At 72.9% G+C, this 57671-nt stretch carries 45 protein-coding genes (2 of these 45 cut by a window edge); 19 read left to right on the forward strand and 26 right to left on the reverse strand.

From position 1 onward, the window contains the following. Positions 1-13, reverse strand: the 5' end (the start) of a protein-coding gene (locus ACZ4AA_RS13975) for a 50S ribosomal protein bL37 (RefSeq protein WP_465560540.1). The gene continues 65 nt to the left of window position 1, outside the view; 13 of the gene's 78 nt are visible here — the first part of the coding sequence; it begins with the start codon at positions 11-13; its stop codon lies off the left edge, out of view. A gap of 170 nt (positions 14-183) precedes the next feature. Between ACZ4AA_RS13975 and ACZ4AA_RS13980 the strand changes: the two genes are divergently transcribed. After that, positions 184-645, forward strand: a complete 462-nt coding sequence (locus ACZ4AA_RS13980) for a GreA/GreB family elongation factor (RefSeq protein ID WP_467600640.1) — start codon at positions 184-186, stop codon at positions 643-645. Positions 646-660: 15 nt separating this feature from the next. Here the strand turns inward: ACZ4AA_RS13980 and ACZ4AA_RS13985 are convergent, their stop codons facing one another. From ACZ4AA_RS13985 to ACZ4AA_RS14010, 6 genes are all read right to left on the reverse strand, one after another. Beyond that, positions 661-939 (reverse strand): hypothetical protein, encoded by a 279-nt coding sequence (locus tag ACZ4AA_RS13985; RefSeq protein ID WP_467600643.1) that lies wholly within the window; start codon positions 937-939, stop codon positions 661-663. 93 nt (positions 940-1032) lie between these two features. Then, the gene (locus ACZ4AA_RS13990; RefSeq protein ID WP_467600646.1) at positions 1033-3549 is read right to left on the reverse strand and encodes an ATP-dependent Clp protease ATP-binding subunit; all 2517 of its coding nucleotides are present in this window, start codon (positions 3547-3549) and stop codon (positions 1033-1035) included. A gap of 235 nt (positions 3550-3784) precedes the next feature. Beyond that, complete coding sequence (locus ACZ4AA_RS13995; RefSeq protein WP_467600649.1) at positions 3785-4660, reverse strand: family 1 encapsulin nanocompartment shell protein; 876 nt, start codon at positions 4658-4660, stop codon at positions 3785-3787. Next, positions 4657-5691 carry a Dyp-type peroxidase gene (locus ACZ4AA_RS14000; RefSeq protein ID WP_467600652.1) on the reverse strand — a complete coding sequence of 345 codons (1035 nt, stop codon included), beginning with the start codon at positions 5689-5691 and terminating at the stop codon, positions 4657-4659. The genes ACZ4AA_RS13995 and ACZ4AA_RS14000 overlap by 4 nt, the downstream gene beginning before the upstream one ends. 119 nt (positions 5692-5810) lie before the next feature. Then, entirely contained in the window at positions 5811-6458 is a 648-nt protein-coding gene (locus tag ACZ4AA_RS14005; RefSeq protein WP_467600655.1) for a DUF1345 domain-containing protein, read from the reverse strand. A gap of 54 nt (positions 6459-6512) precedes the next feature. Then, positions 6513-6998 carry a PaaI family thioesterase gene (locus ACZ4AA_RS14010; RefSeq protein WP_467600657.1) on the reverse strand — a complete coding sequence of 162 codons (486 nt, stop codon included), beginning with the start codon at positions 6996-6998 and terminating at the stop codon, positions 6513-6515. A gap of 101 nt (positions 6999-7099) precedes the next feature. On the opposite strand from ACZ4AA_RS14010, the gene ACZ4AA_RS14015 reads away from it, so the two are divergent. From ACZ4AA_RS14015 to ACZ4AA_RS14025, 3 genes are all read left to right on the forward strand, one after another. After that, positions 7100-7582 (forward strand): winged helix-turn-helix transcriptional regulator, encoded by a 483-nt coding sequence (locus tag ACZ4AA_RS14015; RefSeq protein ID WP_467600660.1) that lies wholly within the window; start codon positions 7100-7102, stop codon positions 7580-7582. A 230-nt stretch (positions 7583-7812) separates the two neighbouring features. Beyond that, entirely contained in the window at positions 7813-9180 is a 1368-nt protein-coding gene (locus tag ACZ4AA_RS14020; RefSeq protein WP_467600663.1) for a diacylglycerol/lipid kinase family protein, read from the forward strand. Between the two features lie 118 nt (positions 9181-9298). Then, on the forward strand, positions 9299-9736 hold the full coding sequence (locus ACZ4AA_RS14025) for an SRPBCC family protein (protein WP_467600666.1): 438 nt from the start codon (positions 9299-9301) through the stop codon (positions 9734-9736). A gap of 19 nt (positions 9737-9755) precedes the next feature. On the opposite strand, the gene ACZ4AA_RS14030 is transcribed toward ACZ4AA_RS14025, so the two are convergent. From ACZ4AA_RS14030 to ACZ4AA_RS14055, 6 genes are all read right to left on the reverse strand, one after another. Further along, a complete protein-coding gene (locus ACZ4AA_RS14030; protein WP_467600669.1) occupies positions 9756-10931 on the reverse strand; it encodes a glycoside hydrolase family 6 protein in 1176 nt (391 codons plus the stop codon). Between the two features lie 253 nt (positions 10932-11184). Next, complete coding sequence (locus tag ACZ4AA_RS14035; RefSeq protein WP_467600672.1) at positions 11185-12339, reverse strand: XdhC family protein; 1155 nt, start codon at positions 12337-12339, stop codon at positions 11185-11187. A gap of 43 nt (positions 12340-12382) precedes the next feature. Continuing rightward, positions 12383-13840, reverse strand: a complete 1458-nt coding sequence (locus ACZ4AA_RS14040; RefSeq protein ID WP_467600675.1) for an NCS2 family permease — start codon at positions 13838-13840, stop codon at positions 12383-12385. Positions 13841-14037: 197 nt separating this feature from the next. Continuing rightward, a complete protein-coding gene (locus ACZ4AA_RS14045) occupies positions 14038-16425 on the reverse strand; it encodes a xanthine dehydrogenase family protein molybdopterin-binding subunit (protein WP_467600678.1) in 2388 nt (795 codons plus the stop codon). 2 nt (positions 16426-16427) lie between these two features. Next, complete coding sequence (locus ACZ4AA_RS14050; protein ID WP_467600682.1) at positions 16428-17030, reverse strand: (2Fe-2S)-binding protein; 603 nt, start codon at positions 17028-17030, stop codon at positions 16428-16430. After that, a complete protein-coding gene (locus ACZ4AA_RS14055) occupies positions 17030-17920 on the reverse strand; it encodes an FAD binding domain-containing protein (RefSeq protein WP_467600685.1) in 891 nt (296 codons plus the stop codon). Before ACZ4AA_RS14055 ends, ACZ4AA_RS14050 begins: the two co-directional genes overlap by 1 nt. A 422-nt stretch (positions 17921-18342) precedes the next feature. Between ACZ4AA_RS14055 and ACZ4AA_RS14060 the strand changes: the two genes are divergently transcribed. Both ACZ4AA_RS14060 and ACZ4AA_RS14065 read left to right on the forward strand, forming a co-directional pair. Next, a complete protein-coding gene (locus tag ACZ4AA_RS14060; RefSeq protein WP_467600688.1) occupies positions 18343-20016 on the forward strand; it encodes a PucR family transcriptional regulator in 1674 nt (557 codons plus the stop codon). 151 nt (positions 20017-20167) lie between these two features. Further along, positions 20168-20932, forward strand: a complete 765-nt coding sequence (locus tag ACZ4AA_RS14065; RefSeq protein ID WP_467600691.1) for a hypothetical protein — start codon at positions 20168-20170, stop codon at positions 20930-20932. Positions 20933-20984: 52 nt separating this feature from the next. Here ACZ4AA_RS14065 and ACZ4AA_RS14070 read toward each other — a convergent pair whose 3' ends face one another. Continuing rightward, entirely contained in the window at positions 20985-21773 is a 789-nt protein-coding gene (locus tag ACZ4AA_RS14070; protein WP_467601358.1) for a GntR family transcriptional regulator, read from the reverse strand. A 526-nt stretch (positions 21774-22299) separates the two neighbouring features. On the opposite strand from ACZ4AA_RS14070, the gene ACZ4AA_RS14075 reads away from it, so the two are divergent. Both ACZ4AA_RS14075 and ACZ4AA_RS14080 read left to right on the forward strand, forming a co-directional pair. Further along, complete coding sequence (locus tag ACZ4AA_RS14075) at positions 22300-23208, forward strand: (2Fe-2S)-binding protein (RefSeq protein ID WP_467600694.1); 909 nt, start codon at positions 22300-22302, stop codon at positions 23206-23208. A 267-nt stretch (positions 23209-23475) separates the two neighbouring features. After that, positions 23476-24516 (forward strand): DUF2637 domain-containing protein, encoded by a 1041-nt coding sequence (locus ACZ4AA_RS14080; protein WP_467600697.1) that lies wholly within the window; start codon positions 23476-23478, stop codon positions 24514-24516. A gap of 94 nt (positions 24517-24610) precedes the next feature. Here ACZ4AA_RS14080 and ACZ4AA_RS14085 read toward each other — a convergent pair whose 3' ends face one another. Further along, entirely contained in the window at positions 24611-25063 is a 453-nt protein-coding gene (locus ACZ4AA_RS14085; protein WP_467600700.1) for an ATP-binding protein, read from the reverse strand. A gap of 215 nt (positions 25064-25278) precedes the next feature. On the opposite strand from ACZ4AA_RS14085, the gene ACZ4AA_RS14090 reads away from it, so the two are divergent. The 5 genes from ACZ4AA_RS14090 to ACZ4AA_RS14110 all read left to right on the forward strand — a co-directional run bounded on the left by ACZ4AA_RS14090 (position 25279) and on the right by ACZ4AA_RS14110 (position 33964). Further along, positions 25279-28290 carry an alpha-mannosidase gene (locus ACZ4AA_RS14090; protein WP_467600703.1) on the forward strand — a complete coding sequence of 1004 codons (3012 nt, stop codon included), beginning with the start codon at positions 25279-25281 and terminating at the stop codon, positions 28288-28290. A 177-nt stretch (positions 28291-28467) separates the two neighbouring features. Next, the gene (locus ACZ4AA_RS14095; protein WP_467600706.1) at positions 28468-29514 is read left to right on the forward strand and encodes a hypothetical protein; all 1047 of its coding nucleotides are present in this window, start codon (positions 28468-28470) and stop codon (positions 29512-29514) included. A gap of 43 nt (positions 29515-29557) precedes the next feature. Beyond that, positions 29558-30430: a hypothetical protein gene (locus ACZ4AA_RS14100; protein WP_467600709.1), complete on the forward strand. Its 873-nt coding sequence runs from the start codon at positions 29558-29560 to the stop codon at positions 30428-30430. Next, positions 30427-33267 (forward strand): ATP-binding protein, encoded by a 2841-nt coding sequence (locus tag ACZ4AA_RS14105; RefSeq protein ID WP_467600712.1) that lies wholly within the window; start codon positions 30427-30429, stop codon positions 33265-33267. The genes ACZ4AA_RS14100 and ACZ4AA_RS14105 overlap by 4 nt, the downstream gene beginning before the upstream one ends. Position 33268: 1 nt before the next feature. After that, the gene (locus tag ACZ4AA_RS14110) at positions 33269-33964 is read left to right on the forward strand and encodes a hypothetical protein (protein ID WP_467600715.1); all 696 of its coding nucleotides are present in this window, start codon (positions 33269-33271) and stop codon (positions 33962-33964) included. 99 nt (positions 33965-34063) lie between these two features. Here ACZ4AA_RS14110 and ACZ4AA_RS14115 read toward each other — a convergent pair whose 3' ends face one another. Then, positions 34064-34555 (reverse strand): hypothetical protein, encoded by a 492-nt coding sequence (locus tag ACZ4AA_RS14115; RefSeq protein ID WP_467600718.1) that lies wholly within the window; start codon positions 34553-34555, stop codon positions 34064-34066. 169 nt (positions 34556-34724) lie between these two features. Here ACZ4AA_RS14115 and ACZ4AA_RS14120 point away from each other — a divergent pair, with 169 nt between their 5' ends. After that, positions 34725-36293, forward strand: coding sequence for a helix-turn-helix domain-containing protein (locus ACZ4AA_RS14120; RefSeq protein ID WP_467600721.1), 1569 nt, complete (start codon positions 34725-34727; stop codon positions 36291-36293). A gap of 20 nt (positions 36294-36313) precedes the next feature. Here ACZ4AA_RS14120 and ACZ4AA_RS14125 read toward each other — a convergent pair whose 3' ends face one another. Both ACZ4AA_RS14125 and ACZ4AA_RS14130 read right to left on the reverse strand, forming a co-directional pair. After that, complete coding sequence (locus ACZ4AA_RS14125) at positions 36314-38056, reverse strand: pyruvate dehydrogenase (RefSeq protein ID WP_467600724.1); 1743 nt, start codon at positions 38054-38056, stop codon at positions 36314-36316. A gap of 100 nt (positions 38057-38156) precedes the next feature. Further along, the gene (locus ACZ4AA_RS14130) at positions 38157-39305 is read right to left on the reverse strand and encodes a protein phosphatase 2C domain-containing protein (RefSeq protein WP_467600727.1); all 1149 of its coding nucleotides are present in this window, start codon (positions 39303-39305) and stop codon (positions 38157-38159) included. Between the two features lie 1705 nt (positions 39306-41010). Here ACZ4AA_RS14130 and ACZ4AA_RS14135 point away from each other — a divergent pair. Continuing rightward, positions 41011-41991 (forward strand): helix-turn-helix transcriptional regulator, encoded by a 981-nt coding sequence (locus ACZ4AA_RS14135; RefSeq protein ID WP_467600730.1) that lies wholly within the window; start codon positions 41011-41013, stop codon positions 41989-41991. 80 nt (positions 41992-42071) lie between these two features. Beyond that, on the forward strand, positions 42072-42554 hold the full coding sequence (locus ACZ4AA_RS14140; RefSeq protein WP_467600733.1) for a DUF456 domain-containing protein: 483 nt from the start codon (positions 42072-42074) through the stop codon (positions 42552-42554). On the opposite strand, the gene ACZ4AA_RS14145 is transcribed toward ACZ4AA_RS14140, so the two are convergent. Further along, entirely contained in the window at positions 42541-43938 is a 1398-nt protein-coding gene (locus ACZ4AA_RS14145) for an SGNH/GDSL hydrolase family protein (RefSeq protein ID WP_467600736.1), read from the reverse strand. The two genes, ACZ4AA_RS14140 and ACZ4AA_RS14145, sit on opposite strands and share 14 nt — an antisense overlap. A 161-nt stretch (positions 43939-44099) precedes the next feature. Here ACZ4AA_RS14145 and ACZ4AA_RS14150 point away from each other — a divergent pair, with 161 nt between their 5' ends. After that, complete coding sequence (locus ACZ4AA_RS14150) at positions 44100-44468, forward strand: PPOX class F420-dependent oxidoreductase (RefSeq protein WP_467600739.1); 369 nt, start codon at positions 44100-44102, stop codon at positions 44466-44468. On the opposite strand, the gene ACZ4AA_RS14155 is transcribed toward ACZ4AA_RS14150, so the two are convergent. The 5 genes from ACZ4AA_RS14155 to ACZ4AA_RS14175 all read right to left on the reverse strand — a co-directional run bounded on the left by ACZ4AA_RS14155 (position 44407) and on the right by ACZ4AA_RS14175 (position 51920). Then, a complete protein-coding gene (locus ACZ4AA_RS14155) occupies positions 44407-45912 on the reverse strand; it encodes a DNA-3-methyladenine glycosylase 2 family protein (protein WP_467600742.1) in 1506 nt (501 codons plus the stop codon). The genes ACZ4AA_RS14150 and ACZ4AA_RS14155 overlap by 62 nt on opposite strands. Before the next feature lie 221 nt (positions 45913-46133). Continuing rightward, positions 46134-47249 (reverse strand): ribosome small subunit-dependent GTPase A, encoded by a 1116-nt coding sequence (rsgA, locus tag ACZ4AA_RS14160; protein ID WP_467600745.1) that lies wholly within the window; start codon positions 47247-47249, stop codon positions 46134-46136. Positions 47250-47601: 352 nt separating this feature from the next. After that, positions 47602-49110: a cellulose binding domain-containing protein gene (locus ACZ4AA_RS14165; protein ID WP_467600748.1), complete on the reverse strand. Its 1509-nt coding sequence runs from the start codon at positions 49108-49110 to the stop codon at positions 47602-47604. A gap of 305 nt (positions 49111-49415) precedes the next feature. Beyond that, positions 49416-50738, reverse strand: coding sequence for a radical SAM protein (locus ACZ4AA_RS14170; RefSeq protein ID WP_467600751.1), 1323 nt, complete (start codon positions 50736-50738; stop codon positions 49416-49418). A gap of 171 nt (positions 50739-50909) precedes the next feature. Further along, the gene (locus ACZ4AA_RS14175; RefSeq protein WP_467600754.1) at positions 50910-51920 is read right to left on the reverse strand and encodes a hydroxyacid dehydrogenase; all 1011 of its coding nucleotides are present in this window, start codon (positions 51918-51920) and stop codon (positions 50910-50912) included. A 196-nt stretch (positions 51921-52116) separates the two neighbouring features. Between ACZ4AA_RS14175 and ACZ4AA_RS14180 the strand changes: the two genes are divergently transcribed. Together ACZ4AA_RS14180 and ACZ4AA_RS14185 are read left to right on the forward strand one after the other, a co-directional pair. Then, positions 52117-53367, forward strand: coding sequence for an FAD-binding protein (locus ACZ4AA_RS14180; RefSeq protein WP_467600757.1), 1251 nt, complete (start codon positions 52117-52119; stop codon positions 53365-53367). Positions 53368-53524: 157 nt separating this feature from the next. After that, positions 53525-56416 carry a glycoside hydrolase family 2 TIM barrel-domain containing protein gene (locus ACZ4AA_RS14185; RefSeq protein WP_467600760.1) on the forward strand — a complete coding sequence of 964 codons (2892 nt, stop codon included), beginning with the start codon at positions 53525-53527 and terminating at the stop codon, positions 56414-56416. 59 nt (positions 56417-56475) lie between these two features. Here ACZ4AA_RS14185 and ACZ4AA_RS14190 read toward each other — a convergent pair whose 3' ends face one another. Then, complete coding sequence (locus tag ACZ4AA_RS14190; RefSeq protein ID WP_467600763.1) at positions 56476-57114, reverse strand: hypothetical protein; 639 nt, start codon at positions 57112-57114, stop codon at positions 56476-56478. Next, positions 57111-57671, reverse strand: the end of a protein-coding gene (locus ACZ4AA_RS14195; RefSeq protein ID WP_467600766.1) for a PHP domain-containing protein. 1149 nt of this gene lie beyond the right edge of the window; the window shows 561 of its 1710 coding nt (coding positions 1150-1710); its start codon lies beyond the right edge, outside the window — the gene reads right to left on this strand; its stop codon occupies positions 57111-57113. Before ACZ4AA_RS14195 ends, ACZ4AA_RS14190 begins: the two co-directional genes overlap by 4 nt.

The following is a 57671-nucleotide window of genomic DNA, read 5'->3' on the forward strand; positions in this document are numbered from 1 at the left end:
GCTTCGAGGACATGGGACCTCCCTCACTGGCACTCACAGGACGGCAGGGGGCGTCCTGGACTCAGGTGACCCACGATTCCACAGAACACATACCACCGCGATCCGACCCAGGAGTTGGCAAAGCGCGCGGATATGCTGACAACGACATGATTCGACCCACCTCTCGCACCCCGAGGAGCAGGCATGTCCAGCGAACCGGCACCGATCAGCGAGGCTGCCCGGCAGGCACTGGAGCAGGAGCTCGCCGACCTGCGCACCGAACGCGGAACGGTCGCGGCGACCCTGCGGGACTCCGACGCGGAGGTGGGCGACCAGGCCGACGCCGCGGACGAGTTGCAGCGCGCGGACGATCTGCGGCACCTGGACGACCGGATCGCGCGGATCACCACGCGGCTCGCCCAGGCCGACCTGGCGGGCCCGCCGCCCACCGACCAGGTCGGCGTGGGCAGCACGGTCACCGTCCGGTTCTCGGACGGCACGACGGACACCGTCCAGATCGGCGAGGGCGCCGCGGTGCTGGACCGGACCCTCGTCACGGCCGACAGTCCGCTCGGACGCGCCCTGCTCGGACATCGCGCCGGGGACACCGTGAACTTCGAGGCACCCGAGGGTCCCCGCAGCGCCGTCGTGGTCTCCCTGGGCTAGGGCCTGTTCAGGGGGTCAGTCCCCGTAGCTGGAGGGCGGGTAGGGGGCCCTGTTCCGCCGGGTGAGGTCGCCCGTCGGGATCCGGCCCGCGCCCACCTCCAGGTCGATCTCCATCCGCTCCCGCCGGTAGGCGGCCTCGGGGTCGTCCACGGGCCCGACGGCCAGACCGGCTTCGCGCCGCTCGCGGACCGTACGCGCGTGGAGTTCGTCGTCGTCGCACCGCAGGGGCATCCCCCTGTTGTGGGCGTGTTCCGGATCGCCTTCGACAGCCCGGTTGGACTTGTGGTGCGTCATGCGCAGCCTCCTCAAACGACTGCCCGGCATCTCGCGCGCCCGGGCAGGTCCTCGGTGTCAGGAGTCCTCCGTCCCGTCCTTCGTCGTACGTCGCTACTCGTTCCGTGCGTCGTCCGGGGCACCGGCGGCCGGAGCACCCTTGCGCACGGTGCACACCACGGAGCCGTCCCGGTCGTCGGCGACGATGGTGTCGCCGGGTTCGGCCTCGCCGCCGAGCAGGAGCTCCGCGATGCCGTTGTCCAGTTCCGTCTGGATCGTGCGCCTCAACGGGCGGGCGCCGAACTCCGGTTGATGACCGTGGGCGACCAGCAGCTTCTTGGCCGCGTCGGTCACCTCCAGCCTCATGCCCTGCGCGTGCACCCGGCGTCCGCTCCGCCCGAGGAGATGCTCGACGATCTGGGCGAGATCGTTCTCGTCCAGGCCGTGGAAGATGATGATGTCGTCGATGCGGTTCAGGAACTCGGGCAGGAACCGGGTCCGCAGCTCGTCCATCAACGCGTCCTTGAGATCGGACACATCGCCCTTGTGATCGAGGATCCGGTGCGCGCCGATGTTGGAGGTCATGATCACGACGCAGTGCCGGAAGTCGACGGTACGGCCCTGACCGTCCGTCAGACGGCCGTCGTCGAGGATCTGGAGCAGCGTGTTGAAGACATCGGGGTGCGCCTTCTCCACCTCGTCGAACAGCACGACGCTGTACGGCTGCCTGCGGACCTTCTCGGTCAGCTGTCCGGCCTCGTCGTATCCGACGTATCCCGGAGGCGCGCCGACGAGACGGGCCACCGTGTGCTTCTCCTGGAACTCGCTCATGTCGAAGCGGATCATGCGGTTCTCGTCGCCGAACAGCTGCTCGGCGAGGGTCTTGGCCAGCTCCGTCTTGCCCACGCCGGTGGGTCCGAGGAAGAGGAAGGAACCCACGGGGCGGTTCGGGTCGCCCATGCCCGCCCTGTTCCGGCGCACGGCCTGCGAGACGGCGGTGACCGCCTCGTCCTGGCCGACGATCCGGGAGTGCATCTCCTCCTCCAGCTTGAGGAGCTTCTCCTTCTCGCTGGCGGTGAGCTGGGACACGGGGATGCCGGTGCGCCGGGAGACGATGTCCGCGATGTCACGCGCGGTCACCGAGACGACACCGGCGCGCCGCTCCTCGATGCCCCCGAGTTCGCCCTCGGCCTCGGCGATCCGCCCCTTGAGCTGTCCGGCCCGCTCGAAGTCCTCGGCGGCCACGGCCTGGTCGCGTTCGCGGCGCAGTTTCGCGATGCGGTCCTCGCGTTCGGCGACCTCGGTCGAACGGCTCGCGCCGCGCAGCCGCACCCGGGCCCCCGCCTGGTCCATCACGTCGATCGCCTTGTCGGGCAGGAACCGGTCGCTGATGTAGCGGTCGGACAGTTCCGCCGCCGCGGCCAGGGCGCCGTCGGCGAAGCGGACCTGGTGGTGCGCCTCGTAGGCGTCCCGCAGTCCCTCCAGGATCTGTACGGTCTCCTCGACCGTCGGTTCCGGGACCACGACCGGCTGGAAACGGCGTTCGAGGGCGGCGTCCTTCTCGACGTACTTGCGGTACTCGTCGATGGTCGTCGCCCCCACGACGTGCAGTTCTCCGCGGGCCAGCGCGGGCTTGAGCATGTTGCCCGCGTCCATCGAGCCCTCGCCCGTCGCGCCCGCGCCGACGACCGTGTGCAGCTCGTCGATGAACAGGACGATCTCCCCGTCCGATGCCTGGACGTCCTCGATGACCTTCTTCAGCCGCTCCTCGAACTGTCCGCGGTACTGGGCTCCGGCCACCATGCCGGACAGGTCGAGCGAGACGACCCGCTTGCCCTTGAGGGTGTCGGGGACGTCACCGGAGACGATGCGCTGTGCGAGTCCTTCGACGATCGCCGTCTTGCCGACGCCCGGTTCACCGATGAGCACGGGGTTGTTCTTGGAGCGCCGCGAGAGGATCTCGATGGTCTGCTCGATCTGCTCGGCGCGTCCGACGACCGGGTCGAGCCGGCCGGCCTTCGCCTCCTCCGTCAGGTCCCGGCCGAACTCGTCGAGGGTCGTGGCGGGCTTGTCGGGCTCGGCGGGGCGGCCTTCGGGACGGGCCGTCCGCTCCGTGAGACCGGCCAGCTTCTGCGCGTCCTGTCCGTCGGCGCGCAGCAGCTGCGCGGCTCCGGTGTCCGCGTCTCCCAGCAGGGCGGCGAGGATGTGCTCGGGGCCGATGTAGGACACGCCGGCCGCCTGCGAGCGGGCGTACGCGGCGGCCAGGGTGCGCTTGGCCGCCGGGGTCAGCCCCGGCTCCGACGACGGTTCGCTGCTCTCCCGGGGAAGGACCTCGGCCAGCTGGGCGGCGAGGGCGTCGGGGTCCAGCTCCGCGCGGGCCAGCAGCGAGCGCGAGGGTTCCACCTTCGTGGCGGCCCACAACAGGTGCTCCGTGTCGAGATCGGACGTCCCGTCCTGCTGGGCCCGCTGCGCGGCCAGGTTCAGGAGTTCCTGCGAGGACTCCGTCAGCAGCCGCCCGATGGGCACGCGCTGCACGGCCGGAGGAGACGACGCCGGGGACATCCCGAAGAAGCGGTTCAGCAGTTCACCGAAGGGGTCGGACGAGCCGAAACCGTACGACGACATCGACATGGACAGCTCCCGGTGCGGCGACGAGTCCTCTCCACCATTTCGCGGCGCCTATTGCTCCGCAACCGGAGCGGACATCCGTGCCGTGAAGGTCCCTGGCCTGCGCTTTCCTCCCGGGCATGGCGGAACTCGCGTGGGGCGACGGCCCGTTGACGGACCGGGGAGAGCGGGCACGGTCGGCCCGCGGAGCCGCCCCGAGTGCCGCCCCGCCCGGGGCCCGCCCGCGCCTCCGGCGAGGTCAGGCCGTACCCCTGCCGGTGCCCCCACTCGTCTCGGTCCACGGGTCGAGCGCCACGACGGCCTCGTCCGTGTGCACGAGGAACGTCAGGGTCTGGCGGAAGTACAGGTCGACGCCGTCGGCGTCATGGGCCGTGTAGCCGATGGCGAGATCCTCACCGAGGCGCAGTTCGTAGTCGCCGCCCCGGGTGGAGAGCAGGAAGGCTCCCTCCACGGCGGGCGCCCAGATCAGCCGGCCGTCGAGCAGCCGGCCGAGGTGCGCGGAGACCGGGTAGCCGTGGTCGGAGGTCTCGCTGACCGCCGTGTACGCCTCCGCGCCGAGCAGCAGCGCGTACGGGCCCTGTACACCGGCCAGCCGCAGGGTGCTCAGGGCGTGGCTGACGGCGTCGGGGAACTCGCGCGGTTCCGCGGGAAGGCGGAGGACCGGGTTGGAGGTACGGGCACGCAGGCCGTCGACCCGGGCGGCCGTGTAGCCGTTGAAGACGGTCTGGTCCTCGGCGAACGCCATGGTGCGGGCCGCGTCCTTGACCGGCTGCCAGTCGGAGTCCTGGGAGCCCCGGTCCACGTCGTCGACGGCGTCACGGCTCAGCCGGAACGGCACCGTCAGTTCGACCAGCGGCTGGACCTGGCGCAGCCGGGCCGCGACACCGGGTGAGGGCCCGTCGATGCGGGACAGATGGCCGGTGCCGACGGCGGCAAGCACGGGACCGTCGGGGCCCGAGACGTCCACGACGCGCCGCCCGGCGAGATTGCGCCGGAACGTGCGGCGCGCCTCGTCCTCGATCTCGTTCCACGCGGCGGGTGTGATGGGCGCGAGTTCGCGGTGCAGGTTGCCGGTCCCGGCGGAGCCGGCGGTGGCGTCGGGTGCGGTCGTCATGTGCGGACTCCTTTGAGGCTGCCGATTCCCAGTGAGCCGTCCGCCGGGCGCTCACCGGCGGTGGCGGCCGGGTCCGCCACGGGCTCCTCGGCCTCCCGCTCGCCCGGGGCGGCGGGGAGGTCGTCGAGGAAGCCGGCGGCCGGGGTGTGGAAGAGGCAGCCGGTGATCGCGGTCGAGAAGTCGAGGATGCGGTCGTGCGGGGCCCGGCCCGCGCCGAGGAACATGTTGCGGAGCATCTGCTCGGTCACCTCGGGGGTGCGGGCGTAACCGATGAAGTAGGTGCCGAACTCGCCCTCGCCCAGGGTGCCGAAGGGCATGTTCTCCCGCACGATCTTGCGTTCGTCGCCGTTCTCGTCGGTGACGGTGTTGAGCGCGACATGGGAGTCGGCGGGTTTGACGTCGTCGGGGAGTTCGACGTTGGCCAGCTTGGTGCGCCCGATGACCCGCTCCTGCTCGTCCGAGGGCAGCGCGTTCCAGGCCCGCAGGTCGTGCAGGTACTTCTGGACGATCACGTAACTGCCGCCCGCGAAGGCGGGGTCCTCGTCGCCGACGAGCACGGCGTCGTCGGCCGCGGGGCCCTCGGGGTTCTCGCTGCCGTCGACGAAGCCGAGCAGGTCACGGTCGTCGAAGTACTTGAACCCATGGACCTCGTCGGCCACCGTGACCGCGCCGTCCAGCCGTTCCATGATCAGCCGGGCGAGTTCGAAGCAGAGGTCGGCCCGGCGGGCCCGGATGTGGAACAGGAGGTCCCCCGGCGTGGAGGGGGCGCGGTGCCGTCTGCCCGTCAACTCCAGGAACGGGTGCAGTTCTTGGGGCCGGGGGCCGCTGAACAGCCGGCCCCAGACCGCCGACCCGATGCCGACGACACAGCCGAGTTCGTCGCGTGGCGCCCGGAAGGAGACCGACCGGCGCAGTCCGGAGACGTCCTCCAGCAGATCGCGGACCGTGTCCTCGTGTCCCGGCGTGACGGTGACCACGAGGAACACGGCGGCCCCGGCCGGCCGGGAGATCAGAGCCTGTGGCTCGGCCAAGGGTCGGCCTCCTCGTGGGACGCGAAGGTGCCGGTCGCGCACGGACCGGTCGGTTCCGCCTCCCATCCTGCTGGTTCCCCGGGCAAACCGCACCAGAACGGATCGGGCCCGGGACGGCGTCAGCGGCTCACGAGTCCGACGACGACGTTGATGGCCGTGGCGAGGATGCTGGTGCCGAACACGTACGACAGGAGGCAGTGCCGGAGCACGATCGAGCGGATCTTCGCGCTGGAGACGCCGGTGTCGGAGACCTGGTAGGTCATCCCGAGGTTGTAGCTGAAGTAGAAGAAGTCGCGGTACGCGGGCGGGTCGTCCGTGTTGAAGTCGATGCCGCCGTTCGCGTCGTAGTACACGTAGGCGTAGCGGGTGGCGTACATCAGGTGCAGGGCGGCCCAGGCCAGGAACACCCCGCACAGGGCGGTCACCGCCGCCGCGTGGCCGTGGTCGGACCGGCCGCCGCGCAGGAGGAGCAGCACGATGGCGAACAGGCCGCACAGCGCGACCGCGACCACCACGAGTTCGTCGGTCAGGGGGCGGAAGTCCTCGCGCCGCGCGTTGTCGCGGGTGGCCGTGGCGGTCATCGGCCACAGCACCGCCCAGCCCGCGAGGACGAAGAAGAGTTCCGTCGCGGCGATCCCGGACAGCAGACCCAGGAAGACGTCGTTCGCGAGTCCGACGGCCACGCCCACGACGGCGCCGAAGGCCACCGCGACGGCCAGGCGCGGCACGGCGTCCAGGGACAGGGTCCTCGGCAGGCTGGTCCTCATGGGCGGCACGCTATCCCCGGGCCGCGCCCCGGCCCGGTAAAACCCGCGGGCGGGTCAGACGGAGAACAGCAGACAGCTGCTGGTGGTGTGGGCGAGCAGCCGGCCCGCCGCGTCGAAGAGCTCCGCCTGCGCGAGGGCCGTACGGCGGCCGCTGTTGAGGACCGTGCCGACCGCGCGGATCGTCCCGGTGTCCACGGTGACGGGCCGCAGGAACTTCACGTTCAGGTCGAGCGAGGTGTACCCGGTCCCCCGGGGCAGCACGGACTGCACGGCGCAGCCCGCCGCGGAGTCCAGCAGGGTGGCGTACACGCCTCCGTGGACGCTTCCGATGGGGTTGTAGTGCTCCTCCCCCGCAACCAGCGTGAAGACGACCCGGCCGTGCTCGACCTCGTCGAGGGTCATGCCGAGGGTCGCGGAGATCGGCGGCGCGGGGAGCCGTCCGGCCTGGATCTCGCGGAGGAATTCGCGGCCGCTGAACCGGGCGACGGCGGCCGCGGAGACGGCCGGGTCCTCCCAGTCGTACGTACGAGACCTGCCCATGACTCTTCCACTCTCCCGTCTCGGCCATCTGACTCTGTTTTTCGAAGCTAGATGGTGCCGCATCTGGCTGTCAATCCCGCAGTGAGCCTACGATGGGGCGCATGACGTGGCTCGACACCAGTACCGAGAACTGCACGGTGCAGCGCACGCTCGACCTGGTCGGCGAGAAGTGGTCGATGCTGGTCCTGCGGGACGCGATGAACGGCGTACGGCGCTTCGACGACTTCCGGCGGCACGTCGGGCTCTCCGAGAGCGTGCTGGCGGACCGGCTGCGCAAGCTGGTCGCGGCCGGGATCCTCGACACCGTGCCGTACAGCGAGCCCGGCAGCCGTACCCGGAACGAGTACCGGCTCACCCGCAAGGGCTGGGACCTGTGGCCCGTCATGATCGCCCTCAAGCAGTGGGGCGACCGCTACACCGCGGATCCGGACGGGCCGCCGCTGGAAGTCGTGCACGCGGACTGCGGAGAGCAGGTGCGCGCGGCCGTGGTGTGCGGGGGCGGGCACGGCGCGCTGATCCCGCCGGAGGCACGCACCCGCCCCGGCCCGTCGGCACGGCGGGCGGATCCCGGCGCCGGACGCTGACCGGAGACGTTCCGGTGCGGGAAACGGGCCCTCGCAACCGGCCGCCTCGTGGTGCGGGAGCCCCGCTCGTGACAGCGTGACCCCATGAGGGGCCGTCCCGGCACACAAGGGCTGTCCCGGCACGTCTGACATGGACGTCCACCGTACGGGCATCCGGTTGGCGTGACCGGCACGGCGGCGCCCCAGGACGGCGGGCCGCGGTGCTCGACGGACCGACCGGTGGAGGAACGATGAGCGCGCAGACGGGGCCGTCGGCCCGCGAACGGTGGGCGGCGAGAGCCGCGCTGCTCTCGGCCGCCCTCGCGGTGGCGCTGCCGCTCATCGCCGGCGGCGTCCGCGGTCTGCTGCTCCTGCTCGCCGCTCTCGCCGCCATGGCCGTCGCGGCGGCGGCCCTGTGGTGGACGCTGTCCCGGCGGGGCCCGGTGCGCTGGATCGCCGGGATCCTCGCGATCGCCCTCCCGCTCGCCGCCATCGTGGTGCTCGCGCTCACGCTGCTGTGGACCCTGCTGCTGTCCCCGGTGCTGTGGATCGTCGCCGTGTGGTGCGGCCGTTACGCGCTGCGCGGCGCCCGCGGCCGGGTCCGCCCGATGAAGGAGCACCGCACCCCGCCGCCCCGGCGGCCGTTCGTCCTCATGAACCCCCGGTCCGGCGGCGGCAAGGTGGAACGGTTCGGCCTGGTGGAGAAGGCCGAACGCCTCGGCGCCCGTGTGGTGCTCCTCGATCCGGAGCGACACCAGGACGTCACCGAGCTGGCCCGGCGCGCGGTCGCGGACGGAGCGGATCTGCTGGGGGTCGCGGGCGGCGACGGGACGCAGGCGCTCGTCGCCGCCGTGGCCGCCGAGCACGGGCTGCCCTTCCTCGTCGTCTCGGCGGGCACCCGCAACCACTTCGCCCTGGACCTGGGACTCGACCGGGACGACCCCGCCACCTGCCTCGACGCGCTGCGGGACGGGGTCGAGCTGCGGGTGGACCTCGGCTTCGCCGGGGAGCACCCCTTCGTCAACAACGCCTCGTTCGGCGCGTACGCGGCGGTCGTCCAGGATCCCGCCTACCGGGACGACAAGATCGGCACGATCCTGGAGCTCCTTCCGGATCTGCTCACCCGCCAGCGCGGACCCGAGCTGACCGCCCACGCCGCCGGTACGACGCTCGAAGCGCCGCAGGCGGTGCTGGTGAGCAACAACCCCTACCGCACCGACGACCCCGCGGGTCTCGGCCGGCGCGAGCGGCTGGACTCGGGCCTGCTCGGTGTCCTCGGCGTCAAGGTGGACAGCGCGGTCGAGGCCGCCGCCCTGCTGCTCACCCCGGCCCCGCACGGCCTGTCGGTCCTGACCGCGCGCGAGGTGGTCGTGACGGCCGACGGCGGCGAACTGGAGGCGGGCATCGACGGCGAGGCCATGGTCCTGCCCACGCCGGTGATCTGCCGGCTCGCACCGGGCGTGCTGCGGGTCCGGGTGCCGAGGAAGCGGCCGGGCGTCCCGGCGGCCCAGCCCGCCCTGGACTGGCGCCGGCTGCTGGCCATGGCGCTGCTCGTGGGCCGCACGGCGGGCGTCCACCGCCCGGGCCACGGACCGCGGCGGGCGGACCCGGAGCGCTGACCGGGTCCGGTGCCGTCGCCGCGAAGTTCACCCCGGGCCCGCGGCCTTCCCAGGGCGTGCCGGACGTCGTCGGCCAGGCGAGAATTCACGGACACGACCCAGCGCCTACGATCATGCCGTGGTCCTCTTCGTCCTGGAACGCGTGTCGCGGCACTCCGTCGCCGAGAGCTGGCGGAGGCTGACCGACTGGCCCCGGCACGCGGACGTCGTCCCGCTGACCCGGATCACCGTGCGCACACCGGCGCCGACCGGGGAGGGCACGGTCTTCGTGGCGCGGTCGGGGTTCGGGCCGCTCGCGTTCGACGACCCGATGGAGGTCGTCGCCTGGCACCCGCCCGACGACGGGGGCCCGGGAACGTGCCGGCTGGTCAAACGCGGCTCGTTCGTCACGGGCTGGGCCGAGTTCGCGGTGCACCCGGCGGAAGGCGGCGGTTCACGGGTGGTCTGGCGCGAGGACCTGAACGTACGCGGGCTGCCCGGCCGCGCCGACCGCCCGCTGGGGTGGTCGGCGCGGTGGATGTTCGGGCGGGCCGTGGACGGGTTGCTGGCCGGGTAGGCCGGGCGGACCTGTCCGGTCAGTGCCCCGGGATCAGCGGGGGCTCCGCCAACCGGGCCAGTTCCAGGGCCTGTTGCGGGAACCAGTCGCCCGCCTTCGGGTCGGCCGTCCCGCGCTCGGGGTCCTCGGGCCCCGCGGTTCCGCGCAGGCACAGGCCGTCCGACTCACCGGGCGTCTTGATCCACAGCCGGGCGTCCTGGAGCGGGTCGCCGGTACGGAGCGTGGGACGGGCGCCGAGACCGCGGTCGGGCGGGTTGCACCAGTCCTGCGCGTCGGTGTACTTGCCGGCCGGCGGGGTCCAGGTGCCCCGACCGTTGCGGCTGGAGTCCGTGACGAAGTGCTTCATCCGGGACGGCGGGATCGTCACATGCGCGTCGAGCCAGGTCTGCGCCTCGGCGCGCGGCCACCACTGGTTGGGGCACTGGGCGACGTCACCGCCGCCGTCGGCATAGGCCAGACAGGACGAGATGAGCTTGCCGTACCAGGAGTTGGCGTCGTCGGTGTTGTAGTTCGAGGCGTTGGTGTAGAAGCCGGAGGCCCGGGCCACCCCGCCCTTGATCAGGCGCGGCACGATGGAGTTGACGGACTGCCAGCCGGGGTGGCCGGTGTCGAGATAGACCCGGGTCCCGCGCAGGGGCTCCAGGGCGTCGACCGCGTAGTTGACCTCGGCGTAGCGCGCGGCGGTCTTCGTACCCTCGGCGTCGTCCTGGCCGCAGTCGGAGGGCAGCAGGGCGAGGGCGTCGGGTTCGAGGGTGACGATCGCGTCGCCGCGCCCGATCCCGCGTGCCACGGCGTCGATCCACGCCTGGTACTCCGCGGTGTTCGCGGCGCCGCCCGCCGAATAGTTGGCGCAGTCACGGCCGGGGATGTCGTACAGCGCCAGCGCGGGAATCGTGTGCTCGCGGCCCGCGTCGCGCACCACCGCGCGGACCAGTCGCTCCACCTCGGCCGGTGTCTGGTCGCCGAACCACACGGCCTGCGGGGTGTTCACCATCGCCAGGATGTCCGCCGCGTCGCGCAGCCGGCCGGCCCGGGCGAGGCTCCGGACCTGCTGGTAAGCCGCCGGGTTGGCGTCGGGGACGTACAGCGAGGGTCCGCGGCCGGCGGGTTCGGCGGCCTGCGCCGGGGGCACGGCGAACAGGGCGGCCAGCCCGACGGACAGAGCGGCGAGCCAGATGGGGGTGCGTCGTCTCATACAGGTTCACTCCGGGGTCGCAACGGTCACGAGGGACTTGCGGGAGCGCTCCCACAGGAGACTCGCCCAGAGGCGCGTCCACGTCAATACGGGACACGGAAGAAGCGATGACGCGGCAAAGCGCCGAAGCGGCACGCAAGCAGTCGCATGAGCGGAGCGGCGCGAACGGAGCGGCACGCAAGCGCCGCCCGGGGCGTCGACCGGAGTACCGCCCGGAAGAGGGTCCCTCTGGCCCCTCCCCCGGGCCCCTCCCTCAGGCCACCGACCCGATGCGCCGCGCCGGGGCCGAGGGGGTGTCGTGATGGATGGGGGTGTGCGCCCCGGTGAGCGAGACCCCGCTTCCGCCGCGCCGGTCGGCCACGATCTCCGCGGCGATCGACAGGGCCGTCTCCTCGGGGGTGCGCGCTCCCAGGTCCAGACCGATCGGCGACCTCAAGCGGGCCAGCTCGATCTCGGTGACGCCGACCTCGCGCAGCCGTTCGTTGCGGTCCAGGTGGGTGCGGCGCGAGCCCATGGCGCCGACGTAGGCCACCGGCAGCCGCAGCGCGAGCCGCAGCAGCGGGACGTCGAACTTGGCGTCGTGGGTGAGGACGCACAGGACCGTGCGGGAGTCGACCTCGGTGCGCTCCAGGTAGCGGTGGGGCCATTCCACGACGATGTCGTCCGCCTCGGGGAAGCGGGCCGCCGTCGCGAAGACCGGGCGGGCGTCGCACACCGTCACCCGGTAGCCGAGGAACCCGCCGACGCGAACGAGCGCCGAGGCGAAGTCGACGGCGCCGAAAACGATCATGCGTGGGGGCGGGACCGAGGACTCCACCAGGACCGTGAGCGGTGCTCCGCAACGAGAGCCCTGCTCTCCGATCTCCACGGTGGCGGTGCGGCCGGCGTCGAGCTGGGCCGCCGCCTCGCCGATCACCGTACGGTCGAGTCCGGGGTGGGCGCCGAAGCCGCCCTCGTGGGAGCCGTCGGCCCGCACGAGGAGGGCCCGGCCCGACAGTTCGGCGGGCCCGCTCACGACCCGGGCGAGGGCCGCCGCCTCGCCGCCCGCCGCGGCGGCGAGCGCCGCCGCGAACACCGCACGGCGGGCGGTGTCCCGTGAGCGGACCGGGGTGACCAGGATGTCGATGACGCCGCCGCAGGTCAGCCCGACCGCGAAGGCGTCGTCGTCGCTGTAGCCGAAGCGTTCGAGGACGGTCTCGCCGTCCTCCAGCGCCTGGACGCACAGGTCGTAGACGGCCCCTTCCACGCAGCCGCCCGAGACCGAGCCGATCACCGTGCCCCCGGCGTCGACGGCGAGCGCGGCGCCGGGCCTGCGGGGCGCGCTGCCGCCGACCGCCACCACCGTGGCGACGGCGAAGTCGCGGCCCTGCTCGACCCACCGGTGCAGTTCTTCGGCGATGTCCAGCATGTCTCGGTCTCCTTGCGAGCGTTGGGTGGAAGGGGCTCGGGTGTCAGCGGACGCCCAGCCAGCCCTCGATCGGGTGGAGCGCGAAGTAGACGAAGAAGACGGCCGTCAGAGCCCACATGAAGGCCCCGATCTCCCGGGCCCTGCCCTGGGCGATCCTGATGGCGACGTAACTGATCACACCGGCCGCCACGCCCGCGGTGATCGAATAGGTGAACGGCATGATCACGACCGTCAGGAAGACCGGGACGGCGGTGGCGCGGTCGGCCCAGTCGACGTGGCGCGCGTTCGTCATCATCATGGCGCCGATCACCACCAGGGCCGCCGCCGCTATCTCGCCCGGGACGATCGCCGTCAGCGGGGTGAAGAACAGGCAGGCCGCGAAGAGGACGCCGGTGACCACGGAGGACAGACCGGTACGAGCGCCTTCGCCGACGCCGGTCGCGGACTCGACGAAGACCGTCTGCCCGGAGGCTCCGGCCACTCCGCCGACCGCTCCGCCGGCGCCGTCGATGAACAGCGCCTTCGACAGTCCGGGCATGCGGCCCCGGTCGTCGGCCAGTCCGGCCTCGGTGCCGACACCGATGATCGTGGCCATCGCGTCGAAGAAGCCGGCGAGCACCAACGTGAAGACGATCATGCCGACCGTCATGGTGCCGACGTGGCTCCAGCCGCCGAACTCGACCTTGCCGAAGAGCGAGAAGTCGGGCATCGAGACGGCGCTGCCGTGCAGTTCGGGGGCGCCCCCGGCCCACTGTCCCGGGGCGATGACGCCGGTGACGTCGAGGACGACGGACAGGGCCGTGCCGGAGACGATGCCGATGAGGATCGCGCCGGGGACCCCGCGCGCCTGGAGCGCGAAGATCAGCAGCAGGGTCGCGGCGAACAGCAGCACCGGCCAGCCGGCCAGTTCACCGGTGGCGCCGAGGGTGAGGGGGGTCGCCTTGCCCTGGTGCACGAAGCCGGCCTTGACCAGGCCGATCAGCGCGATGAACAGACCGATGCCCATGGTGATGGCGTGCTTGAGCGCCAGCGGGATCGCGTTCATGATCATCTCGCGCAGCCCGGTGACGACCAGGAGCATGATGACCGCGCCGTACATCACGCACATGCCCATGGCCTGCGGCCAGGTCATCTGCGGGACGACCTGCGAGGAGAGCACCCCGGACACCGAGAGCCCCGCGGCCAGGGCGAGCGGCACCTTGCCGACGAAGCCCATGAGGAGGGTGGTGAAGGCCGCCGCGAACGCGGTCGCGGTGATCAGCGCCTTCTGGCCGAGCGTGTCCCCCGCCACGTCCTTGCCGGACAGGACGAGGGGGTTGAGCAGCAGGATGTACGCCATCGCCATGAAGGTGGTGACGCCGCCGCGCACCTCACGCGCGATCGAGCTCTCCCGCCGGGAGATGTGGAAGTACCGGTCGAGCCAAGACCGTCCCGCCGGAACGCGGCTGCCCGCGCCCGCGTCCTGCGCGGTGGTCTTCGGCTCCAGTGACTGCTGGGTCATGTGGGCCTGCTCCCAAGGTTCAAAGGGGCACCCGCACAGCCGTCCTGACGGCTGGTCAGCCGCGCCCGCGGCTGCGGGATTTGGGAAGGTGCTGCGACGGCACGGCCCGGGGGACGGCCCGGGACGAACGTGAAGGGCACCGCGCGGCGCGGGGAAGGATGGTGTTCCCGGCGCCGCCCGGAGCGGGATTGCCGGAACTACGCGTTCCCCGTGAGGTGTTCGGGGCGCACCGGAGTCCGGTCGAGCTCCAGACCCGTCGCGTTCCGGATCGCCGCGAGGACGGCCGGGGTGGACGACAGGGTCGGGGCCTCGCCGATGCCACGGAGCCCGTAGGGGGCGTGGTCGTCGGCGAGTTCGAGCACATCGACGGGGATGGTCGGTGTGTCGAGGATGGTGGGGATCAGATAGTCCGTGAAGGAGGGGTTGCGCACCTTCGCGGTCTTCGGGTCGACGATGATCTCCTCCATGACCGCGATGCCCAGGCCCTGGGTGGTGCCACCCTGGATCTGGCCGATGACGGACAGCGGGTTGAGCGCCTTGCCGACGTCCTGGGCGCAGGCCAGTTCGACGACCTTGACCAGGCCGAGCTCGGTGTCCACCTCGACGACGGCGCGGTGCGCGGCGAACGAGTACTGGACGTGGCCGTTGCCCTGCCCGGTGCGCAGGTCGAAGGGTTCGGTCGGGCGGTGCCGCCACTCGGCCTCGACCTCGACCGCCTCGTCCTCCAGCACGTCGGCGAGGCCGGCGAGCACCTCGCCGCCGTCGGTGACGACCTTGCCGCCCTCCAGGAGGAGTTCGGCCGTGGCCCAGGCCGGGTGGTAGGTGCCGAACTTGCGGCGGCCGATCTCCAGGACCTTCTCGCGGACCAGCTCGCAGGAGTTCTTGACGGCGCCGCCGGTGACGTACGTCTGGCGGGAGGCGGAGGTCGAACCGGCGCTGCCCACGCGGGTGTCGGCCGGCTGGATGGTCACCTGCGCGACGCCCAGTTCGGTGCGGGCGATCTGCGCGTGGACGGTGACGCCGCCCTGGCCGACCTCGGCCATCGCGGTGTGCACGGTGGCGACCGGCACTCCGCCCACGACCTCCATACGGACCCGGGCGGTCGAGTAGTCGTCGAACCCCTCGGAGAAGCCGACGTTCTTGAGGCCGACGGCGTACCCGATCCCGCGGACGACGCCCTCGCCGTGCGTGGTGTTGGACAGGCCGCCGGGCAGCTGCCGTACGTCCGCGTCCTCGCCCGCGGAGAGCCACTGGCGTTCGGGCGGAAGCGGCATCGCCTTGACGCGGCGCAGGAGTTCGGCGACCGGGGCCGGCGAGTCGACGCGCTGCCCGGTCGGCAGGAGCGAGCCCTGTTCCATCGCGTTGAGCTGGCGGAACGCGACCCGGTCCATGCCCACCTGGTCGGCGAGCTTGTCCATCTGCGCCTCGTACGCGAAGCACGCCTGGACCGCGCCGAAGCCGCGCATGGCGCCGCAGGGCGGGTTGTTGGTGTAGAGCGCGATGGCCTCGATGTCGACGTCGTCGACCACGTACGGGCCGACGCCGAGCGAGGAGGCGTTGCCGACGACCGCCGGAGAGGCCGAGGCGTACGCGCCGCCGTCGAGCACGATCCGCGCCTTCACGTGGGTCAGCTTGCCGTCCCTGGTCGCCCCGTGCTCGTAGGACAGCTTCGCGGGGTGGCGGTGGACGTGTCCGAAGAACGACTCGAAGCGGTTGTAGACGATCTTTACGGGCTTGCCGGTGCGCAGGGCCAGCAGGCAGGCGTGGATCTGCATCGACAGGTCCTCGCGGCCCCCGAACGCGCCGCCGACCCCGGAGAGCGTCATCCGGACCTTGTCCTCGGGCAGGCCGAGGACCGGGGCGATCTGGCGCAGGTCGGAGTGCAGCCACTGGGTGGCGATGTAGAGCTCGACACCGCCGTCCTCGCAGGGCACGGCGAGACCGGACTCGGGGCCGAGGAAGGCCTGGTCCTGCATGCCGAAGGTGTACTCGCCCCGGACGACGAAGTCGGCCTTCCCCGCGGCCCGTTCGGCGTCTCCGCGGACGATCGGCTGGCGGTGCACGATGTTGGGGTGCGGGACGTGGCCGATGTGGTGGTCGGTGCGCCCCTCGTGGACGAGGACCGCGCCGGGCGCGGTCGCGGAGGCCTCGTCGGTGATCACCGGCAGCTCGCGGTACTCCACCTTGATCTTGGCGGCGGCGCGGCGCGCTGTCTCCGGGTGGTCGGCGGCGACGATGGCGACGGGCTCGCCGTGGTGGCGCACCTTGCCGTGCGCGAGGACCGGGGTGTCCTGGATCTCCAGGCCGTAGTTCCTCACCTCGGTCGGCAGGTCGTCGTACGTCATGACGGCGTACACGCCGGGGGTGGCCAGGGCCTCGCCCGTGTCGATGGACGCGATCTCGGCGTGGGCGACCGTGGAGCGCAGGATCTGGCCCCACAGCATGTCCTCGTGCCACATGTCGGAGGAGTACGCGAACTCGCCGGTGACCTTGAGGGTGCCGTCCGGGCGGAGCGTGGACTCGCCGACGCCGCCCCTGGTCCCGGTGCCCTGGGTGATGTTCGTGGGTGTGCCGGTCGTTCCCATGGTCAGACCGCCTCGGACTGCCGGGCGGCCGCGAGGCGGACCGCGTCCATGATCTTCTCGTAGCCGGTGCAGCGGCACAGGTTGCCCGACAGCGCCTCGCGGATGTCCGCGTCGCTCGGGTTCGGGGTGCGCTCCAGCATCTCGTCCGCGGCGATCAGCAGGCCCGGGGTGCAGAAGCCGCACTGGACGGCTCCGGCGTCGATGAACGCCTGCTGCACGGGCGAGAGTTCGTCGCCCTCGCCGGTCTGCGAGTCGTGTCCCCTGGCGGCCCAGCTCTGGGCCTCGTCGAGCGAAACACCCGTCGCCCCGGCCGTGTTGCAGGCGTCGGTCGCGCAACCGGCGTGCTCGGCACGCTGCTTGGCGAAGTCGGCCAGTCCCTCGACCGTGACGACCTCGCGTCCCTCGGCCTGGCCGGCGGCGACCAGACAGGAACAGACGGGCACGCCGTCCAGGCGGACGGTGCAGGAGCCGCACTCGCCCTGTTCGCAGGCGTTCTTGGAGCCGGGCAGGCCGAGGCGCTCGCGCAGGACGTACAGGAGGCTCTCGCCCTCCCAGACGTCGTCGGCCTCCTGCCTGCGGCCGTTGACCGTGAAGCTGACACGCATTACGCGACTCCCTCCGTGCGGGCGGCGGTGCCGCGGTAGGACTCCCAGGTCCACATCAGCGTGCGGCGGGCCATGACACCGACCGCGTGGCGGCGGTAGCTCGCGGTGCCGCGGACGTCGTCGATCGGGTTGCAGGCGGCGGAGCACAGCGTGGCGAACTGCTTGGCCACCGACGGGGTGATGATCTTCCCGTTGTCCCAGAAGCCGCCCTCCTCAAGCGCCGCGTTCAGGAACTCCTCGGCCGTCCTCGCGCGGACCGGGGTCGGCGCGGCCGAGCCGATGCCGGTGCGGACCGTACGGGTCTCGGGGTGCAGGGCCAGTCCGAAGGCGCAGACCGCGATCACCATGGCGTTGCGGGTGCCGACCTTGGAGTACTGCTGCGGTCCGTCCGCGTTCTTGACGTGGACGGCGCGGATCAGCTCGTCGGGCGCGAGCGCGTTGCGCTTCACGCCGGTGTAGAAGTCGTCGATCGGGATCAGCCGCGAACCGCGCACCGACTCGGCCTCGACCTGGGCACCGGCCGCGAGCAGGGCGGGGTGGGCGTCGCCGGCCGGGGAGGCCGTGCCGAGGTTGCCGCCGACGCCGCCACGGTTGCGGATCTGCGGCGAGGCCACGGTGTGGGAGGCGAGGGCCAGCCCGGGGAGCTCACGGCGCAGGTTCTCCATGATCCGGGTGTACGGGACGGAGGCGCCCAGGCGCACGCCCGCCTCGCCGGCCTCCCACTCGCTCAGCTCCCCGATGCGGTTCAGGTCGAGGAGGTACTCGGGCCTGCGGTGATCGAAGTTGATCTCGACCATCACATCGGTGCCACCCGCGATCGGCACGGCGGTGGGGTGCTCGGCCTTGGCGGCGAGCGCCTCCTCCCAACTGGCGGGGCGAAGGAAGTCCATGAGCGGCTCTCTTCATTCGTGTCGTGGAGCGTTGTGATCAAGCCAGTTCGGGTGCGGCGTCCTCGGCTCGTTCATGGAGGTCTCAACAGTGGAGTGGGCCCAGTACACAGCGGTGTACGCCACCGGGGTCAGTCACCAAAACCATGAAGGAGTTCGCTGGCCAGCCCGCGCATCTTGTAGATTCGTATGAACCGAGGTCATCGGCAACCTCTTCGCTTTCCTCCGGAAACAGAGCAGTGATCCTCCGGAAACAGAGCACGGGCCATCCGGAAGCGGAGGACCGGCCGTCCGGAAACCGGAGGCCCAGGGGTCGGCGGCTGCCGGTTCCGGGTCCCGCGGCCGCTCCCGCGGAGCCACGGGACGCCGAAGGGCCTCGTACCCATCCATCGTAGATTTCGAGACAAAGAACGGCGGCGACGAGAATGCGGCTCCGCGCACTGCTGGACACGGACGCGCTGGGCCTGCGGCTGCTCGGCGGCGAGGACGAGCTCGACCGCACCGTACGCGGTGTGATGACCACCGACCTCAAGGACCCGAGCCGCTATCTCTCCGGCGGCGAGCTGGTCCTCACCGGCCTCGCCTGGCGGCACGACGCCGAGGACTCCGAGCCGTTCGTCCGGATCCTCGCGAGCACCGGGGTCGCGGCCCTGGCCGCCGGCGAGGCCGAGCTCGGCGACATCCCCGACGACCTGGTCGTGGCCTGCGCCCGGCACCGGCTGCCCCTGTTCGCCGTGAACGAGTCCGTCGCCTTCGCCACGATCACCGAGCACGTCGTGCGCCAGGTGTCGGGCGAGCGGGCCGGGGATCTGGCCGCCGTGGTGGAGCGGCACCGGCGGATGATGACCTCGGGTCCGGCGGGCGGCGGACCCGACGTGGTCCTCGACCTCCTGGGAACCGACCTCGACCTGCGTGCCTGGGTCCTCTCCCCCGCCGGACGGCCCATCGCCGGCTCCAGGCTCGCGGGCGGCCCGCTGCCCGCGGCCACCCGCGCCGAGCTGGCCGCCGCCCATCTCGCCGGGGTCCGCTCCGGGCGCCGGGGACCGCACCGGGTGACGGTGGGCCCGGCGATGTACTCGCTCTTCCCGGTCCGCTCCTCCGGACGGGCCACGGGCGCCTTCCGGGACCTCCGCGAGACGGTGCTCTCCGACTGGCTGCTCGCGGTCGAGGCCGACGCCGGGGACTGGCCCGAGGAGCGGCTCGACCTGCTCCAGGGCGTCACCCAGCTGATCGCGGTGGAGCGGGACCGGCGGGACGCGGCGCGCACCGTGCGCAGGCGGCTCGCCCAGGAGGTCCTCGAACTGGTCCAGACGGGGGCCGCGCCCGCCGAGATCGCGGCCCGGCTGCGGGTCGCGGCGCCGGTGCTGCTGCCGGGCCTGGGCGTGGCCCCGCACTGGCAGGTCGTGGTGGCGCGGGTCGAGTGGGACGGCGGCGGGATCGAGTGCGGCCCGGTCGCCCAGGCGCTCCTGGAGGAGATCCTCGTCGACCCGCTGTCGCCCGGACCCGAGCACTCCGACCGGATCGCCGTCGCCCACACGGGGGACGAGGCGGTCGCGCTCGTACCCCTTCCGGCGGTTCCTTCCGACGAGGAGGGCGCCGAGCCCGGACTGCACGCCGACGCCCTGCTCGCGGCCGTACGGGAGCCGCTGTCGGCCGGTCTGAACGACGACGGCCGGCTCACCATCGGCGTCAGCGCGGCCGTCCACTCGGCCGAGGGGCTGCGCGGGGCCCTGGAGGAGGCCCGGCACGCCCGCCGGGTCGCCGCGGCACGGCCCGGGCGGGTCTGCGCGGCCGGACACCAGGAACTCGCCTCGCACGTCCTGCTGCTGCCGTTCGTCCCGGACGACGTGCGCCGCGCCTTCACCGCCCGGCTGCTCGACCCGCTGCGCGAGTACGACAGCCGGCACCGCGCGGAGCTGATCCCGACCCTGGAGGCGTTCCTGGACTGCGACGGGTCCTGGACGCGCTGTGCCGCCCGGCTGCACCTGCACGTCAACACGCTGCGCTACCGCGTCGGCCGTATCGAGCAGTTGACGAGTCGTGATCTGTCGCGCCTGGAAGACAAGTTGGACTTCTTCCTGGCACTGCGGATGAGCTGACTCCGGAGGCCCCGGGAGGCCCGGCCCGGGACCGACGACTTTGTGAAATCCTTCACCTACCCTCTTGGCCGGGCCCGGTGATCCGTGCTGAGATGCCACCACTCAACAGCTCAATGGTGTGCTCGGGGAGGGCAACGTGGCGCATTCCGCCATGTCTGGTACCGGAACGACCGCTGGTGACGATCCACTCCAGACCGCGGTATGGCGGCTGCGCTCGCGCGCCTGCTGGGCCGACGCGGCGGCGCTGATCCAGCCGCACGCGGCGGGACCCGCGTTGCAGAGAGCCTCGCTCCTGGTGGAGCGCTGCCTCTACACCGAGCAGGGCTGGGCCGAGGCGGAGGACGCGCTGCGCACCGCCGAGGCGCTCGCACAGAGCGATGACGAGCGGGGCGCGGCAGCCTGCGAGAGAGGTCAACTCGCGTACGCGGCAACCCTGTTGAGGGTGCGCGATCGGGCGGACGAGGCACGTGCGGCGCTCGGCCGGGCCGCGGCGCTGCTCGCGCCGGGCGCGCCCGGCAGGGCCCTGCTGGACTTCCGGCGCGGACTGCTCGCCGAGAACCTCGCGCACGCCCCGCAGGCGGCCCGTGCCGCGTATCGGAGGGCGCACGCGGGCGCGACCGCCCAGAACGACGCGCTGCTGCTGTCCTTCACCTGGCGGCACCTCGCCGGAATCGCCCTGCGCGAGGGGGAGTTGGCGGAGGCCCGGCACGGCTTCGCCGAATCCCTGCGGATCCGGGAGGAGCTGGGCTATCTCGTCGGTACGGCACCGGCACTGGCCTCGCTCGCCGACGCCGAGACCGAACCGGAGGCCTCGCGGCTGCGGGCGGAGGCGGGACGGCTGTTCCGGCTGCTCGGGGGCGTCCCCCTGTGGCTGGCGGACCAGTTGGCCCCGGCGCCACCGGCGGCCACGGCCTGATCGCGCGGGGCGGGAGCTCCGGGCGGGGTCCCGCGTCCGTCCGGGGGCTCCGTCAGGACGCCCCGGCGAAGTGCTCCCGTACCAGCACCTGGACGACCGCCAGGTCCTCGGCGATCAACGCGTCGAGCAGGGCGGTGTGTTCGGCCGCGTCGGCCACCAGGTCGGCGCGGCCCCGGGAGACGGGACCGCCGACCAGGGGCCACTGGGCCCGGCGGTGCAGATCGTCGGCGATGCGGACCAGTTGCTCGTTGCCGGCGAGGGCGAGCACCGCCCGGTGGAAGGACCGGTCGGACTCCGCGTAGGTCGCGCGGCAGCCCGAGGTGGCGGCCCGCACGGTGGCCTCGGCGAGGGGGCGCAGCTCGGCCCAGCGGGCGGCGGGCACGGTGCGGGCGAGCCTGAGCATCACCGGGACCTCGATCAGGCCCCGGATCTCGGCGAGTTCGGCCAGTTCGCGGGTGCCGCGCGCGATGACGCGGAAGCCCCGGTTGGGGACGACCTCGACCGCGCCCTCCAGGGCGAGTTGCTGCATCGCCTCCCTGACGGGCGTCGCCGACACCCCGAAGCGTTCGCCGAGCGCGGGCGCCGAGTACACCTCGCCGGGGGCGAGTTCACCGGCGACGAGCGCGGTGCGCAGGGCGTCGAGGATCTGCCCGCGCACGGAGGCGCGCTGCACGACGGGACGGGCGTTCTCCGGGCGGACGGCGGGGTGCGCGTCATCGGCGCGTACGGGCCCGACGCCCCCGGGGTTCCCGGGGATACCGGCGGGGCGCGTGTCGTCGGTGCGTACGGCCCTGACGGCGCCGTCGATGCGTACCGCCTGGCGGATGTCGTCGCCGTGCACGGGGGGCCGGGGGGCCTCGGAGCGCGGGTGCGGGATCGGCGCCTCGCTGTGCGTGTGCTCACCGCGGGCGGAGGCCAGGGTGACGGGGCCGCCGATGTCCGGCCCGGCACCCGTACCGCGGCCGGAACCGTCGCCCACGACGCCCGCGGGCACTCCCCCGACCCGTCCCGCGTCCACGGGCCCCGCCTGCTGCGGTACCCGGAAGGCGCCGATGCGGGTCTCCGGGACCCACGTCCCGGCGGAGCCGTGCGCGCCGCGCGGACCGGACTGCTCCACGGTTCCTCCTCCGGGTCGGTGGTACTGGGTTCGGTGGTGCCGGGTGTGGTGGTACTGGGTGCTCGCGGCCGGTGGTGCTCGGGGCCTGTGATCCTCGGGGCCGGTGGTGCGGGGGTCGTCGCCGAGGGTGAAAGCGGCGGTTGTTACCCGTCCGTCAAGCACGATAGGCGCACATGGGCTCAGTTCAAACACCCGGACGGCGGGGTAAGGTAAGGCTTACCTGCTAACGATCGTGAAGCGATGGTTCCGCATGCCCACTCCCACGCTGTCCGCCGAAGGCGCCGCACACGCCACGGCGACCACGGCCGGCACCGCCGGCACGGACACGCCGGTCTCCTTGTCGCCCGTGGCCGAGGCCTACGCGCGGCTCGCCGAGGTCTTCCCCGGACTGGGTGTCACCGAGCTCGGGGCGGCGGAAGCGGCCCCGCGGGGCGCGGGCTGGGCCGCCGCCGCCCGGCTCGCCGAGGGCGGACCCGACCTCGACGCCTTCCTCGCCTGGGACGAGGCCCAGGTGGTCCGGGACTACGGCGAGCGGGCACGGCCGGACGTCGTGGCCGGTTTCGGACTGCACCGGTACGCGTGGCCGGCCTGTCTGCTGATCACCGTGCCGTGGTTCCTCCAGCGCCGGGTGCCGCGCCTTCCTGTGGAGGACGTCACATTCCATCGTGAGCTCGGCCGGATGGCCGTCCGGGTCACCACGTTCGCCTGCCTGCCGGACGACCCGGCCGCCACCCTGCCGGGGGCCCGGGTGGTGCCGGACGAGGACGCGCTGCGCGCCGAGGTGCGGGCCGCGGTCGCCGAGCACCTGGAGCCGGTCCTCGGCGGCTTCGGACCGCGGATGCGCCGGCGCGGCCGGGCCCTGTGGGGCATGGCCACCGACGAGATCGCCGAAGGCCTCTGGTACGTCGCCCATCTGTTCGGCGAGGAGCGGCGCGCGACGCGCGAGCTGGAACTGCTGCTGCCGGGCTCGACGCGGCCGTACGTCGGTTCGGCGGCCTTCCGTGAACTGACCGGCCCCGGCGGGGAGCCCCTGCCGACCCGCGACCGGGTGAGCTGCTGCCTCTTCTACACCGTGCGCCCGGCCGACACCTGCGTCACCTGCCCGCGCACCTGCGACGCGGACCGCGTCGCCAAGTTGACGGCCGCCGGGGCAGGTTGACGGTCGCGGGACCGAGTCGGGAGACGTCAGATCACAGGTACTTCACGAATTCCCCACTTGTCACGGGAACTCTCCACGGAACCATCCGTATGGGTAGTGTTGTTCGTACTCAACTCCAGCCCCTCGCGCGGCAGTTCGAGCAGAAAGTCGCCCTGCGCACCTTCTTGCACTTCCTTGGCGGCCTCTTGCCCCGAAACCCCCTGAGGGCCGATGTGATTGGGCCACTATGGCGGGCGTTACGCCCTCTCCCCATGCAAGGGACCCCCGATGAGACTGACCGACATATCGCTGAACTGGCTGCTTCCAGGCGCCGTTCTGCTCCTGGGCCTGCTGGCGGCGGTGGCGGTGCTCGCACGCGGCAAGCGGTCCGGGGACAGCGCGAGCAGCGACGACTCGTGGGAGCGCACCGAGGAGCGCCGCAGGCGTAAGGAGGCCGTCTACGGCACGGCCTCGTACGTCCTGCTGTTCTGCTGTGCCGCCGTCGCGGCGGCACTCTCCTTCCACGGCCTGGTCGGCTTCGGCCAGCAGAACCTCGGCCTCTCCGGCGGCTGGGAGTACCTCGTCCCGTTCGGCCTGGACGGCGCGGCGATGTTCTGTTCCGTCCTCGCCGTGCGCGAGGCCAGCCACGGTGACGCGGCCCTCGGCTCCCGCATACTGGTGTGGACCTTCGCCGGTGCCGCGGCCTGGTTCAACTGGGTGCACGCGCCCCGGGGCGTGGCCCACGCGGGGGCTCCGCAGTTCTTCGCGGGCATGTCCCTTTCGGCGGCCGTCCTGTTCGACCGGGCTCTGAAGCAGACCCGCCGGGCCGCCCTGCGCGAGCAGGGTCTGGTGCCGCGTCCGCTGCCGCAGATCCGTATCGTCCGCTGGCTGCGCGCGCCCCGCGAGACGTACAGCGCCTGGTCGCTGATGCTCCTGGAGAACGTCCGGTCCCTGGACGAGGCCGTGGACGAGGTGCGTGAGGACCGGCGCCAGAAGGAGCAGAACCGGCTGCGCCGGCGCAACGAGGAGCGGGTCGAGCGGGCGCACCTCAAGGCGCTCAGCCGTGGTCACCGCGGCTTCCCCGGACGCGGCGCCGCCCGGGAACTGGAGACCACCACCGTGGAGCGCGCGCCCGCCGGTGCCTCCACGGAGCCTGCCATATCCACCGCGGAGCAGCTGCCCGTACGATCGCGGCCCTCCCTCACCCCCGTCCGCAAGAGCACTGAGCCGATCACCGTCGACCTCACCACCGAGGACGACACGATGGCCCTGCCCCGGCTCGACTCGCTGGAGCGCAAGCTCAAGGATCTGGAGCAGCAGTTCGGCTGAGCCGGTCCGCGCACGCCCGGCCCCGGGCGTCAGCCCTGACGGCCCGTCCGGTGCTCCGGACGGGCCGTGACACGACAGCGGCGACGTGGTGTTCCTACACCGCGTCGCCGTTCAGTTCGAACCACACCGCCTTGCCCACCCCGTGGGACCGTACGCCCCACGCGTCCGCCAGGGACTGGACGAGGACGAGCCCCCTGCCGTGCGTACCGTCGTCGGCGTTCGGTACGCACAGTCTGGGCCTGCGTCCCACGAAGTCCCGGACCTCCACGCGCAGTCCGCCCGGTCCGATGGTCGCCGTCAGGACGGCGTCGTCATCCGTGTGGATCAGCGCGTTGGTGACGAGCTCGCTGGTCAAGAGCTCCGCCGTCTCGGCCCGGCCCGGTTTCCCCCAGTGCCGTAAGTGCTCCCTCAGCGCCCTGCGCGCCTCGGGCACCGCCCTCAGATCCGCCTTGCCCAGCCGGCGCCTGAGCTGCGGGCCGTCCGGTCCTCGTATCGCCCCCTCGGACGCTTCCTCCACTGGATCGGTGGAGAAGGCCCCCTTGGTCATGGGACCACCTCCTGGTGCCTGCCGTTTCATGACCCCCGCCTGCGTGCCGATGTCGGGTCCCCTCTGCTCGAACACGTTCACGGGATCCATGCCCTCTTCGGGATCGTGACAGTCATGTCGAATCATCGACCGGTCGCCGTACGGACACGGGTGCGCGACGGCCGCACGGGGAAGTGAAGGATCCGACAGAGCCGTCCGAGCGCCGAGGAGCCCCCGTGCACGACGACCGTTCGCAGGTGGAGGCCCGGCTGGAGCGCGCGCTGCGGCAGTTCCTGCGCCCCGCGCAGTACCGGGAGCGGGTGCCGCTCACGCTCTCCGTGTGGCACGTGCCGGGCGAGCCGGTGCCCGTCGGACAGGCCCTCCAGGCCCCCTACGAGCCCTTCACCACCGGCACGGCCTGGGGAAAGCCCTGGTCGACGAGCTGGTTCCGCATCGAGGGCCGGGTGCCCGAGGCGTGGGCCGGCCGTCCCGTGGAGGTGGTGATCGACCCCGGGTTCACCGGGGACGGCCCCGGCTTCCAGGCGGAGGGGCTGCTGTACGACACCGCGGGCGTCCCCCTCAAGGGCATCCACCCGCGCAACCGCCATCTGACGGTCGGGGCCCCGGCGAGCGGTGGCGAGGAGGTGGCCCTGCTCCTGGAGGCGGCGGCGAACCCCGCCGTCCTGCACGGCTTCGAGCCCACGCGCCTGGGAGACGTGCTGACCGCGGGCGATGGGCCGATCTACCGATTCGCGTCTGCCGATCTCGCCGTACTCGACGAGGAGGTGTGGCAGCTGGTCCTCGACATCGAGGTCCTCTCGGAGCTGATGTACGAGCTGGACGCTCAGCGGCCGCGCCGGCACGAGATCCTGCGCGCCCTGGAGACCATGCTGGACGCCCTCGATCTGCACGACGTGTCCGGCACGGCGGTGGCGGCACGGGCCGAGCTGACGGAGGTGCTGTCGCGGCCCGCGTCGGCCAGCGCGCACCGCGTCTCGGCGACCGGGCACGCGCACATCGACTCGGCGTGGCTGTGGCCGCTGCGGGAAACGGTCCGCAAGGCCTCCCGCACCTTCGCCAACGTCACCGCGCTGGCCCTCGACTATCCGGAGCTCGTCTTCGCCTGCTCCCAGGCCCAGCAGTACGCCTGGGTCAAGGAGCACCAGCCGCACATCTGGGAGCGGATCAAGAAGGCGGTGCAGGACGGCAATTGGGCTCCCGTGGGTTCGATGTGGGTGGAGTCCGACGCCAACATGCCCGGCGGTGAGGCGCTGGCCCGGCAGATCGTGCACGGCAAGCGGTTCTTCCGGGAGGAACTGGGCGTCGAGACCGAGGAGATCTGGCTGCCCGACTCCTTCGGCTACACGGCCGCTTTCCCGCAGCTGGCGAAGCTGGCCGGCGTGCGCTGGTTCCTCACCCAGAAACTGAGCTGGAACCAGACCAACAAGATGCCCCACCACACCTTCTGGTGGGAGGGCATCGACGGCACCCGGGTCTTCACCCACTTCCCTCCCGTGGACACCTACAACTCCCAGTTCCACGGCCGTGAACTCGCCCACGCGGAGCGCAACTTCGCGGAGAAGGGGCTCGCCACGCGCTCCCTGGCCCCGTTCGGCTGGGGCGACGGAGGCGGCGGCCCGACCCGCGAGATGCTGGAGAAGGCGCGCCGGCTGCGCTCCCTGGAGGGCTCGCCCACGGTCCGGATCGAGAAGCCGGAGGCGTTCTTCGCGGCGGCCGAGGAGGAGTACGGGGCCCGCGCGCCGGTGTGGTCGGGCGAGCTGTATCTGGAGCTGCACCGGGCCACCTACACCACCCAGGCCAAGACCAAACAGGGCAACCGACGCTGCGAACATGCGCTGCGCGAGGCCGAGTTGTGGTGCACCACGGCCGCCGTGCGCGATCCGTCGTACCGCTACCCGTACGACGTGCTCGACCGGCTGTGGAAGACCGTGCTGCTGCACCAGTTCCACGACATCCTGCCCGGCTCCTCGATCGCCTGGGTGCACCGGGAGGCACGCGAGACCTACGCCCGGGTGCTCGCGGAGCTGGAGGAGATCACCGCGGACGCGGTACGGGCCCTGGGGTCCGGCCCGCCCGCGGTGCTCAACGCCTCGCCGTACGAGCGGACCGAGGTGGTGGGGGACGCCCTGGTGACGGTGCCGGGGCTGGGCTCCGCCGCCGTGACCACCGGCCCCGCGGCCACGGTCCGGGCCGAACGGCACGACGGCGCCGTGGTGCTGGAGAACGACCGGCTGCGGGTACGGATCGACGCGGACGGACTGCTGACCTCCGTACGGGATCTCGCGCACGGCCGCGAAGCGCTGTGCGGTCCCGGCAATCTGCTCCAGCTCCATCCCGACCATCCCAACTCCTGGGACGCCTGGGACATCGACCGGCACTACCGGCGCACCCGCACGGACCTGACGCAGGCCGCGTCGGTGGAGCTGGTGGAGAGCGGTCCGCTGCGGGCCGCCGTGCGCGTCACCCGGACCTTCGGCTCCTCCCGGATCGTCCAGGAGATCCGGCTGACGGCCGCGAGCCGCCGGGTGGACTTCGTGACCGATGTCGACTGGCGGGAGTCGGAGAAGGTCCTCAAGGCCGCCTTCCCGCTGGACGTCCAGGCCGAACGGTCGGCGGCCGAGATCCAGTTCGGGCACGTCCACCGTCCCACCCACGCCAACACCGGCTGGGACGCGGCCCGTTTCGAGATCTGCGCCCACCGCTGGCTGCGGGTCGCCGAGGAGTCGTACGGCGTCGCGGTGCTCAACGACTCGACGTACGGCCACGACGTGACCCGCACTCCGCATGCCGACGGCCTCGGCACCACCGTACGGCTGACCCTGCTGCGCGCCCCGCACAGCCCGGACCCGGAGACCGATCTCGGCACGCACCGGTTCACGTACGCGCTGCTGCCCGGGGCCGGTGTGGGGGACGCCGTGGCGGAAGGGCTCGCGCTCAATCTGCCGCTGCGGCGGGCCGCGGCGCCGGTGCTCGGTGCCGTGGTGAGCGTCGAGGACCCGGCGGTCACCGTCGAGTCGGTCAAGCTCGCGGAGGACCGCAGCGGGGATGTGGTGGTGCGGCTGTACGAGTCACGGGGCGGGCGGGCCCGCGCGAAGGTGGCCGCCGGATTCCCGGTGTCCCGGGCCGAGGTGACCGACCTGCTGGAACGACCGCTGTACGAAGCCCCGCCGGAGATCGAGCTGCGGCCGTTCCAGATCGTCACCCTGCGGCTGCGACCCACCCGCTGACTTCACGTTTCCTCCATGATGCACCCGGATCTCGGCCCTCGGTCGCGGCGTTGACCAGGGCGTCTCCGTGATGCTAAAAGATCTTTCACACATTTCCTTTACATGGCCACGCATTTTTTGGAGCTCGTGAAGAGCTCCAGGAGCTTGCGTACAAGGCGTGTCGAACGTGGGAGATCCATGGAGAGCTGTTCGGGCTGCGCGGTGGCCGCCGCCGAGGCGCGATTCTTCTGCCGTCAGTGCGGTACCCCCGTCCAGGGCCAGGCCGCCCCGGCGCCCCAGGCGGCTCCCTCCCCTCCGCAGGCACAGCCGCCCGTCGTTCCGCCCAGGCCTCCGGCGGATCCGGTGCCCCTGCCGACGACACCGCCGGACGCGCCTTCCGTCCCCGTTCCGGCCGTTGCCGCCGTTCCGACCGTTGCCCCCGCTCCGGCCGTCGTCGCCGGGCCGCCCGCCCCCGAGGCCGCCGGGTCCCGGAGGCGCCTGTGGGCCGCGACCGGTGTCGTGGCAGCCGTGGCCGGAGCGCTCGTCGCCGGCTTCCTGCTGGGCAACGGCGGCACGGCGGGGTCCGGGCAGAGGCCGGCGCAGGACGCGCGTGCCGACGTGACCGCACCGTCAGCCGCTCCCGAGGCGAGCACGCTGCGGGACGGCGCGGACACCGCCACCGACCCCGGCACCGGGGACGACGGCACGCGCGCACCGGACGGCACCGACGACACGGAGGTGCACGCGGACAGCACGATCGAGCCCGGCTACGTCTTCTTCCCGCCGCACGCGACCTCCGACTGCGTCCTGCCCGACCAGAAGGACACCACGGGCCGGTCCTTCTCCTACGAGCCCGACAACGCCACCGACAAACTGGACGACACCGCCTGGCGGTGCGGCCGGCGGACCGGACGGCTGTCCCTGGACCTCGGCGGCGCCACGCGGCTGACCGACGTGGGACTCGTTCCCGGCTACGACAAGACCGACCCCGACGGCACGGACTGGTTTACCAAGAACCTGACCGTGACGAAGGCGCGGTGGACGTTCCTCCTGAACGGGCAGGAGGTCGCCCGGTACACCGAGGTGATCGACGAACCCGGCAAGGCGATGGCGTGGATCGGTCTGCCGTCGGCCGTGACCGCCGACAGCGCGACCCTCGACATCGTCGAGACCGGCAATCCCGACGCCTACTTCCCCTACATCGCGATCAGCGGCATCGGTCTGGCGAACGACAGCGTTGTCTGACCCCCGGCCGTCCCTCCCACCCATGACAAGGAACACCGCCACCATGACCACCCCGGCCTTCGCGGCCCAGGCAGAATCCCTCTCCAACGCCACCTACCTGGGGAACCAGCTCAAGTACAGCGACAAGGTCGACGGCAAGCTCTCCGGCGTCGTCGACCCCTCCGACCTCCAGTCCTTCCTGAAGCGCGCCCGCTGGGCCTTCATGGCGGCCGTGCTCTTCATGATTCCCGTCGCGCTCCTCCTGGTCCTGATCACCCAGAGCGTGGGTGGGGCGATCGCGGCCCTGTTCGTGCCGCTGGTGGCCTCGTTGGCGACGTTCTTCATACCCAGCCGTCAGGGCCTGTCGGAGTGGCAGCTGGTCGTCGACGGCAAGGGCGCCGCCGCGGACTCCGCCTACGGTGTGATCTACCAGGTCATCAGGACCCGGCAGCTGCCCGTCTCCGTGGTGCCCCGCCGCTTCCGTACCGCTCACGACCCCACCATCAAGAACTTCCTGGTCATCACCGACCGCGAGTACCAGGCCTACGTCTCGGTCTTCGCCTACGGCACCGGCCTCTACGTCGGCTGGTCCCTGTGGAGCAGCCGCCGCCCCATGGCGATGTTCGGCCGCTTCCTCAAGGACTCCCTCTCCAGCCCGTTCAAGGGTCAGAGCGAGTTCAAGGGGCAGCTCTCCTCGCAGCGGGCGCGGGCGCTGCGCGAGGCGGTCCACTCGGCGGTCCGTGAGGGCATCGACGCCGCCAACCACGATCTGCACGTCCCGCTGAGCCAGACCTTCGGCCACGACATCCCGGTCGAGACCGTCAACACGCCCCAGGCCGCCCCGATCGCCCCGGCGGCCCCGGCGGCCTGGCCGGGTGCGGCGCAGCCGCCCGCCCCGTTCCTCCCGCCGGCCCCGGCCTCCCCGCCCGCCTCGTGAGCAGCGGTTCCGTGCCGCCCGTCCAGGACCGGCAGGCCGCCACGGTGATCGCTCCGGCGACACCGCACGGCAACTGGGCCTGGGCGGGGCTACGGCTGACCGCCGCCCGTGATCTCACGCGCAGCCAGGAGTACGCCTCCCTTCCCGAGGATCAGCGGCTGGCCCGTGCCGTGCGGGAACAGTCGGAGTTCCTCGCGGGCCGGCTGGGCGGGCCGGCCGGCTCCGTACTGGAGCTGCGCTGGCTGTGGGACCCCGCGTCGAGCCGGCTGCACGCTCATCTGCTCACCCGGGTGTGGGGGCCGGACCCGGCGACGGCGGACGCGGCGGCCCGCGCGGAGGCGGAACGGCTCGCCCGCACCGCGCCGCACGTGGTGACCGAGCCACTGGACGGCACCGAACTGCGCACCGTGCTGGCCCCGTTCGGTGCCGCGCCGGGCGGTGCCGCCGAGATCCGCAGGCGGTTGTTCACCGAGACGCCCAACCGGCCCGACGCCGGGGTGCGGTTCTACGCCGCCACCCAGCCGTTCGCCGGCGCCTCACGGCACTGGGAGGGCCTGCTCACCGCGCTCACCGCCCACCCGCACCCGATCGCACTGAGCGTCGCCCTCACCCCGGTGGCGGTGCCGGCCTCGACGCGCACCGCCGTCGCCCACTGCGCCACCGCCTACAAACGCCTCGCCACCGACGGCGAGTTCGAGTCGGGCTCGCTCTATCACGGCAAGGTCAAGGTCACCGCCGACGCCTTCGCCGTGCGCGCCGAGCAGTTGTACGCGGACGCCGGGCTGCGCTACGTGACCAACGCGTTCCGGATGCGGTTGTCGTGCTGGTCCCCCCAGCCCTTCGACGACTCTCTGCCCTCACTGGCGGGCGAGACCTTCTCGCGTGGTGCGCCGGGGCTCTTCGACGGCCGGCTGGACCCGGCCGCCCTCGGCCCGGCCTACCGACTGGTGCGCCCCGCCGACCCGGCGCAGGCCTCCGTCTTCGCCGGCAACACCGGCTGGCTCGATTCGACCCTGTGGGGGGACGACGGCGGCTGGGCACAGGCGATGCCCCCCGCCCTCCAGCCCCTGGAATGGCTGGCCGACCTGGAGGAGGCGAGCGCGGTCTTCCGGCTGCCGCTGGCCCTGAACGGCTTCGTGCCCGGCTTCCCCGTCCGGTCCGTCGAACAGGCCACGACCCTGGCGTACGCGCCCCGGGCCCCGCACGTCGTCCTCGGACACGCGGCCGACGGCCGGACCGGGACACCGCTCGGCGTCGAACTGGACGACCTGACCCGGCACTCGCTGATCGTCGGCGGCAGCGGCTCCGGCAAGACCAACTCGACGCTGTCCCTGTGCCGTCAGCTCTGGGCCGACCACCGGATTCCGTTCACCGTCCTGGAGCCGGTCAACACCGACCACGACGACTACCGGTGGCTCGCGACCCTCCCCGGTTTCGAGGAGATGCTCGTCCTGACCGCCGGTGACGAGGAGACCGCCCCGCTGCGCATCAACCCCTTCGAGGTGCCGGCCGGCGTCCGGATCTCCACCCACGCGGGCAACCTGCTGGACTGCTTCGACGCGGCCTTCGGCCTGTGGGACCCGCTCCCCTATCTCTACCGCACGGCACTCACCGAGACCTATCGGCGCAAGGGCCTGGACGTCAACGCCACCGCACGCGGCGACGAGCAATGGCCGGTGCTGGCGGACTTCGTCGACGTCATGGAGAACGTCGCCGACGGCTACGACTACGCGGGGGAGGCACGCGCCAACATCGTGGCGGCCTCCCGGCTGCGCGCGCGGTCGCTGGCCGAAGGCGCGTGCGGGCCGGTGCTGTCGGCCCCCCGCTCCATGCCGATCGACGAACTGCTCGGCCGCCCCGTGGTGGTGGAGCTGGCCTCGCTCGGTGACTCCCAGCAGCAGGCACTGGTGATGGCGCTGCTCCTGAACGCGATGACCGAGCACTACAAGGTGCACCGGAACTCCTCGCGGCTGGCACACGTGACGCTGGTCGAGGAGGCCCACCGGCTGCTCCGCCGCCCGCAGCCGGGAGCGGGCTCGGCGAAGGAGGGCGACGCCACGGCCCGGGCGGCGGAGGCGTTCGCCAACACGCTCGCGGAGAACCGTAAGTACGGGGAGGGGCTGGTGGTGATCGAGCAGGATCCGTCCAAGCTGATCCCCGACGCGTACAAGAACACGGCGCTGAAGATCGTCCACCAGCTCAAGGCCGAGGAGGACCGGCGGCTGGTCGGCGACACCATGCTGATGAGCGACGACCAGCGTGATCACGCGGCCGTGCTGCCGATGATGTCGGCGTACGCGGCACACTCGCGCATCGACCGTCCGGTGCTGGTGGAGGTCCCCGACGTACGGGCGAAGGACGCGGAGCGGCTGGGTACCGAGCGCGCGCCGCTGGCCGACCGGGCGGAACTCGCCCGCAGGCACGCCCGGTGGGCCGAGGACTCCCCGGTCGTCGCGGAGTCGCTGCGCCCGCAGGCACCGTGCGGTTTCTGTCCGGTGGACTGCGCCCTGGAGTTCCTCGCGAAGCGGGCGGCCGGACAGGCCACGGGCTTCGTCCGGTTGATGGAGACGGGCACCGCCGAGCGGTTCGCGGTCGGCTGGTGGGAACGGCTGGCCGACTACATCGACGGGGCGGGAGAAGCCGATCGGCCACGGCACGTTCCGCCGGGCGACCCCCACTGGCGGGTGGCCGTGTTGCGGGCGGTCCACGCCGCCACGTATCCGAAGTCGTCGGCGGAGCCGGTGGCGGCGCGGCGGGCGGCCGAATGGGTCCGCCAGTTCCGCCGCTACCTCGACAGCCCGGCGGGACACGCGGCCGCCGCCAGGAAGGGGAGCTGACGTGTCGGAGCGGTCCTGGGCGGTGGAGCCGGCCGTCGAGTCGGCGGCCGAGTTCGCCGAGGCGGCCGTCGAAGAGGGGGTCGAGGCGGCCGCCGAGGCGGAGTTGCCCGAACCGATGGAGTTCGACTTCTCCGGGCACGCCGAGGCCGAGCCCGAGGCGAGGACCAAGGTGGAGGTGGACGCGGAGGCCGAGGCGGCGGTCGCGGCGGAGGCCGACGCCGAGGCGAGCGCGGCGGGGACGGAGACGGAGGCGGGTACCGAGGCGCGGGCCGAACTCGACGCGGTGACGGAGGCGGAGGCCGAGGCATCGGCCGAGTTCGAGACCGAGATCGAAGCGGAGGCCGAGATCGGGACCGAAGCGGAGGCCGGGTTCGAGACCGAGGGCGAGTCGGAGGAGGAAGCGGACGCCGAGGGCGAAGGCTCGGCGGAGGCGGACGCCGAAGCGGGGGCGGAAGCGAAGGCCGAGGCGGGGGCGGAGGCGAACGCCGAGGGCCGGGCGGTCGGAAAGGGCGACTCCGGCGGGGAACCCGAACTGCCCGACCCGTGCGCGCTGTTGAAGGGCATCGAGGTCGAGTTCGGCTTCACGGTGGACGAGAAGGGGCTGACGTTCTCGGCGGGGGTGTCGGCCGAGGTGGCCGAGGGGGTCAAGGTGGGGGTCGAGACGGAGGTGCCGCTCACCCCTCCCAAGGTGGGCTGACCGGCCCCTCCGAGATCCCGAAGGGGCCGGGCCCGCGGTGCGCGGACCCGGCCCTTGGTCCCCGGAGGACGGCCGTTCGGTTCCCTCAGGGGCGGCGGGTCAGTTGCCGTCGATACGGATGATCTTGTGGTTGCGGTCCAGTCCGACGACGAGCCGGGTGGTACGGCCGCCGCCCCAGGTCAGGGTGACCCCGATCTTCGCGTGCCCGGCGGCGCCCGTGTCCTTGACCGTCCACTTCGCCGGGATGTTCTGGGCGTGCAGGACGCCGTCCGCGTGGTTGCGGTCCTCCCACGCCGACAGCTGACGGAGGTAGTCGGACCGGACGTAGAACTTGCGGAGTTCCGTGGAGAGCCTGCCGTTGGGCGAGTCGCTGTGGGCGTCGATGTAGGCGCCGTAGAAGTCGGCGACCAGGGTCACGTTGTCCGACAGCTTGCCGGTGACCGTGCCCTGCGCGGCGGAGGCGGCGACCGTCCCCGCCGGGGTCGCCTGTGCCGACGCGGTGAGCCCGAGCGGCAGGGCCACGGCGGCGACGAGGCCGGCGACGATCGCGGTGCGGCGGACGTGCTTGCGGGCGGTCGTGGTGCGGTTCATGCGCGTGTTTCCCCGATTTCGATGAGTGCTGGATGGCGTCGCGCCGCCTGCTCTCGGCGACACCAGGAGCTTCGGCCGCCCCTGGGTCCGGGCACAACGAACGGCACCTCATCCGCAACGGTGGAACCGTCCCAGGCCGTCCGACCTCTCTTTATGGGGAGTGCCTGGGATGCCGTCCTGGGACGGGGAGCGGGGGAAGCCGGTGCCATCCGAGGACGATGTCGAGGAATTCTCGGCTCTGCTGCGGCGGTTGAAGGAGCGCTCCGACCGCAGTTACGCCGCGCTCGCCCGTCGCCTGAACATGAACGCCTCGACGCTGCACCGGTATTGCGCGGGGGAGGCGGTGCCGCTCGGGTTCGCGCCCGTGGAACGGTTCGCCGCGATGTGCGGGGCGAGTCCGGCCGAGCGGGGCGAACTCCACCGGCTGTGGATCCTCGCGGTGGCGGCCCGCCAGCGGCCCCGGACGGCTCCGGCCACCGCGCCCGCCCCCGGCCCCCCGGACCGGTCCGCCCCGCCGGGCTCGCCGGACCCGTCCGAGGGGTCCGATCCGTCCGACCGGTCCAACCTGTCCAAGCCGACCGACTTGTCCAAGCCGTCCGACCCGTCCGACCCGTCCGGGCGACCGGTCGGGCGACCGGTCGGGGACCAGCCGCCACCGCCCGGCCAGGATCCGGCCGAAGGCCTGCCGCGGGCCGACCGGAACGCGTCCGAAGTCCTGCCGCCGCAGCCCGGGCAGGGCACGCCCGCAACTCCTCCGCCGGGCAGCGCCCTCGCGTCCGCCCCCGGCGAGCGGGCCGGAGCGCCGCGCACGTCCTGGTACAGACGCCGTGTCGCCGTCGCCGCGGCGGTCGTGACCGCGCTGCTGGCCACCCTGGGCGCTCTGTCCGCCCTGCCGTCCGGGCACTCCACGAGCGATGCGGGTCACACGGGTGAGGCGGGCGACCAGGTGCCGGGCGCGCCGACCGCGAGCGCGGCCGGCACCCGGCGCGGCTCGGCGAGCCCGTCCGCGTCTCCCTCCACCCCGCACGGGCCGACGTCGGGCACCCCGGCCCCGGGCGCGTCCGGCGGCGGCGAGGCCTCCCCCGGTCCGACCGCACGCTCCTCCCCCGGGGCCGGCTCCGCCGTCACCCCCATCGCCTGGACCGTGAACTCCCAGCTCTGGGCGACCGGTTGCGATCACGACTACGTCATCGACAAGGCACCCGAGGACGTGCCACCGCCCCCGGCCCCGCAGGACGCCGCCCCCTGGGCGCGGACCCAGAACGCGGTGCACGGCGGCCAGACACTCGTGGAGCTCTCCGTGCAGGGCCGCACCGGCACGGCCGTGGTCCTGGAGGCGCTGCGGGTCCGAGTCGTCGGCCGTTCGGCCCCGCTGAAGGGGACGGACTACTTCACGGGCCAGGGCTGCGGCGGCGACCTCGCCCCCGGCTCGTTCAAGGTCGATCTGGACGTGGACCGGCCGATCGCCCACGCGGTGGCGAGCCACGACGGCCCGACCACGACTCCGGCGAGGCATCTGCCGTACCGGGTGTCCGCGACGGATCCCGAGGTGCTGACGGTCGACGCGGAGACCGAGGGCTGCGACTGCCGCTGGTTCCTGGAGCTCGACTGGTCCTCGCAGGGCCGGGCCGGCACCGTGCGGATCGACGACCACGGCCGGCCGTTCCGCACCAGCGGGATCAAGGGCCTGCCGCACTACTGGTACGCGAACGGCGGCTGGACCCGGATACCGGACTGAGCGCGCCCGCCCGAACGGCTCTACGGGCGGGGCACGTTGCGCAGGTTGGAGCGTGCCATCTGGAGCATCCGGCCGACGCCGCCGTCCAGCACGATCTTCGACGCCGAGAGCGCGAAGCCCGTCACCATGTCCGCGCTGATCTTCGGCGGGATGGAGAGCGCGTTCGGGTCGGTGACGACGTCGACGAGGGCGGGGCCCTTGTGCCGGAACGCGTCCTTGAGGGCGCCGGCGAGATGCCTGGGCTTCTCGACCCTGACGCCGAACGCCCCACAGGCGCGGGCCACCGCCGCGAAGTCGGGGTTCTTGTTGGTGGTGCCGTAGGAGGGCAGCCCGGCGACCAGCATCTCCAACTCGACCATACTCAAGGAGGAGTTGTTGAAGAGGACGACCTTCACCGGCAGGTCGTACTGCACGAGGGTGAGGAAGTCACCCATCAGCATGGAGAATCCGCCGTCGCCCGACATCGACACGACCTGGCGCCCGAGGTCGGTGAACTGGGCGCCGATCGCCATCGGCAGCGCGTTCGCCATGGACCCGTGGGAGAACGAACCGATCACCCGGCGGCTGCCGTTGGGCGAGATGTAGCGGGCAGCCCAGACGTTGCACATCCCGGTGTCGACCGTGAACACGGCGTCCTCGTCGGCGAGTTCGTCGAGCACGGAGGCGACGTACTCGGGGTGGATCGGGACGTGCCGGTCGACCTTGCGGGTGTACGCCTTGACGACCCCTTCGAGGGCGTCCGCGTGTTTCTTCAGCATTTTGTCGAGAAAGCGCCTGTTCCCCTTGGGCCGCACCCTCGGGATCAGACAGCGCAGCGTCTCCCGCACATCGCCCCACACCGCCAGATCCAGCTTCGAGCGGCGCCCCAGGTTCTCCGGCCGCACGTCGACCTGGACGATCTCGACGTCGTCGGGGAGGAAGGCGTTGTACGGGAAGTCGGTGCCCAGCAGGATCAGCAGGTCGCACTCATGGGTCGCCTCGTAGGCGGCGCCGTAGCCGAGGAGCCCGCTCATGCCGACGTCGAAGGGATTGTCGTACTGAATCCATTCCTTGCCGCGCAGCGCGTGTCCGACGGGAGACTTGATCTTCTCGGCGAACTGCATGACCTCGGCGTGCGCGCCCGCCGTGCCGCTGCCGCAGAACAGGGTGACCTTCTCCGCCCGGTCGATCATCGCGACGAGCCGGTCGATCTCGGCGTCGCCCGGCCTCACGGTCGGCCGTGAGGTCACGAGCGCGGTCTCGACCGGCTTGTCCGGGGCGGGCTCGGAGGCGATGTCGCCGGGCAGCGAGACCACGCTGACACCGGACTGGCCCACGGCGTGCTGGATGGCGGTCTGGAGCAGTCTCGGCATCTGCCGAGGGCTGGAGATGAGTTCGCTGTAGTGACTGCATTCGCGGAAGAGCTGGTCGGGATGGGTCTCCTGGAAGTAGCCGAGGCCGATCTCGCCGGAGGGGATCTGCGAGGCGAGAGCCAGGACCGGAGCCATGGAGCGGTGCGCGTCGTACAGGCCGTTGATCAGGTGGAGGTTCCCCGGACCGCAGGAGCCCGCGCAGGCCGCGAGCCTGCCCGTGATCTGGGCCTCGGCGCCCGCGGCGAACGCGGCCGTCTCCTCGTGGCGGACCTGGATCCAGTCGACGGCCGCGTTGCGCCGGATGGCGTCCACGACCGGGTTGAGGCTGTCGCCCACGACTCCGTACAGCCGCTTGACGCCGGCCCGCGCGAGGATGTCGACGAACTGCTCGGCGACGTTCTGCTTGGCCATGCCGCACCCACCTCTTCGTGATCCTCGGAGCCCTCGGGTGCGACGGGTCCCCTGGTTCCCCGGCTCATCCCTCGGTTCCATGAATTCACACGGCGCGCGGTCACGCCTCCCACACGGCGGCGGCCGTCCGGTCGTCGGCGTACCCCTTGACCCGTACCGACGCGTCCGCCAGGAACGTGGCGAGGCCGGGCGGCTCCGCCCCCGACCACCGGGTCGTCAGGTGATCGGACAGCTCGGGCTCGCCGCGCAGCGGTTCCGCGAGGCCGCCCGTGCACAGCAGGAGCGTGTCACCCGGCCGGGCTACGGAGGCGCGGAACCGGAAGGGCGCGCGCGGCGCTCTGGGGGCCGGTTCGTACGGGCTCGGTGGCGTCGTGATGCCCAGGTCCATGGTGAGGCGGTCGCCCTCGGGGGTCTCGTGGGGCGGCGACCCGAAGCCGACGACGGCCTCCCCGGTCGTGTCGGCGACCCGCGGTTCGATGTCCTGCCACTCACCGTCCCGCAGCCGGAACAGTCCGCCCGCGCCGACACCGAAGAACACCCGGGTACGGCACTGGGGGTCGGCCGGCAGCAGCAGACAGCGCAGGCCCGCGGTGTACTCCTCGGGTTCGACGCCCTGCTCGGCGGCGCTCGCGCGCAGCTTGCCGAGACTGCGGTCGGTGAGCCGGTGCAGTCCCGACTTCAGCTCGCCGCGCCGGGCGGCCCTGATGTCGTCCGCGAGCCGTTCGTGGCTGCGCCCGACGGCCTCCCCGATCCAGCGGCACGCCTCCGCCGCGGCCCGGTGGGCACCTGAGGTGGCCCGCGCGCCGGTCGCCATCGCGACCAGGACGAGCGCGGCCTCGCCCGTTCCGAACCGGGCGGTGAGGAGCGCGTCCCGGCGCGGTTCGCCCCGGTAGCGCGCGGAGTCCCCGCGGACGGACACGGCCCGCAGGGTACTCGTCCCGTACCGGGCGCCGTCCAGCACGGTGTCGGCGGCCAGGTCGCCGAGTTCGTCGGGCTCGGCGGACGGCAGCGCGGTCGGTTCCGGGTGGTAGGTGGGCGGCCCCGAGCCGACGTGACCGGCGGGCGGCGGCGGCTCGACGACGGAGAGAACCGACTCCCGGCGCTCGTCCGCGGACAGATCCTCGGGCGAAACCTCGGGCGGAGGCGTACGGAAGCCACCGGTGGTGCTCGGCAGGACGTCCGCCGGGGGTACGCCTGGGGCGGCACCCGGGGGTACGGGGGGCAGGGCGCCCGGGGGTACGGGAGGCACGGGACCCGGGGATACGGAGGACGCGGGACCTGGGGGTGCGGGGGAAGCGGCACCCGCGTGTGCGGGGAAAGCGTGCCTCGGGGGTCGTCCTGTGGGCTCGGCAACCGGGGGGCCTGCGGGGGCCGCCACGGGCTTCGGCGGAACGTCCGAGGGCGTCCTCGACGCGGGCACCCGGTCGGCGGAAGGCGCCGCGAACGGGTCTCCCCCGGCGTCCCGGGACGCGTCCGGGCCGGGCTCCTGCGCGGTGAACCCCGGCGGCTTCGGGCCGGACGGCAGAGCCCGGGGGGCGGCCCGGCCAGGCCCGGAGGGCGGCGCGGCCGACGGGGCGACCGGGGCCTGCCCGGCCGAGGGAGCGGTCGGGGCCGGACCCGAGGGCGGGAGTTCCCAGGACGGCGGCTCCCAGGGCGTGGGTTCCCACGGTGTGGGCTCCCAGGACGCGGGTTCCGACGGGGGCGCCTCGCGGCCGGGCGGACCCGTGTCCGCGCCGGGCCCTGGCACCGGGCCCCGCTCCCAGCGGCCGGGCCGGGACGCCGGCTCGTCGGACGGCGTCCCGGCGGGCGGGTTCCCGGCGGGCGGGGCGCCGTGGCGCGGGCCCGGTCCTGCGGGGTGCCGGGGCGGCTGCGGGGGCGGTTGGGTTCCCGGCTCGGGAGGCGCCGCCTCCGGCACATGGGGAGGCCGCTCAGGACGCGGCGGACCGTCGAACCCGGGTGCGCCGGGCCTCCGGGTGTCCGCGTGCCGAGGACCGGACACCGGGTCCGCTCCGGACCTCGGATCCACCCCGGACCTCGCGTCCGCCGACGCGGGCCTCCGCTCCGACCCGTTCGCCACGTCCGGCGTGAACCTCCCCGCCGACGCGGGCGGCACATCCGGCGCGGGCGGCTGATCCGACACCGGCCTCCGCTCCGACGCGGGCGGCACATCCGGCGCGGGCCTGCCCGCCGGCGCCGGGCGGGGGTCCGACACGGGCCTGCGCTCCGGCGCGGACCCCGCATCGGGCTGCGGCCTCCGTGCCGACGGGGGCCAGGCATCGGGCCCGCGGTCGCGCTTCGGCGCGGGCCGGGCGTCCGGCCCTGTCTCGGGGCCCGGGTCGAGTCCGTCCCCGAGCGTCCCGGACGCCGACGCGAACCGGTCGTCGAGGGAATCGGCCACGGTCGCGGGTCCCGTGTCCTCGGTGGAGTCGTCGTACAACTGCCGCCACCAGTCGTCCTCGTGACCGGTGGGCTTCTCCCCCTGCTGGCTCATGCTCCCGATTGTCCACCGAGACAGCCGGTTGAAAACGGGGCATCCGGAAAAACCGGCCAACGTGCGTGCCGTCGAACGACACCCGCAGGACGAACCGTCGAACAGGAATCCGCACCGGAGTGCCCGAACGCCTGACCGCCGGGCGGCACCACCCCCCACGGGAGAACCGCCCGGCGGCGCCTGGGTGACCGGGGCCCACGCCCGTCGTGGGCGGCCCCGGGTCACGGTCCGCACGACCAAGTGGCCGCCGCCGTCGGCCGGTTCGGCACGCGGGCACGGCCGCCTCCCCGCAGGCCGGATCCAACCGGAGGATCACGGACGCCGGTCGGCACCTCGGTGACGTGAGCTTGTCAGAGGGGCGGGGGGTACGGACATGATGTGCCGGGGCGGGTTTACGCCGTGGCCGGTTTCCGCCACGGTTCCGCCGCCCGGACGGAACACAGCCACGGGAGGGCATCGCCGCATGCTGGGAGCGATAGGTCTGGACGAGACCCACGAATCGGCGTACCGCGCTCTGGTGTCCGTGGGCGCCGCCGAGGTACCCGATCTCGCGCGCAGACTCACGCTCGGCGAACACGAGACGGAGCGCGCCCTGCGCCGGCTGGAGCTGAGCGGTCTGGCCGCGCAGTCCTCGGCGCGACCGGGGCGCTGGGTCGCCGCGCCGCCCGGGGTCGCCCTCGGCGCGCTGCTCACCCAGCAGCGCCACGAACTGGAGAAGGCGGAACTGGCGGCCGCGCTGCTGGCCGAGGAGTACCGGGGCGCGGCGGGCGAACCGGCCGTGCACGACCTGGTCGAGGTGGTGATCGGCGCGGCGGCGGTCTCGCAGCGCTTCCTCCAGCTCCAGCTCGGTGCCGTCGAGGAGGTGTGCGCACTGGTCACCGGTACCCCGATGGTGGTCTCCGGCACGGACAACGACGCCGAGGAACAGGCCGCGGGCCGCGGTGTCGGCTATCGGGTGGTCGTCGAGCGGGCCGTCCTCGACCAGCCCAGCGGGATCACCGAGCTGTCCGCCGCGCTCGGCCGCGACGAACAGGTGCGGGTCGTGGACCGGGTGCCGACCAAACTGGTGATCGCCGACCGGGCGCTCGCCATGGTGCCGCTCACCTCGCACACGGCGGAGCCGGCCGCGCTGGTCGTCCACGCGAGCGGACTCCTGGAACTCCTGTCGGGACTGTTCCAGTCGGTGTGGCGGGACGCGCTGCCGCTGCGGCTGGGCAGCCGGGGCGTGCTGGAGCAGGAACCGGACGGCCCGGACACCACCGACCTGGAGATCCTCTCCCTGCTGCTCGCGGGGCTGACCGACGCGAGCGTCGCCAAACAGCTCGATCTGGGCCTGCGCACGGTGCAGCGCCGGGTCAAGCACCTGATGGAGCTGACCCGTGTGACGACCCGGCTGCAACTGGGCTGGCACGCCTACGAGCGCGGCTGGGTGGCCCGGGCCTGACCGGGGCGTGCCCGGGCCCGGACCGGCTGGCGCCCGGGTCCTGACCTGCGGTCTCCGGTCCGCTCGGGCAGGCTGGGCAGATGGGAGTGTGGGAACTCCTGCTGGTCGGCGTGGTGATTCTGCTCGGCCTGGTCGGAGTACTGGTGCCCGGTCTGCCGGGTTCGTGGCTCGTCTGGGCCGCGGTGCTGTGGTGGGCGCTGAGCTGTCCGCAGAAGCTCTCCTGGTCCGTCCTGGTCGCCTCGACGGCCGTCCTCCTGCTCTCCCGGGCCATCCGCTGGATGCTGCCGCCACGACGGCTGCGCGAGAGCGGCGCCACCACCCGGATGGCGGTGTACGCGGGTGCCGGGTCGTTCCTCGGCTTCTTCTTGGTCCCGGTGGTCGGAGCCGTGCCCGGTTTCATCGGCGGGATCTACCTCGGCGAGCGGCTTCGCCTCGGCGGACACGGCCCGGCGAAGGCCTCGGTGCGGACCGCGATGCGGGCGGGCGGCTGGAGCGTGCTCACGGAACTCTTCGCCTGCCTGTTGATCATGGGCGCGTGGCTGGGAGCGGTCATCTGGGGCTAGCTGTCGTCCGAGTCCGCGGCCGAGGCCCGGGCGGTGTCAGCAGGGAGCGCAGGTCGATCGTGTCGGCCAGGGCGCGCATGCCGGCGTCGTTGAAGTGCAGGTGGTCCCCGGGGTCGTACGCGGGAAGGATCCTGCCCGGCCGGGACGGGTCGCGGACGGCGGCGTCGAGGTCCGCGACCCCGTCGAAGATCCGGTGCGTGCGGAGGGCGGTGTTGACGGCCTGCCGCACGGCTTCCCGGGCCGGTGTGTACGCGGCATGACCGCCGTACGGGGTGATCGTGCCGCCGATGACCCGGATGCCGTGGGCGTGGGCGCGGCGCACGAGCAGCCGGTAGGCGTCCTCCAGGGCCCGCGGGTCCGTCTGCTCCGGGGTTCCCTTGATGTCGTTGATGCCCTCCAGCACGATCAGGGTGCGGACGCCCGCCCGGGTGAAGACATCGGCGTCCAGCCGGGTCAGCGCGCCGGGACCCTGGCCGTCGAGAAGGAGGCGGTTCCCGGAGATGCCCGCGTTGAGGACGCCGGGCCCGCGGTGCGCGGGCCGTGCGCGCAAGCGGGCGGCGAGCAGGTCGGGCCAGCGGTGGTTGGCGCCGGAGGAGGAGCCGATGCCGTCGGTGATCGAGTCGCCCAGCGCGACGACGCTGCCGGCGGCCGCGGCGGGGCCGAGGACGTCGACGCCGGTCACGTAGTACCAGCTGCCGACGGTGCCGGTGTAGCCGGCGCCGCTCTCCTCGGCGGTCCGGTCGCCGGCGGGGGCGATGAAGCTGGTCTGGAGCGCGGAGCGGTGGTAGGTCGCCGGGCCCGGGTCGGCCGGGGTGTGCACGGAGACGAGCAGGTTGGCGTCGGCGGGGACGGACAGCGCGACGGGGTCGCTGACCACGTCATGGCCGGCGGGAACGGTGACCGACCCGGCTCCCGCGAAGGTGAGCGCGCGTACGGAACCGGTGAGGGCCCGGGGGCTCCCCTCCGCGTCCGGGCGCTGCAACGCCAGCGTCACGGAGCCGAGCCGGAGCGGTCCTGTGCCGAGGCGGTTGGAGAGGCGGACGCGCGCGGCCCGGCCGCCGACGCTGGTGTGGACGACGTTGCGGATCGAGGCGCCGGGCAGCGCGGGCACCGTACCGGAGGCCGCGGCCTCCCAGGTCCCGGTCCAGGCCCCCGCCCGAGCTCGCGTCCCGGCAGCCGCCCGAGCTTGTGTCCGGGCCCCCGCCCGATCTCGCGCCCCGGCAGTCGCCCGGGCTTCCGCCCCCGCAACCGCCCGGGTCCGGACCGGTTGCGTGCCGATCCGGCCGGAGACGGACCGCGCTTCGGCGGTGGCCCCCGTCGAGGTGAGGACCAGGGCGGTCGCCAGAGGGACGAGAAGACGCCGGAACATGATCGCGCGGGACATGGGGCGATCGGTTCCCCACCCGCACCCGACCTCATCACATGGTCACACTGTCGGACGCGCCCGAACGGGACAGCAGGCAGCCCCGGGGGACGGCTCTCCTCCTTCGGTCCTAGGACCGGAACCCGATGCGCCGGGCGGTGGCGGCGTACTTAACTGCTGTCATGACCGAATTCAGTGAGGCCGAGCGCGCGTATCTGAGGTCGCAGCGGCTGGGACGGCTGGCCACCGTCGACCCTCTAGGGCAGCCGCAGGCCAACCCCGTCGGCTTCTTCCCCCAGGACGACGGGACGATCCTGATCGGCGGCTACTCGATGGGCACCACGAAGAAATGGCGCAACCTCCGGAAGAACCCGAAGGTCGCGCTCGTCGTCGACGACATCGTCAGCGTCCAGCCGTGGAAGGTCCGCGGCGTCGACATCCGCGGAGAGGCGGAACTCCTCACCGGCGCGCATGACTTGGGCCCGCACTTCAGCGAGGAGCTGATCCGGATCCATCCCCGGCGGATTCACAGTTGGGGCCTGGAGGACTGAACTCCCCCGCCGCCGCCCGGAGATGACGGACGGCGTAGGAGCGCCACGGCCTCCAGGTGTCCGGGGCGTCCACGCCAGGCGGTGCCACGTCCGGGTCGCCCAGGGCCCGGGTGAGAATCACGGCGACGGTGTCCTCGCCCAGGCCGGGCAGCGCCAGGAGCGCCGTCCTGGCCTCCTCGCGGTCCGCCCCGGGGTCCAGTCGCAGGGTGCCGTCGGCGAGGGCCGCGGCCAGCGCGCCCAGCGGGCCGCCGGGCTCCGCCTCCGCGAGCACGGCGGCCTCGGGAAAGAGATGGGTGAGCGTCCCTGACCCGGCGTCCAGCGTCTTCCCGTACCGCAGCACCAGCCGCTCCGCCTCCGCCGCCCCGACCAGCGCCCGTACCGCCAGTTCGTCGGGATCGGCGGCGCCCGGCGACCGCAGGCCAGGACGCGCGGCGACCAGCGGCTCCAGCCGGGCGTCCGCTCCCAGGCGCTCGTCGACGGCGTAGGGATCGGCGTCGAGGTCGAAGAGCCGTCGCAGCCGCTGTACGGCGGTGGTGAGGTCCCGGAGATCGGTGAGGTGCAGCCGGGCGTCCAGCCAGCCGCCGGGGTGGGCGGCGTCGCCGGGGCCCGGTGCCCGCCCGGTGCGGCCCGTCCCGCTCGCGCGCAGGCGGCCCGCGCCGGCGACCGGCCGCTCCTGGACGGCCACGATTCCCGTGCCGTACGGCAGCCGGAGCGTCCTGCGGTAGGTGCGCCGGCCGCGGACGCCTTCGACGGCCTCGACGCCGGGGACCGCTTCCGCGGCCAGCAGGTCGAAGACGGCGGTGGACTGGTAGGGGCCCCGGTACGCGAGCCGCAGCGGGACCCCGGCGGCGGCGGTCGCCGCGCTCCGGGCTGCCGGGCCGGTGCGCGGCGCCGCGGTCCGCACCTGGCTCGGCGTCGAGGCGTAGACCGTACGGATCGTGTCGTTGAACTGGCGCACGCTGGCGAACCCGGCCGCGAACGCGATCTGTGTGACGGGGAGTTCGGTGGTCTGGAGGAGTATCCGCGCGGTGTGCGCCCGCTGGGCCCTGGCGAGCGCGACCGGGCCCGCGCCGACCTCCGCCGTGAGCTGCCGCTGCACCTGACGGGTGCTGTACCCGAGCCGCGCGGCGAGGCCTCCGACGCCCTCGCGGTCCACCACTCCGTCGCCGATCAGGCGCATGGCGCGGCCGACGACGTCGGCGCGTACGTTCCAGGCGGCCGAGCCCGGCACCGCGTCCGGACGGCATCTGCGGCAGGCCCGGAACCCCGAGCCCTGCGCCGCGGCGGCCGTCGGGTAGAACCGCACGTTGTGCCGCTTGGGCGTCACCGCGGGACAGCTGGGACGGCAGTAGATCCCGGTCGTGCGCACCGCGAAGAAGAACTCCCCGTCGAACCGGGCGTCCCGGCTCCGGACGGCCTCGTACCTGGTGTCCTCGTCGTTCACCCTTCCAGTGTGGCCCCGCCCGCGCACCGGGGCTGGCGGAAATCGGACACCGCGCCCGCGAGCGGGGCGGAGCCCGGTGCCCGTACCGCCACACAGCGCGGCGGTACGGGCGGAGCCGGGTTCCGGCGGGCCGGGGTGAAGGCCGCGGAGGCCCGGGTCGCGCACCCCGGGTCCTCCGCCCCCGCCGCGTCCACTCCCGCGTCCTCCACCCCGTGCCGGGGCTACCAGCGGCCGCGCTTGGCCTCCATGGCGGCGCGGCCCTCCGCCCCCTTGCGCTTCCAGTCACGGCGGATCTCCGCCCGCACCCGCGCGTCCGTCTTGGCGACGATCCGCTGGTTCTCGCGGAGCAGCTTGCGGTAGCTCTCCAGCCGCCGCTCCGGCAGGTCGCCGGAGTCGAGGGCCGCCAGCACCGCGCACCCGGGCTCGGCGACATGGGCGCAGTCCTGGAAGCGGCAGTCGGCGGCGAACCCCTCGATCTCGGCGAACACCTGTCCGACCCCGCTCTCGGCGTCCCAGAGTCCGACTCCGCGCAGCCCCGGGGTGTCGATGAGGACACCTCCGCCCGGGAGCACGAGCAGATTGCGGGTCGTGGTGGTGTGCCGCCCCTTGCCGTCCATGTCACGGGTCGCCCGGACGTCCATGACGTCCTCGCCCAGCAACGCGTTGGCCAGGGTCGACTTGCCCGCGCCCGACTGCCCGAGCAGCACGGCCGTACCACCGGCGAGCACGGCTTCCAGGACGTCGAGCCCTTCTCCGGTCGCGGAGCTGACGGCGAGCACGGGAACCCCGGGCGCGCTGGTCTCCACGTCCTGGACCAGGTGCGCGAGGGTCGCGGCCTGCGGAACCAGGTCGGCCTTGCTGAGGACGACCACGGGCTGCGCGCCGGACTCCCAGGCCAGCGCGAGGAAGCGCTCGACGCGGCCCAGGTCGAGTTCGACGGCGAGCGAGACGGCCACGACGGCGTGGTCGACGTTGGCCGCGAGGATCTGCCCCTCGGACCGCTTGGAGGAGGTGGAACGCACGAAGGCGGTGCGGCGCGGCAGATACGCCTTCACATAGCGCGGGGTGCCGGCCGGCTCGACGGCGACCCAGTCACCGGTGCACACGACGCGCAGCGGATCGTGCGGGGTCACGAAGGCCGTGTCGGCGCGGATGACGCCGTCGGCGGTGGCGACGTCGCACTGGCCGCGGTCCACACGGATCACGCGTCCGGCGACGAACCCTTCGGCGCCGTAGGGAGCGAACGCGTCCGCCCAGGCGTCGTCCCAGCCGTACGGAACGAGCGGGGACAGCCCGAGGGAGGCGGACGGGGTCGAGAAAGCGGAGCTGGAAGTCAAGGGAGACCCTTCACAAGGGCGGCCCCGGCGACGCGCACTGCGGCGCGAAGAAAGAGGAAGGTCAGCCGGCGGCCACGGAGGTGGACTTGATGAACTTCTGGATGCGGGCAGCGCCCATCGCAACGACAGCCATCGGTCACACCTCCTGGTCCTGCTCAGCCTGCGACGACGGCCGGACGGCCACCATCGGTACGTGCGGAAGCCTAGCGTCGCCCCGTCGCGGGACGCCAATGTTTTTCTCGGAGGCCGGTCGTCGCGCCGCCGGTTCCGCGGCTTGCGGGGCCGAGCGCCGGTCCCGGTGCGCCGGGGATCCCCGGACGGCGCGGTGAGTCGTCGGGCCCGCGCACGCCGGTCAATGAGCCGTCGTGCAGCGGCCGCCGTTGAGGGTGAAGGTGTCCGGGGACCTGTTCCCGTCGTGGCGGCTGCCGAGGAAGCCGACGGTGAAGGAACCGCCCGCGGCGACCGACCTGTTGTACTCCTCGGCCGTCGCGGTCACGTGGGAGCCGCTCTGGGCGACGGTGCCGTCCCACATCTGCGTGACCCGCTGACCGTCGTCGAAGCTCCAGCCGATCTGCCAGGAGTCGAGGGCCTTGACGGAGGTGACGGTCACGGTGGCCTGGAAGCCGTCCGTCCACTCGTCGACGAGGTCGTACGTCACCGCGCAGTACGCGGGGCCCTTCGTGGAGCCGCCGGACGGTTTCGTGGAGCCTTCGGATCCCGGGGTCGCGGTACGCGTGGCGTGGGCCGGGGACGAGGTCGTCCCCTGAGGCTCGGGGTCGGACTTCAAGCCGGTTTTGGGGTCCACGGGGTCGGACGAGACGAGCGAGCCCTCGGCGCGTCGCGTCGCCGGCGGGGACGAGACGGCCGGGTCGGCCACCGGCCTGCCGTCGGCCGTCTCGCCGCGCGCGGAGACGGCCCCGTCCTTCCCGGCACCGAAGGGCATCAGGGAGACGGTGAGGGCGAGGCCGGAGACGATCACGGCGGCGACCAGCAGTCCGGTGCGGCCGATCCGGGGCGCGGCCTCCCTGATCTCGGCGAGACCGGTGTCCACGGCCGCGTCCGTACGTCCGCCCGCGAGCCCCGCCTCGGCGGCGCGGCGTCTGCGTTCCAGATAGGCGAGGCCGCCCCAGCCGATCACGCCGCCCGCGAGCGCGGACGGCAGCCCGCCGCCGTGCAGCCGCAGACAGGCCGCGGCCTCCGCGCACTCCACGCACCGGGCGAGGTGCTGCGAGAGGTCCTCGGGCGTCTCGGCGCTCGGCGAGCGGGTGACCGCGTCGAGGAGCCGGGCATAGCTGCGGCAGTCGGCGTCCATCGGCGTGTCGAGGTGGTTGCGGTGGCACCGGTCCCTGAACAGCGCCCGCACCTGGCCGAGTTCCTCGGCGGCGGCCACCGGGTCGAGGCCGAGCCGCCTGGCCACCGCTGGAAGCGGCAGCGCCTCCACCTCGACCAGCCACAGCAGGGCCGCGTCGGGTTCCTGAAGGTCCCTCAGACCGCGCAGCGCGACCGGACGGTGCAGCGGCGGTCCGGTGTAGCGGGCGGCCTTCTCGGAGTTGAGCCACAGTCTGAGGTCCGGGTCCAGCCGGTGTCCCTGGCCGTGCGCCTCCCAGGCGGCGGCGGTGGTCCGAACCGCGTTCAGCAGCAGGGGAATCCGGGGCAGCCGGGGGTTCCTGCGTCCGGTGGTCTTCGTGCGGTCCGTGGCCGAGCGCGCCTCGTGGATGCCGTGGGTGAACGCCTCGGTGGCCAGTTGGGTGGCCGCGGCGGATCCGGACGTGCACAGATCGGCGTACGACAGGACCGCGTCCCAGCATTCCGAGAACAGCGCGGCCTCGGCGGCGTCCTGGGGGGTCGGCAGGTCGGGCATGGGGGCTCCTGCATCCGGCGTCCATGTGCACGTCACACGACGCCCAACTCGCCTGGCTTCAGCGGGAGTTGGGGTCCGTCTCGACAACGGGCCAGAGCCTTTCACGCGATCGACACAACTGACAAGCGACGTAGTCACATCATGCGTTCGCGCGATCACAGGATCGGCCGGCGGACTCCGTTCGGCCATCTGTGGGGCTCCGGTGGCCAGAGTGTCGTACGGAACGCCGGCCCGAGGGGAACCGATCACCGCCACCTTCACAGGACCCGCCCTTCCCGGGCCGCCGCGCTCCCCCGCCGCGTGGGTCACACGGGGGAGGCGGGCTCCTGCGCGGGCAGGCTGTCCATGAAGGAGCTGACGGAGAAGACCGCGCGGCCGGGACCGGGCTCGCCGTATCCGGGCGGCGACTGGAGCCCGAAGTCGTCCATCGTGGCGCGGTAGGCCTCCAGCAGGCGGATGTGGTACTCCAGCGGCGCGCCGTTCGGGTTGGCCTTGCCCAGCGGGGTGGTCGGCTCGGGGCACCAGGTGGTGAAGCGGGGCGTGATGCCCTGTGACATGAAGAACCGCAGGCCCTCGGTCGTCGAGGCGATCGCCTCGTCGACGCTGGTGAAGCCGAAGGGCTCGGCCATCTCCACGCCCGCGACGAAGTTCGGGATCACATTGCGGGCGCCGAAGATCTCGGCGGAGTCCAGGATGCGCTTGTGCCACTCGTCCCGGCCGACGTAGCGCTCCTTGCCGGGGCAGTACATCTTGAACAGATACTCGTCCCACACCTCGTAGTTGGGGTGGTAGATCTGCACGCCGTAGTCCTTGAACCGCTGTACGTCGTCGCGGGGCAGCGCCTGGGCGACCACCTTGCCGATCCAGCGCCCGGGGAACCTCTCCTCGATGGCCTTGGCGTAGTGGCCGTAGAAGTCGGCCTCGTCGCGTCCGGCGACCGTCTTGGTGATCGCGCCGCCGGTGAGGGTGTAGGCCGTCGACGCCTTGGCGGTGTCGTACCGGTCGATGATCTCCAGCGCCTCCAGGACCTCCTCGACGTCCTTGACCCCGGTGTAGGGACGGCCCGCCGCCTTGTGCTGGCGCCAGTTGTGGTTGATGTCGCAGTACTGGCACTCCTCCTTGGCGCCGAAGTACTGGCAGACGCGGAAGACGGTGAGGTAGATGAGATAGCCCCACTGGATCGTCGGGGCCACCTCCATCACGGACTTCCCGTTGGAGAGCTTGTGCCGGTAGTACTCGGGCATCGGCGGCACGCCGACGTCGGAGATCCGCTTCCCGTCGAGGTACAGGCCGAGGACGCCCTCGTCGTCGGCGGCGACGCGGTACGGCGAGGCGGGATTGACCCGCACGGAGACGACGGTGCGCCGCAGGCCGTACGGACCGCCGGTGAGGATGATCTCCTCCGGCGGGCGACGGAGCGCCGCCTCGCCCAGCTCGGGCAGGGTGCCGTGGTCGAAGGAGAAGATGAAGTACGACTTCGGCTTGACCTCGCCGCTCTCGTTGTCGCTGAGGGCGGACGCGTCGAAGGCCACGCCCCCGCGGAGCAGGTCCTCCTTGATGACGGCTTCCCTCGGCACATGCGGGAACCGCTCCATCAGATCCTCGACCAGCGCGGTGCGGCTGCCCATTCCGTTCTCCTCGCTCCCGACCTGCTTCGTCTGTCGTGTTCGACTCCTCACGGTATGCCCCCGCCCGGACATCGGCCGTGCCGGGTCCCCCGTGCGCCGCGAGGCGGCCAGGAAGGCGGCTGGTCCGGCGGGTCCGGAAGGCGCTGGTGCGGCGGTCCGGAAAGCGGCTGGTCAAGCGGCCCGTTCCAGGTCCTTCAGACCGATCCGGAATGCGGGCGGCTTCCCGGACAGCAGGCGTTCCGCCTCGGACAGCACGGTCAGGCCGAGCCGGGCGAGTTCGTTGCCCTGCGAACCGGCCAGGTGGGGTGTGAGGAAGGCGTTCGGGAGGTCGTACAGCGGAGAGTCGGCGGGGAGCGGCTCGGGGTCGGTGACGTCGAGGATCGCGCTGACGCGCCCCGCGCGCAGGGCCTCGACCAGGGCGTCGTGGTCGACCAGGGAGCCGCGCGCGGTGTTGACGAGCACCGATCCGGACGGCATCAGGGCGAGTTCGCGGCGGCCGATCAGGTGCCGGGTCTCGGGGGTCTGCGGGGCGTGGACCGTGACGATGTCGCTGCCGGCGAGCAGCGCGTCCAGCGGCAGCAGGGGCACCCCGAGGGCGGCCGCCCCGGCCTCGTCGACGTACGGGTCGGCAAGGCTCACGGCCAAATCGAAGGGGCGGAGCAGTTCGATGAGGCGCCGGCCGATACGGGAGGCGCCCACGACACCGACCCGGCGCCCGAGGTTGCCGGTGCCGGAGAGCGTCGCATCGTCAGGGAACGCCCGTTCGGCGCGCAGACGTTCCCGGTGGGCGAAGACGTCCTTGCCCGCGAGCAGGATCATGGCGAGCGTGTACTCGGCGACGGGCAGCGCGTTCGCGGCGGCGGCCGAGCAGACGACGATCCCGCGTTCCCACACCGCCGGTGTCGCGAAGCCCTTCACTGAGCCGGCGGCGTGCAGGACGGCCCGCAGTCGCGGGGCGGCGTCGAGCGTGTCGGCGTCGAGCACGGGGCAGCCCCAGCCGGTGATCAGGATCTCGGTGCCGGCGAGCCGGGCCCGTACCCGCGGGTCGGTGAAGTCGCACGCCACCGCGGAGGGGTCGATGTCGACCAGTTCGCGCAGCCGGGCGAGGGTGTCCTGAGGGAAGATCCGCGGCACGTTCTCGGCGGCCATGGCGAACATCGCCACGGGTCGCTCGGACGGCATCGCCGCAGGGCGCTCGGGCAAGGGGGTGGCCTTCCGGTTCGGTGACGCCGAGGACAGCAACCGCTCTCTACGGTAGATCGCGCCACGTGAGAGGGTCAACGGACCGGTCTGCCACCGTGGCGGACCGACGGGGTAGGTTCGCCCGGTGGTCCTTGCATGGGCCACGTACAGCGACTCCCGGGGAGGGACGACAGGGATGACTCGGACCCTGACCAACTGGGCCGGCAACATCACGTACACGGCCAAGGAGCTGCACCGGCCCTCCTCGCTCGACGCGCTGCGCGCTCTGGTGGCCGACAGCTCCCGGGTCCGGGTGCTGGGCAGCGGGCACTCGTTCAACGAGCTCGCCGAACCGGGCGCCGACGGTGTCCTGCTGTCGCTGACCGGGCTGCCGCCCTCGGTGGACGTCGACACGACGGCCCGTACGGTACGGGTCTCGGGCGGTGTCCGGTACGCCGAACTCGCCCGCGAGGTGCACGGGCACGGACTCGCGCTGCACAACATGGCCTCGCTCCCGCACATCTCCGTCGCGGGGTCGGTCGCCACCGGCACCCATGGGTCCGGGGTCACGAACGGGTCCCTCGCCGCCGCGGTCCGCGAGGTCGAACTGATCACGGCGGACGGCTCGTCCGTGGTCGTCGGCCGGGGCGATGAGCGGTTCGGCGGCGCCGTGACGGCGCTGGGCGCGCTCGGCGTGGTCACCGCGCTCACGCTCGACCTCGAACCGGACTTCGGGGTGAGCCAGCAGGTGTTCACCGAACTCCCCCTGGAGGGGCTCGACTTCGAGACGGTCGCGGCGGCCGCGTACAGCGTGAGCCTGTTCACGGACTGGAGGCGCCCCGGCTTCCGGCAGGTGTGGCTCAAACGGCGCACGGACCGGCCGTCGACCGACTTCCCGTGGGCGGCGCCCGCCACCGAGGCTCTGCATCCGGTGCCGGGCATGCCCGCCCGCAACTGCACCGAGCAACTCGGGGTCCCCGGGCCCTGGCACGAGCGACTGCCGCATTTCCGGGCCGAGTTCACCCCGAGCAGCGGCTCCGAGCTCCAGTCGGAGTATCTGCTGGCGCGTTCGGACGCCATGGCGGCGCTGCACGCCCTGGACGCGATCCGGGAGACGATCGCGCCGGTGCTCCAGATCTGCGAGGTGCGGACCGTGGCCGCCGACGAGCAGTGGCTGAGCCCGGCGTACGGCCGGGACACGGTGGCGCTGCACTTCACCTGGATCGAGGACACGGAGGCGGTACTGCCTGTGGTGCGGCGGGTCGAGCGCGCGCTGGACCCGTTCGGACCGCGGCCGCACTGGGGCAAGGTCTTCACCGTGCCGCCCGCGGTGCTGCGTGAAAGGTCGCCCCGGCTGGCCGAGTTCAGGGCGCTGGTGGGCGAACTCGACCCGGCCGGCACGTTCACCAACGCGTTCGTGCGGGACTTTCTCCACCCGCGCGACTGACCCTTCCTCCACCCCCTTGTCGCGTGTTCCGGGCCGACCCTAGCCTTGGTCGTCACGGGGGCCGGCGGGCCCCGGGAACCGTTGCCGCGTGAGGTGCGCGGGGCCGTCGACCGGCACCCCGGGCAGCGCCCGTCCTGCCCCCGTACCGAGGAGACGCATGTCCTTCCGCACCTCGCCCGGAGCACCGGCCTCTCCCCCGTCCGCCATCGACTACGTCGAGGACGTCTCCCCCGGCGGCGGCGCTCTTGCGCCCCGCGCCTGGTACGCGGCCTCGGACGCCCGGTCCCTCTCCCTGAACGGCCGCTGGGACTTCCGCCTCTCGCCCACCGCCGACGCCGAGGACGACTCCTTCGCCGCCGAGGAATACGCGCCGAAGGGCTGGGCCGAGGTCCAGGTCCCGGGCCACTGGGTGTTGCAGGGCCATGGATCGCCTGCCTACACCAATCACCGCTACCCGTTCCCGGTCGACCCGCCGCGCGTGCCGACCGAGAACCCCACCGGTGACCATCTGCGCCGCTTCGACCTGCCGGCGGACTGGCCGGCCGACGGCGGTACGCTCCTGCGCTTCGACGGGGTCGAGTCCTGTGCCCGGGTCTGGCTGAACGGCACGGACCTCGGCGCGTTCACGGGCTCCCGGCTGCCGCACGAGTTCGCCGTGGGCCATCTGCTCAGGCCCGGCGGCAACGTGCTCGCCGTCCGGGTGCACCAGTGGTCCGCGGGCTCCTATCTGGAGGACCAGGACCAGTGGTGGCTGCCGGGCATCTTCCGGGACGTCACCCTGCTGCACCGGCCGCCGGGCGGCGTGCTCGACTTCTTCGCGCACGCCTCCTACGACCATCGCCGAGGTCTGGGGACCCTGCGCGTCGACTCCGACGTCGACGGGCGGGTCCTCGTGCCCGCGCTGGACATCGATGTCGTCACCGGGACACCGGTCACCGTCCCGGTGCTGCCCTGGACGGCCGAGACGCCCCGGCTGTACGAGGGCGAACTGGTCACCGAGGGCGAGCGCGTCCCGCTGCGCGTCGGCTTCCGCACGGTCGAACTCGCGGACGGTCTGATCAAGGTGAACGGCAGGGCCGTCCTGTTCAAGGGCGTCAACCGGCACGAGTGGCATCCGCAAAGGGGCCGCGCCCTCGACCCCGAGACCATGCTCGCCGACGTGCTGCTGATGAAGCGGCACAACATCAACGCCGTGCGCACCTCGCACTATCCGCCGCACCCCGCCTTCCTCGACCTGTGCGACACCCACGGGCTGTGGGTCGTCGACGAGTGCGATCTGGAGACCCACGGTTTCACCGTGCAGGACTGGCGCGGCAATCCCGTCGACGACGACCGCTGGACGCCCGCCCTGCTCGACCGGGCCGCGCGCATGGTCGAGCGCGACAAGAACCATCCCTCGGTGGTCCTGTGGTCCCTCGGCAACGAGGCCGGCACCGGGCGCGGACTCACCGCCATGGCCGAGTGGATCCGCGCCCGCGACGGTTCACGGCTCCTCCACTACGAGGGGGACCACGACTGCCGGGACACGGACGTCTATTCGCGCATGTACGCCGACCACGCGGAGGTCGAACGGATCGGCCGGCGCCAGGACGGCGGCGACCCGAAACGACGCCAACTGCCCTTCATTCTCTGCGAATACGGGCACGCGATGGGCAACGGCCCCGGTGGACTCGCCGACTACCAGCGCCTGTTCGCCTCGTACGAGCGGCTCCAGGGCGGCTTCGTCTGGGAGTGGATCGACCACGGCATCGAGGACGAGCGCCACGGGTTCGCCTACGGAGGGGACTTCGGCGAGGAACTGCACGACGGGAACTTCGTCTGCGACGGGCTGCTCTTCCCGGACCGCACGCCGTCCCCCGGGCTCGTCGAGTACAAGAAGGTGACCGAGCCGGTCCGCATCGACGGCTCGGGCCCGGCCGGCGCCGTACGGGTCACCAACGGGTACGACTTCGCGGACCTTTCCCATCTGGCCTTCGCGTGGTCCTACCAAGTGGACGGCGAGAGCGTCGGGTCGGGCCCGCTCGTGGTGCCCGTGCTGGCGCCGGGCGAGTCGGCCGACGTCCCGCTTCCGGCACCCCCGGTGGACCCGCGGGGCGCCGAGGCGTGGTGGACGGTGCGGGCGGCGCTGGCCGAGGACACGGCGTGGGCGGAGCGCGGCCATGTCGTCGCCTGGACCCAACTGCTCGCGGCGAAACCGGTCCCGCCCGCCTTCACGCCGTCCGCGGCTCCGGTCACCGCCGGGCGGGTGATCACCCTCGGGCCGGGCACCTTCGACGCCCGCACCGGTGCGCTGCTCGCCGTCGGCGGGACCGAGGTCACGAGCCCCCGCCTGGACGTGTGGCGCGCGCCGACCGACAACGACGACGGCGCGCACTGGCAGCCGGACACCCGGCACGGGCCCCTCTGGCGCACCCTGGGCCTGCACCGGATGCGGCACCGCCTGGACGCCGTGGAGCCGGGCGGGAACGGGCTGACGGTACACACGCGGGTGGCGCCCGCGGCCCGGGAGGAGGGTCTGCGCACGGAGTACCGCTGGACCTCCGACGGCACCCGGCTGCGGCTGACCGTGTCCGTGGTGCCCGAGGGCCGCTGGACGCTGCCCCTGCCCCGGCTCGGCGTCCGGCTCGGGCTCGCGGGCTCCGCGGACCGGGTGAGCTGGCTCGGCGGCGGCCCGGGAGAGGGCTACCCGGACACCAAGTCGGCCTGTATGCAAGGGCGTTGGGAATCGACGGTCGACGCCCTGCAAACGCCGTACGTGCGCCCTCAGGAGAACGGCGCCCGGCCCGACGTCCGCCGGGCCGAGATCGGCGGGCTGCGGATCGAGGGCGATCCGGCGTTCTGGTTCACCGCGCGCCGCTGGACGACCGAGCAACTGGACGCGGCGGACCACAGGACCGATCTGCGCCCCGGTGACACGGTCTGGGTCAACCTCGACCACGGCCAGCAGGGCATCGGTTCGCGGTCCTGCGGTCCCGGCGCCCTTCCGCGGTACCAACTGTGGTCCGCCCCGGCGGAGTTCTCCTTCGTGTTCTCCGAGATCCCGGACTGAGGCCCGCGTCCGGAGCGCGGCCGGACGGCCCTCCTCGGCCGTCCGGCCGCATCAGCCCGTCAGTGGCCGGCGCAGCAGGGTGTCGGGTCCGGCACCTCGAAGGGCACCAGGGTGCCGCCGGCGGCCGGCATCGCCGCGAGGACGAGCCGGCCCTCACGCCACTCCGGGCGCACGTGCTCGCGCGTGACCAGCCTCGCCTCCGGACAGGCCCCCTCGGGCGAGCCGAGCACGGTGACCCGCTCCACCGCGGAGACCTCCAGGAGGCGGGCGACGGTCAGGACGCCGGTGACGGCGCCCGACCCCGGGTACAGGACGGCACGGCCGCCCGTGCGGGCCGCGTGCTCGGCCGCCGCGTGGGCGGCTCCGGCCGCGAGCTCGTCGGGACCGTGCCGGTCGTCGCCGAGGGCGACGCCCGGGCGGTCACCGGACCGGCCGGAGCCGTCCTTCGTGAGCCGCCGCCAGGCCGCCCGGGCCGCCCGCTCCGACGGCAGGGCGAAGGACAGTGCCGTGTGCGGGCGCAGTCCGTCCCGGACGTGGTGCGTGCAGCCCGACACCTCCGATTCCAGGCCGAGTTCCTCGGCGAGTTCCTCGGCGAGTTCCGCGGCGAGTTCCGCGGCGAGCGAGCGCAGCAGATGGTCGGCCTCCCGCAGGGGACCCGTGTGACCGGTGTCGACTCCGAGGACGTACCGCTCGCTCACGAGGGCAGGACCCACACCGGGTTGGAGTAGAACCACAGGTCCTTCCACGGGTCGGCGTCGCCGAGGACGTCGACGGCGGGGCCCGCCGGGTCGATCGCCGCGCCCCTGAGGCCGACGGCGGACCGGTTGCCGTCGGTGCCGCGCAGCCGGACGTACACCGGGCGGTCGACGGCGCCGAGGTCGTAGGTGAGCCGGACCGTGCCGGTGGACTTGTTCACCTCGTAGGACTTGGCGACCCGGGCGGTGGGGGCGGCGAGCGTGTCCCGGTCGGAGGCCGCACCCGTCACATCCCCCTCGATGACGTCGACGCGCGCCAACTTGGGCACGAATCCGGCCCAGTTGGCGCCGCCGGCCAGTCCGATGTCCACGGTCAGGGTGACCCGGGTGCCCTTGCGTACGTGCAGCGCGCCGCCGAGGGTGGCCCAGCGGCCGCCGCCCGAGACCCGGGCGTCGAGACCGCTGATGAGCCGGCCGTGGTCGACCCAGACCCGGCCCGCGCGGATGCCGTCCATCACGGCGGCGTAGGAGAATCCGTCGGAACCGACGTGCGTACGGCT

The organism is Streptomyces sp. NPDC024698 (assembly GCF_055559015.1).

Excerpts from the sequence above, each read along its gene's own strand:
- ACZ4AA_RS13980 (WP_467600640.1), top strand. The coding sequence starts at position 184 with ATGTCCAGCGAACCGGCACCGATCAGCGAGGCTGCCCGGCAGGCACTG.
- ACZ4AA_RS13985 (WP_467600643.1), bottom strand. The coding sequence starts at position 939 with ATGACGCACCACAAGTCCAACCGGGCTGTCGAAGGCGATCCGGAACAC.
- ACZ4AA_RS13990 (WP_467600646.1), bottom strand. The coding sequence starts at position 3,549 with ATGTCGATGTCGTCGTACGGTTTCGGCTCGTCCGACCCCTTCGGTGAA.
- ACZ4AA_RS13995 (WP_467600649.1), bottom strand. The coding sequence starts at position 4,660 with ATGACGACCGCACCCGACGCCACCGCCGGCTCCGCCGGGACCGGCAAC.
- ACZ4AA_RS14005 (WP_467600655.1), bottom strand. The coding sequence starts at position 6,458 with ATGAGGACCAGCCTGCCGAGGACCCTGTCCCTGGACGCCGTGCCGCGC.
- ACZ4AA_RS14010 (WP_467600657.1), bottom strand. The coding sequence starts at position 6,998 with ATGGGCAGGTCTCGTACGTACGACTGGGAGGACCCGGCCGTCTCCGCG.
- ACZ4AA_RS14015 (WP_467600660.1), top strand. The coding sequence starts at position 7,100 with ATGACGTGGCTCGACACCAGTACCGAGAACTGCACGGTGCAGCGCACG.
- ACZ4AA_RS14020 (WP_467600663.1), top strand. The coding sequence starts at position 7,813 with ATGAGCGCGCAGACGGGGCCGTCGGCCCGCGAACGGTGGGCGGCGAGA.
- ACZ4AA_RS14030 (WP_467600669.1), bottom strand. The coding sequence starts at position 10,931 with ATGAGACGACGCACCCCCATCTGGCTCGCCGCTCTGTCCGTCGGGCTG.
- ACZ4AA_RS14035 (WP_467600672.1), bottom strand. The coding sequence starts at position 12,339 with ATGCTGGACATCGCCGAAGAACTGCACCGGTGGGTCGAGCAGGGCCGC.
- ACZ4AA_RS14040 (WP_467600675.1), bottom strand. The coding sequence starts at position 13,840 with ATGACCCAGCAGTCACTGGAGCCGAAGACCACCGCGCAGGACGCGGGC.
- ACZ4AA_RS14045 (WP_467600678.1), bottom strand. The coding sequence starts at position 16,425 with ATGGGAACGACCGGCACACCCACGAACATCACCCAGGGCACCGGGACC.
- ACZ4AA_RS14050 (WP_467600682.1), bottom strand. The coding sequence starts at position 17,030 with ATGCGTGTCAGCTTCACGGTCAACGGCCGCAGGCAGGAGGCCGACGAC.
- ACZ4AA_RS14055 (WP_467600685.1), bottom strand. The coding sequence starts at position 17,920 with ATGGACTTCCTTCGCCCCGCCAGTTGGGAGGAGGCGCTCGCCGCCAAG.
- ACZ4AA_RS14060 (WP_467600688.1), top strand. The coding sequence starts at position 18,343 with ATGCGGCTCCGCGCACTGCTGGACACGGACGCGCTGGGCCTGCGGCTG.
- ACZ4AA_RS14065 (WP_467600691.1), top strand. The coding sequence starts at position 20,168 with ATGTCTGGTACCGGAACGACCGCTGGTGACGATCCACTCCAGACCGCG.
- ACZ4AA_RS14075 (WP_467600694.1), top strand. The coding sequence starts at position 22,300 with ATGCCCACTCCCACGCTGTCCGCCGAAGGCGCCGCACACGCCACGGCG.
- ACZ4AA_RS14080 (WP_467600697.1), top strand. The coding sequence starts at position 23,476 with ATGAGACTGACCGACATATCGCTGAACTGGCTGCTTCCAGGCGCCGTT.
- ACZ4AA_RS14085 (WP_467600700.1), bottom strand. The coding sequence starts at position 25,063 with ATGACCAAGGGGGCCTTCTCCACCGATCCAGTGGAGGAAGCGTCCGAG.
- ACZ4AA_RS14095 (WP_467600706.1), top strand. The coding sequence starts at position 28,468 with ATGGAGAGCTGTTCGGGCTGCGCGGTGGCCGCCGCCGAGGCGCGATTC.
- ACZ4AA_RS14100 (WP_467600709.1), top strand. The coding sequence starts at position 29,558 with ATGACCACCCCGGCCTTCGCGGCCCAGGCAGAATCCCTCTCCAACGCC.
- ACZ4AA_RS14115 (WP_467600718.1), bottom strand. The coding sequence starts at position 34,555 with ATGAACCGCACCACGACCGCCCGCAAGCACGTCCGCCGCACCGCGATC.
- ACZ4AA_RS14120 (WP_467600721.1), top strand. The coding sequence starts at position 34,725 with ATGCCGTCCTGGGACGGGGAGCGGGGGAAGCCGGTGCCATCCGAGGAC.
- ACZ4AA_RS14125 (WP_467600724.1), bottom strand. The coding sequence starts at position 38,056 with ATGGCCAAGCAGAACGTCGCCGAGCAGTTCGTCGACATCCTCGCGCGG.
- ACZ4AA_RS14135 (WP_467600730.1), top strand. The coding sequence starts at position 41,011 with ATGCTGGGAGCGATAGGTCTGGACGAGACCCACGAATCGGCGTACCGC.
- ACZ4AA_RS14140 (WP_467600733.1), top strand. The coding sequence starts at position 42,072 with ATGGGAGTGTGGGAACTCCTGCTGGTCGGCGTGGTGATTCTGCTCGGC.
- ACZ4AA_RS14145 (WP_467600736.1), bottom strand. The coding sequence starts at position 43,938 with ATGTCCCGCGCGATCATGTTCCGGCGTCTTCTCGTCCCTCTGGCGACC.
- ACZ4AA_RS14150 (WP_467600739.1), top strand. The coding sequence starts at position 44,100 with ATGACCGAATTCAGTGAGGCCGAGCGCGCGTATCTGAGGTCGCAGCGG.
- ACZ4AA_RS14165 (WP_467600748.1), bottom strand. The coding sequence starts at position 49,110 with ATGCCCGACCTGCCGACCCCCCAGGACGCCGCCGAGGCCGCGCTGTTC.
- ACZ4AA_RS14170 (WP_467600751.1), bottom strand. The coding sequence starts at position 50,738 with ATGGGCAGCCGCACCGCGCTGGTCGAGGATCTGATGGAGCGGTTCCCG.
- ACZ4AA_RS14175 (WP_467600754.1), bottom strand. The coding sequence starts at position 51,920 with ATGCCGTCCGAGCGACCCGTGGCGATGTTCGCCATGGCCGCCGAGAAC.
- ACZ4AA_RS14180 (WP_467600757.1), top strand. The coding sequence starts at position 52,117 with ATGACTCGGACCCTGACCAACTGGGCCGGCAACATCACGTACACGGCC.
- ACZ4AA_RS14185 (WP_467600760.1), top strand. The coding sequence starts at position 53,525 with ATGTCCTTCCGCACCTCGCCCGGAGCACCGGCCTCTCCCCCGTCCGCC.